Raw genomic sequence first — 50,527 nt, forward strand, 5'->3', positions numbered from 1 at the left:
GCAAAGATATTTACTTATTTTGTATGTTTGTAAAACTTAAAATGTTAAAGTCCGATTATTAGGGGGTTAGACCATTGCAAACCAATATCTAAAAAAATAATTCCGAAAACGATTCCAATAATACTTGATCCTGAAAAATAAAAAATGAGAAAACTAAAAGCAATTAACATACAGCCGTAACCAACTGCAATTCTAGAATTTCCTTTATCTCCCAGTTTACCAACCAAAGGCGCTGCCAAAGCACCTGAAGCTCCTACAATTCCAAAAAGCCCAATTGTAGCGCTGTTAAAATGGAATGGTTCTGCCGAAAGTAGTAAAACCATTGTGGTCCAAAAAGCACCAAATTGAGCAAAACTGAATACATTTATTAAAGTGGCTTCACGCAATAAAGGTTGTTCTTTTATTAAGGTAAAAAGCGAACCTATTAGTTGGCCATAAGTACCTTTAAACACTGGTTTATTATAGGGAAATTGTTTTTTTATGATAAAAAATAATACCAGACATAATCCTGAAGCAATCCAAAACATGGCTCTCCATCCAAGTACCTCACCTATAAAACCACTTAAGGTTCTCGACAACAAAATTCCTACTAAAAGCCCGCTCATAATTGTCCCTACAACTTTACCTCTTTGTTCTGGGGCACATAAAGAGGCCGCCAGTGGCAAAATAAGTTGGGGTACAATAGAAGTGATTCCTATTAAGAGTGACGCTATTGCTAAGATTAAATAACTTTGAGCTGTGGCCGCAATAACCAGAGCGATAACTGAAGCAAAAGTGGTGATAAGAATTTGACTTTTACGTTCTAATTTATCTCCTAGCGGAACCATAAAAAACAAACCGATAGCATAACCGGCTTGTGTCAGATAGGTTATTGTTCCTGCATCCGCGTGGGGAATTTTAAATTCATCTGCAATTAAAATTATTAACGGTTGGCAGTAATATAAATTAGCCACTATAAGTCCGGTAGCAACTGCCATAAAGAGGACATTCTTCTTTGATAAATTCATCGCACAAAAATACGTTTCCTTTCTTGATTATCGTTTTAAAAAAAAATAAATTGCACAGGTACTAAGCAAGTATAAAACAATTAAAATACCTCCAAAAATTTATTCTCTTGGAGGCATAAAATATTCTAATTTAATTATTTCTTTATTGATTCAAGGGTCGATAAAATATCTTTAATTTCTGCCCTGTTTCTATATTCAGCGTCTAAAAACGTATAGATAATAAACCCCTTTTGATTAATTATATAAGTAGCCGCTAGTGGCAATTCATCTGATTCGTCACCATTATAAGCATGTAAATCAAATGCTTTTTGATAGTGATCAGCGACAGCATCCGTCAATTTAAAAACGATTCCGTATTCTCTCGCAACTTTATTCCCAACATCGCTTAAAACTTCAAATTGTAATTGGTGTTTTTCAGTAGTAGACAGTGATTTGTCTGGTAGTTCAGGTGTCAAGGCCAATAAACTAGCTCCTTTTAACTGAATATCTGGTAACTGCTCTTGCAAATAATGCAAAGTCATATTGCAATAAGGGCACCAACCGCCACGGTACCAAGTCAAAACTACTGGTCCTTTTTTAAGATAATCACTTAATTGTACTTCCTTTCCAACAGCATTTTTTAGCGAAAAATTAGGCGCCATATCATCATTCTTTTTTGCGTTAGCAACAATCTTTTGACATGTTACATCAGTTATCCCTTCTGCATATATTTCTTTAATTTGTGCTGTTGCTTTTGCTTCCCATGCCTTTCTTGCGTTATCTAAAGTGGCTTGCAAACCATTGGTAGTGTTGTCTGTACTCATAATTTATTGTTTTAATAATGGGACGAATTGACCTCTATCCCCTATTGTTATTAATTGTCGATTTTATTATTGTAGTTGGCAGTTTTTACCGCGATATTTAGAGCCAAGTTATTTTGATTACTTCTCTAAAAAATCTGTTAGTGGTTGTATAAATTTTTCAAAATTTTCAATGTGTGGCATATGCCCAATGTTAGGGATCTCAACCAGTTTTGCATTTGGTATTTTCTTTTGCGTCTCTTTACATAAAACGGCATATAGACCCATCGTTTTCCTCACTTCTTCACTAACTAATGGTTTCCCTAAAGCCGTTCTGTCTCTGGTTCCAATAATTAAAACCGTTGGAACCTTGATGTTTTGAAACTCATAACAAACGGGTTGTGTGAAAATCATATCATAGGTCAAAGCCGAGTTCCAAGCTATTCTTTTAAAATCGGAATTTAAAGTCCATCCTGCTAAAAGATTTACCCATTGGTCATACTCTGGCTTCCATTTTCCGTCATAATAACTATCTAATTGGTAATTTTTAATCTTTTCGTAGCTCTGCTTTAATTCATTTTTATACCACCAATCCAAATTTTGATACGGCACCTTAATTTTCCAGTCTTCTAAGCCTATTGGATTTTCAAGAATTAATTTTTCTGTAATTTCAGGATACATTAATGCAAACCGAGTCGCTATCATTCCGCCCATAGAATGTCCCAAAACAGCTGTTTTATCAATACCTAATGTATCTAAAATTTGTTTTGTGTTCTGTGCAAGTTGTTGAAATGAATATTGGAAATGATCTGGTTTTGATGATTTACCAAAACCTATTTGGTCTGGTACGATAACTCGGAATCCTTGTTTTGTTAAAGCTGCAATGCTTGTTTTCCAATAGGCTCCATTGAAGTTTTTTCCGTGAAGCAAAACGATATTCTTTCCGTTATAATTGTCTGGCTTCACATCCATATATTCCATTTGGAGTTCTTGCTGCTGTATTTTTAACGTGATGAATTGTACAAGATACGGATATTCATAATTGCTTAAGTTGATGTCCAGCCATCTTAGCTTCTCTTGTTGTGCAAGACAAGCTAGTGTTATAAAAAACAGTAGTAATAAATATTTGAATTTCATACTTAGCATTTTTTAAGATTTTATTTACGAAATGTAAATTTAGGAATAAAGGTTTCTACTAAAAAAACTATTAGGAAAACTTTACAGTTTACAACAAAATACAATTAACCCTAAAATTTAGCCCAGATGGAAACGGCATCCTATTGTTCCAGTCCCGAAACATCGGGACGGTACAATAGATATAGTGCACAGCTGGAAATTGCTTCAAAAAAAAATGGCATCCATTACGAATGCCATTTGATACTATATAAGATACTTTTATTTATTTAAAAGTCCTGCATTTCTTAAATACGGTTCGATTTCCATATCGTGACCTATAAATTCATTGAAGGCTTTGTTTAAATCAACGCTATTTCCGACTGATAAAATATATTTTCTAAAACGCTCACAATTTTCTCTAGTCAAACCACCATTTGCTTTCATCCAATCAAAAGCATTGTAATCTAAGGTTTTTGACCATGTGTAAGCGTAATATCCAGCAGAATAGCCTCCACTCCAGATGTGCGCAAAATAAGGAGAGTGGTACCTTGGAGGCACTTCGTTTACTAAAAGTCCGTATTTTTGAAGTGCTTCATTTTCAAAAACTAAGGTTGGCTTGAAATCAGCTTCATTCTCCACACTATGCCAGGCCATATCTACTGTTGACGCTGCCAAAAGTTCGGTTACATCATATCCTTTATTGAAGGTTTCCGCTTTTTTTATTTTATCAATTAATTCCTGAGGAATCGACTCTTTAGTCTTGTAATGAATGGCATAATTTTTTAAAACTTCAGGATCTAACGCAGCATGCTCATTGATTTGAGATGGGAATTCTACGAAATCACGAGGCACTGATGTGCCAGAAAGGCTGCTATAATCTTGATTTGCAAACAAACCGTGTAATGTATGTCCGAACTCATGAAACATAGTTGTTACATCATCAAAACTAATTAAAGAAGGGTTGCCGTTTACTGGTTTTGCAAAATTATAAACGTTTACAATTACAGGTTTTTGTTTTAAATAATGTGATTGGTCCACAAAATTGCTCATCCAAGCACCACCATTTTTATTATCTCTGGTATAGAAATCTAAATAATAGATTGCCATTGATTTTCCGTCATTGTCAAAAACCTCATACGCCACAACGTCTGGGTGATAGACTGGTAAATCTTTACGCACTTTAAAGCTAATGCCATACATCTTTTTGGCGGCAAAAAACACTCCTTTTTCTAAAACTGTTGTTAGTTCAAAATATGGTTTAATCTGACTTTCGTCCAAATCGTATTTGGCCTTACGAACTTATTCTGAATAAAAATTCCAGTCCCAAGGCTCTAATTTAAACCCGCCATTTTGAGCGTCAATTAACTCTTGAATTTCTTTTGCTTCTACTTTTGCTTTTGCAACGGCAGGAGTAGCAATTTTTGCTAATAAATTCATAGCTCTCTCTGGCGTTTGAGCCATTTGATCTTGTATTTTCCATTCTGCAAAATTCTTTTTCCCCATTAAATTGGCTTTTTGCAAACGTAATTTCGCCATTTTCTCCAATACTTCACGGGTATCTCCGTCGTCATTCTTTTCAGAACGAGTCCAAGACGATTTGAATATTTTTTCTCTGGAAACTCTATTGGTAAGACTTTGTAAAACTGGCTGCTGGGTTGTATTCAATAGCCCTATTAGATACTGCCCGTCATGCCCTGCCTCTGTTGCTTTGGCTTCGGCTGCAGCAATCTCATTAACAGTTAGACCGTCTAAATCAGTAACATTATCAAATAGGACAGCTCCGTTTTTGCGCGCAATCAATAATTTGTTGCCAAAAAGAGTTCCTAAACTCGCCAAATCTTCATTTATTTTTTTTACTTTTTCTTTATCGCCATCAGATAAATTGGCACCAGCCAATTCAAATTCTTGTAAATAAAACTCAGTTAATTTCTCGTCTTCGCCATTCAGTATATTAAGGTCTACTGCTTTGAAGCGCTTGTATAACTTACTATTTAAATATTTTTTATCGTTGTGCGCTGAAAATATTGGAGCATATTCCGTTTCAATATTTTGTAAATCTGGGTTTGTATTAGAACCTGTTAAGTTGTAAAAAACACTCATTGCCCTTTTTAAATCTACGCCTGAAGTTTCTAACGCTAAAACTGTGTTTTTGAAACTGGGTTTAGCTGGATTGTTGGCGATTTTTTCAATTTCTTGATCATGAGTTTTCAAACCATATTCAAAAGCAGGCTTGAAATGCTCGTCTTTAATTAAATTAAAAGTTGGAGCTTGATACTGCAACGTACTTTTTTGTAAAAGTGGATTTGTCATTTTAACAGCATTATTTTGAGCATGCAGCGTTTGTAAGGATGCAACCATAACAAACATGCTGCTTGATAAAATTATTTTTGAAAAGATTTTCATAAGATGATTATTGATTTTTTTTTTATAAAAGTAGTCAAAATAAAAGCTAACGAAACCGACGCAACGAACATTGTTATATTAAAAACATATAATCGCACTGAAAAAAATATCCTTATATTTGGTTTTCGATAAAATGAAAAACAGGACTCATTTTCTGACAAAGTCAATAATGAGATAATTATTTCGAGGGCAAGCCTATTAAAAACGCAGACTCAGTTACAAAAGGAAGGATTATCTTGAATCAGCTCTACAAAATATTATAGTTATATTGCCGCTGTTGGTTTTGGCGCACAAAAACCAAAAATTAATTTCTTGATGTGATTTTCAGTTACAATAATGAAAGAGAAAGTTGTAACAGTGAATTAAAAAAATTAACTCAATCGCTACAGAATTTATTTTTGTAGATAAATTTGAAAAAAAAGCAACAAAAAGGAACCGACAAAAAAATAGAATGTGTTTTCTGCAATTTAAAAAGTAATAAATAGTGTACTGGGAGGAAAAATAACTTTCGAAGACATGTAGACAACAATGTAATATCCTTTAAACAATCATGTGAAGCAATTTGGTACTTCAATACATAACATAAAACGCCTTACCGCATAAAAACAACCTACTATGAGATTTCTTTTTTATTTTACATTTTTACTTACTTTTGGAGCTAGTGCTCAACAGCTAAAAAAACAACCTACTTTAGATTATTATTTACCTCAAAACCTTACCTACAACAAAAACATACCTACTCCTAAAAGTATCTTTCATTTTGAATTAGGTGAAATGCATACGGACCACACTCAGTTAGCTTACTATATGGAGGAGGTTGCAAAAGCATCTGACAGAATTGCAATTGAAACCACCGGATATACGTTTGAAAACAGACCATTGCAACTGCTAACCATTTCGAGTCCAAAAAACTTAGCTCGTATCAAGGAGATTAACGTACAACATTTAGAAAATCTAACCGCAAACAAAAATAAGGAAGCTGTATCTGACATGCCTATTGTAGTCTATTTAGGATATTCTATTCACGGTAACGAATCTAGTGGATCAGGAGCCGCAATCGCTTTGGCTTATTATCTTGCCGCTTGTGAGAGTCCAGAGCTTGAAAAAACATTAGAAAACACTATCATTTTATTAGATCCTTGCTTCAATCCTGATGGAATACAACGTTTTTCAACCTGGGTAAACAGTAATAAAAGTACCAACTTAGTCACTGACCCAAATGACCGTGAATTTAATGAAGGATGGCCGAGAGGAAGATTCAACCACTATTTATTTGATATGAATAGAGACTGGTTGCCAGTTCAGCTTCCAGAGAGCCAAGCACGTATTAAAACATTTACAAAATGGATGCCTAATGTCCTCTGTGATTTCCATGAAATGGGAACTAATTCAACTTACTTTTTTCAACCCGGAGAGCCAAGTCGCACCAACCCACTTACACCCGAATTAAACCAAAAACTAACACTAAAAATTGCAGGTTATCACGCAAAAGCATTAGACAAAATTGGTAGTTCTTATTTTATAGAAGAAAACTACGATGACTTTTATTACGGTAAAGGTTCTTCATACCCTGATATAAATGGAGCAATAGGAATTTTATTTGAGCAAGCAAGTTCAAGAGGTCATGCTCAGGAAAGCGCAAACGGCATCATTACTTTTCCATTCACAATCAGGAACCAGTTCACTACAAGCCTGTCAACCTTGCAAGCTACTTCAGAAATGAGAACTGAGCTTCTTAAATACCAAAGTGATTTTTATAGAAATTCGAGATCCGAGAGTAAAAAAAGTAAAGTAAAAGGATATGTTTTTGGCGACGAAAAAGATGCGACTCGAGTAAATGAATTGGCAAAAATTTTAAGCCAACATAAAATTGAGATGGTAGAACTAAAAGAAGACATTATCGTCAACAACAAAAAGTTTACTAAAAACTTGAGTTATATCATTCCAGTCGAACAGCAAAACACAAGGCTTATTAATGCTATTTTTGACAAACAAACAAAATTCAAAGACAGCCTGTTTTATGATATATCAGCTTGGAGTTTTGATTTGGCCTTCAATGTTAATTTTGAAAGTGTTACTTCGCTTTCTCAAGCAGGAGTAAAATATGAGCCCAACTTGAAGAAGGGAATTGTCACTACGAAAAGTGACATTGGGTACCTTATCGAATGGACCGATCATAAATCCCCAAAACTATTATACCAGTTACTTTCAAAAGGATTACGTGTAAAAACTTCTAAACATCCCTTTCTTCATAGCGGCAAAACATTTTCTTACGGGAGCTTATTTCTAGCCGTCCAAAATCAAGAAATGAATTCAGAAGAAATCTACGACTATCTAAATGAGATTATAACAGAATATCCTTTCGATATTACAGCCGTCGAAACAGGGTTCACTCAGGGAATAAATCTAGGTAACCCAAACTTCGAGACACTTTCGCTGCCAAAAGTCGCAATGCTTGTTGGCAGCGGCGTTGATCCTGCCGATGCTGGAGAAATATGGCATATGTTTGACCAAAAAGCGGCTATGCCATTAACTAAAATAGATATTGACCAGCTACAGCGCATAAATCTAAATAAATACACCACTTTAATTTTAGTAAACGGTAATTATTCTATTCTTTCTCCAGCAACAATAATCAAAATAGAACAATGGGTACAAAATGGAGGAACGCTTATCGGTTATCAGGATGCAATAAAATGGCTCACTGAATCGAAATTGATAGAATTAAATTTCAAGAAAAACAAAGGAGATGCAGAAAATATAAGCTTCGAACAAATTGCTAATTCAAGAGGAGCCCAACTGATTTCAGGAGCCATATTTGAAACCAAACTAGATTTATCCCATCCTATTAATTTTGGAATGCCTAGAAACAAACTGCCTATTTTTAGAAACACCTCTATTATGATCGAACCCAATAAAAATAGTTACAATAATCCAATTCAATATACGAATAACCCATTGCTAAGTGGATACATTTCGAAAACAAATTCCGAATTGTTAAAAGAAACGGTTCCATTTCAGTCGATTAAGAAGGGAGACGGTAAAATTTTAATTTTTACTGACAACACTAATTTCAGAGCTTTTTGGTTAGGAACAGAAAAATTATTTTGGAACGCTATATTCTTTAGCAAACTGATGTAGTACCGCAAAAAACTGAAACTTAAAATATAAGAACCTTAGTAAGGTAATGTAGTAAAAACTCCTATTTCGAATAACACATTTACTACATTGCCTTTGTTATTATAATCACAGATTGAAAATTGAATTATAGCTCATAATTCCAAATCAAAAACATACAACATCTACTATTTTCTTCGAAAACAAGACTTAGTCCTATTTTTAAAATAGAAAGACAAAAGTATTTCTTCTTGCAAAATAGTCCATGAACACTTGTTTACATTCTATAATTCAGCTTCGTTACGAACTCTATCGCAGAATCTGGGATAAAAAAACTATTTTTACAGCAGAAAAACATAATTATGCGCATTGATATCGTTACCGTTTTACCTGAATTATTGCGAAGCCCGTTTGAGGCTTCAATTATGAAGCGTGCCATTGACAAAGGCTTGGTGGAAATTCATTTTCATAATTTAAGAGATTATACCACTAACAAACAAAAAAGTGTCGACGATTACCAATACGGTGGCGGAGCCGGAATGGTAATGACCGTGCAGCCTATTGACGCCTGTATAACTCAATTGAAAAGTGAGAGAGAATACGACGAAATCATTTATATGTCCCCGGACGGAGAAACTTTGAACCAGAAAATGGCCAACACCATGTCGATGTATAAGAACATTGTCATCTTATGCGGACATTATAAAGGAGTGGACCAGCGCGTTCGTGATCATTTCATTACGAAAGAAATCTCTATTGGCGATTACGTATTGAGTGGAGGTGAACTTGGAGCTTTAGTATTATCAGATGCTTTAATCCGTTTGATTCCAGGAGTTTTGAGTGATGAAACTTCGGCATTAACAGATAGTTTTCAAGACGGATTATTGTCAGGTCCTATTTACACAAGACCTGCAGATTACAAGGGATGGAAAGTTCCAGAGGTTTTGACTAGCGGAAATTTCGCGAAAATTGACAAATGGAGGGAAGACATGTCTTATGAACACACAAAAACCAGACGTCCTGATTTATTGAAAGAGGAATAAATATTGAATATTAAACTCTAAATAGCTAGAAGTAAGGATTTAAATTATTTTAAATTTATAATTTATAATTCAAAATAATTCTTTACTTTTGCCGCCACTTTAGACCAACCTCTGGCGAGATCCGTGAATGTTGATTTAATAAAAAACCATAATTAAAATTATCATGGCAGATTTAATGAAATTCGTTCAAGACGAATTAGTACCTAGAAATGACTTTCCTGTATTCGGAGCTGGAGATACCATCACTGTATACTACGAAATTAAAGAGGGTGAAAAAACTAGAACACAGTTTTTTAAAGGAGTTGTTATCCAAAGAAGAGGTTCTGGTAATACAGAAACTTTTACAATTCGTAAAATGTCAGGTTCTGTAGGTGTAGAGCGTATCTTCCCTGTAAACTTACCAGCTTTACAAAAAATTGAAATAAACAAAAAAGGTGCAGTTCGTAGAGCTAGAATTTTCTACTTCAGAGAACTTACTGGTAAAAAAGCAAAAATCAAAGACAAAAGAAGATAGTCAAATATTTCTTTATCATAAAAGTTCCGACAGTGTCGGGACTTTTTTTATGATTTTTTTTTAACTATAACTTTCTAATTAAAAGACCAAAACATTAAAAAGAAATAACAATTTTAGTTTAACTAGTTACGTAAACCCATCATTGCTATATTTCTATGCTAAACCCGCACTAACTTCGGTCTGATTTTCATATATTTGCTCCGCTTGATTTTAAGCATACTACACCTTTCACATCCTATTCTTGAAGGATACGATTATAAAAATATAAAAATGACACAAAAATCAAAGATTGTTTACACCTTAACTGATGAGGCGCCATTGTTAGCGACTTATTCTTTTTTACCAATTGTTAAAGATTTTACTGCGACAGCAGGTATTGAAATAGAGACCAAAGACATCTCTCTTGCAGCAAGAATTTTGGCTAATTTCCCTGAATTCCTAACCGACGAACAAAAAGTTAACGACGCTTTATCCGAATTTGCAGAGTTAGTGACAACCTCTGAAGCAAATATCATCAAGTTGCCTAATATTTCCGCTTCCGTTCCTCAATTAAAGGAAGCTATTGCGGAATTACAAGCACACGGTTACAAAATACCTAATTTCCCCGAAGACATTAAAAATGACAGCGACAAGGAAATTAAATCAAAATATTCTAAAGTTCTTGGTTCTGCAGTAAACCCTGTTTTACGCGAAGGAAATTCAGACCGTAGAGCCCCAAAAGCAATTAAAAACTTTGCAAAAGTTCATCCACACTCCATGGGTTCATGGTCCTCTGACTCAAAAACAAAAGTGGCAACAATGGAAAACGGTGATTTTTACGGAACTGAAAAATCAATAACTGTTTCAGAGGCTACTGCCGTTAAAATTGAATTTATAGGATCAGATGGTACAACAACTATTTTAAAAGATAGTACTCCATTAAAAGTAGGCGAAATAATTGACACATCAGTAATGAACCTAAATGCTTTGAAAAGTTTTGTTTCTAAAGCAGTTCAAGAAGCTAAAAAAGAGAACGTACTTTTTTCGGTACACTTGAAAGCGACAATGATGAAAATATCGGATCCAATTATTTTTGGCGCCGTTGTTGAAGTTTTCTTCAAAGATGTTTTCGAAAAATACGCCACTGTATTTAAAGAATTAAATGTTGATACTAGAAATGGACTAGGTGATGTTTATGCAAAAATTGCTGGACACCCTAAACAAGCAGAAATAGAATCCGCTATTAGTCAAGCAATGGAAAACGGACCTGACCTAGCGATGGTAAATTCAGACAAAGGCATTACCAATCTTCACGTGCCATCTGATGTGATTGTTGACGCTTCGATGCCAGCGATGATACGTACTTCAGGACAGATGTATAACAAAGAGGGAAAACAACAAGATACAATTGCACTAATTCCGGACCGTTGTTATTCTGGAGTTTACGAAGCTACTATCGAATTCTGCAAGGAAAATGGTGCTTTTGATCCAACAACGATGGGAAGTGTGCCAAATGTAGGTTTGATGGCGCAAAAAGCGGAAGAATATGGTTCTCATGATAAAACATTCCAAATGACTGCAAACGGAGTTGTTCGTGTGGTAGATAACAAAGGAACAGTTTTGATGGAACAAGCTGTTGAAGCGAAAGACATATTTAGGATGTGCCAAGTAAAAGACGCTCCTATTCAAGACTGGGTAAAACTAGCAGTAAATAGAGCGCGAGCTACTAATGTACCTACCATATTTTGGTTAGATGAAAACAGAGCACATGATAGACAAGTAATCGAAAAAGTGAATTTATACTTGAAAGATTACGATACAACTGCTTTAGATATCCGAATTCTAAATCCAATCGAAGCAACGATTTTTACTTTAAAAAGAACTAAAGAAGGATTAGATACAATATCTGTAACTGGAAACGTGTTACGTGATTACCTAACTGATTTATTTCCAATCCTTGAATTAGGAACCTCAGCAAAAATGTTGTCTATCGTTCCTCTGATGAATGGTGGTGGCATGTTTGAAACTGGTGCTGGTGGATCTGCTCCAAAACACATAGAGCAATTTATTAAAGAAGGATATTTACGTTGGGATTCGCTCGGGGAATTTTTGGCATTAGCCGTCTCACTAGAGCATTTAAGTAGTACTTTTAATAATCCAAAAGCATTGGTTTTGTCAGAAACTTTAGGTTTAGCTACAGAGAAATTCTTAGAAAATGACAAATCACCTGCCCGAAGAATAGGTAAAATTGACAACCGCGGTTCGCATTTCTACCTGGCTATGTATTGGGCCGAAGCATTAGCCGCTCAAACTAAAGACGTTGATCTACAAGCTATTTTCACTCCAGTAGCAAAAGAGTTGGAAGAAAATGAAACGAAAATTAACGAGGAATTAATAGGAACACAGGGTAAGCCACAAGATATTGGTGGTTATTACCAACCAAATGCAGAATTAACTAGCAAAGCAATGCGTCCAAGCGAAACATTGAATGCTATATTAGCTAAAATCGCTTAATTTGATTATTGCTATAACATGTAAAAAAGACAACTGGAAACCGTTGTCTTTTTTTATTATTACTATTTTAACCATTGTTTAGTAGCAATTTACTCATCTTTTTGCGAAATTCGCAATTCAAAATACAAGAAATGATTTCTAAAAAATACAGCTTACTCTTTATCTTTCTTTTAATCACTATTTCTTCTTTTTCGCAAGATAAATTTACTCTAAGCGGAATAATTACCGATAGTAAAAACAACGAAACACTGATTGGAGTAAATGTATATATTCCTGAAATAAAATCGGCTACTCGTACTAATGAGTATGGTTTTTATTCCATTACACTTCCTAAAGGAAATTACAATATAGAAATTAGCTACATCGGATTTCAAACCATTACTAAAAATGTTGTACTATCAGAGAATACGAAGACTAACTTTAGCTTATTTGACAGCAGCGAAGTATTAAAAGAAGTTGTTATTTCTGGTCAAAACTCTAGCAGTAATATTCGTTCTCCAGAGATGAGCCTAAATAAACTATCGATTAGCTCCATAAAAAAAATGCCTGTCGTTTTAGGCGAAGTCGATATAATAAAATCACTTCTATTACTTCCGGGAGTTACTAATGCTGGTGAAGGAGCTTCTGGATTCAATGTTCGTGGTGGTGGTGCTGATCAAAACTTGATTTTATTGGACGAGGCAACCATATTTAATTCCTCGCACGTATTCGGTTTTTTCTCGGTTTTTAATCCCGATGCAATAAAAGATTTAACACTATACAAAGGAGGAATTCCAGCCCGTTATGGAGGAAGAGCGTCATCTGTTTTGGATATCTATCAAAAAGACGGTAGCAGTAAAGGTTTTCATGTAAATGGCGGAATTGGGTTGATCTCAAGTAGAATTTTGGCAGAAGGACCAATAGTGAAAGACAAAGGTTCTTTCCTTTTCGGTGGAAGAAGCTCCTATGCTCATTTATTTTTAAAGTTATCCGAAGATCAAAAAGACAACTCTGCTTATTTTTATGATTTGAATGCTAAGCTGAGTTATAAATTGGATCCAAATAATAACTTATACTTATCGGGATATTTTGGTAGAGATGTTTTTAGTCTTAATAAAAGATTCATGAATATCTATGGAAACTCAACTTTAAACTTACGCTGGAACCATCTATTTTCAGATAAGTTGTTTTCTAATTTATCGCTTATTTACAGTGACTATTATTATGGACTAGACCTCGATTTTGTTGGATTCAAATGGGATTCAGGGATTCGGAACTATAACATAAAATACGACTTCAAGAATTACATTTCTGATAACTTCAAATTAAATTTTGGAATAAACGCAATTTATTACGACTTTAATCCCGGAACTATTCGACCTTCTGATGCGAATTCCGGATTTAATTTTGACCAATTAGACAAGAAATACGCATTCGAACCGGCTATATACCTGAGCGCTGAACAGGAAATTTCGAAAAAAATCTCTTTAGCTTATGGTTTTCGTTACAGCCTGTTTTATCGCTTAGGACAATCTACAGTAAATAATTATATAGATAATAACCCGATCACCTTCAATACTGATTTACAACTATATGAAAAGGCCACTCCGATAAGCACACAATTCTACGGCAAAAACAAAACGATAAAAAGCTACAACAACTTAGAGCCTCGTTTTTCTGTTGCCTATAAAATCAATGATGACCAATCTGTAAAAGCGAGTTACAATAGAATGGCACAGTATTTACAGTTAATCTCAAATACTTCATCTCCTACTCCGCTTGATGTTTGGACACCAAGTGACAACTACATCAAGCCACAAATTGCTGACCAGGTTGCTCTGGGATATTTTAAAAACTTTAGTGATAAAATGTATTCTCTTGAAGTAGAAACATATTATAAAAAAGTACAAAACAGGTTGGATTACATCGATGGCGCTGATTTGATTGCCAATAAAGCAATCGAACAAATAATTCTTAACGGCCAATTGAGATCCTACGGGTTAGAAGTAATGTTTCGAAAAAACGAAGGTAAATTGAACGGATGGATATCTTATACACTATCTAAATCTGAGCAGCAAACGCCGGGAAGAACACCACTAGAAACGGGAATTAATAATGGGCAATGGTACAATTCAGTTTATGATAAATTGCATAACATTGCCATTACCAGTTCTTATAATTTAAACGAAAAATGGTCTTTTGGAGCCAATTTTTCATTACAAAGCGGACAACCAGTCACCTATCCAACTGGGCAGTATGATTACCTAGGTGTTACGGTTCCGAGTTACGGGTTGAGAAATGAGAATCGCCTGCCAACCTATCATCATCTAGACATTGCCGCAACATTAACGCCGCGTAAAAACAATGATAGAGACTGGAAAGCCGAATGGGTTTTTAGTATTTATAATTTATATAACCGAAGAAACGCAGCATCTATAAGTTTCAGGGAAAATGCAGATACCGGAAATAACGAAGCGGTAAGAACATCAATTTTTGGTATCGTTCCGGCGGTAAGCTATAACTTCAAATTCTAATCAGATGAAAAAAATAAATATTTTTTTAGCACTACTCCTAGCTTTTTTCTTGAACGGCTGTGAAGATGTGGTTAGCATCGATTTAAAAACTGATGCTCCAAAATTAGTCATAGAGGCTTCTATAAATTGGTATAAAGGTACATCTGGAAGGGAACAAAGAATTAAATTAACCACCACCACAGATTATTACAGCAATCAAATTCCAAAAGTTTCGGGAGCGACAGTCACGATTAAAAACAGTTCAAATATTACATTTGATTTTACAGAACTTTCAGATACGGGCGTATATATTTGCTCCAATTTTATACCTATCATTAACGAAACTTATACTTTGACAATTATAAATAATGGCAATACCTATACCGCAAACGAAACTTTAAAATCAGTAGCTCCGATTGCTGAGATTATTCAAAACAACGAGGGTGGCTTTACAGGAACAGACGTAGAAATTAAAACCTACTACACAGACCCTGCAAATGAAACCAACTACTATTTATATCGGTACAATTACTCTAACGACGCAAGACAAAATTTTTATGCTGATGAAGACACTTTTTTTCAAGGAAATAAATTTTTCAGCGTTTCACAAAGTGATGATTTAAAAATTGGAGATCAAGTTACGGTCACTCACTACGGCGTGTCTAAACCCTATTACAATTATATGAATGTGTTAATAAGTATCGCTGGAAGCACTGGCGGTAGTCCGTTTCAATCACCACCAGCAACAGTAAGAGGAAATATTATTAATACTACAAGTCCAAATAACTTCCCTTTGGGCTATTTCTCAATAAGTGAAGCTGACACTAAAATATATACAATTGAGTAATCTAGTATTGTTTTTAGATCGTTCCTAATCATCGGTTTTACACAAGGCACAAAACCGAAATTTGTATTAAAAACTATTTTCTATCTTTGCAAAAAATATAATCGAATTAACGATTCTATACTCTAAACCTACTTCTCAAAATGTCCTCACACCATATTGTTCGCGATGACCAGGAACCCGCATTAATAATAGCTAACGGAGCTTCATGCAATCCCGAGTTATTAGGTCAATTATTAGAATGGTCTCCGCTAGTGATTGTGCTAGACGCCGCTATGGAAAGGGTTATGAAATTGGATATAAAAGTTGATGTCCTGTTAGGTGATTTTGATCGAAATTTTGATGCTAATTATTATAAAGAAAAACAATACCCCATTGAAATAGTTCATACACCGGATCAAAATAAAACCGATTTGGAGAAGGCATTTGATTATCTACATAAAAGGAATATCCCTGCCGTAAATGTAGTTTGGGCAACTGGTAGACGGACTGATCATACTATTACTAACCTAACAAATATTGTCAGATACCGAGAAAAATTAAAGATTGTCATACTAGATGATTATTCGAAAGTTTTTTTGTTGCCAAAAAAATTTGAAAAATGGTATACTGCAAACACCCCCATTTCATTAATCCCAATTGGCCATGTGACGGGAATCCAGTCCGAGAATCTGTTTTATCCTTTACAAAATGACAGCCTTACCATTGGATATCGAACGGGAAGCAGCAATCATGTAATCAAAGACGGAATCGTACTAGTACAACATGAACAAGGAGACTTATTAATGATGGAATGTACAGATTAGTTAAAATTCCGAAATAAAAGAAATAAACCTACAAGCGTTTAATTTTACATAACTTGCTAGGGATGCTCCCATAATGAATTCACAATTATTGCACTGAAGTACACAAAATGGCACCTAAAACTATTAAAGAAAAAACCAATTTACATCCAAGAAATCAACATAGATTGCGCTATGATTTTAAGATTTTAATTGAAAACTGTCCTGAACTGCAACCTTTTGTTTCCATTAACGAATATGATATTGAAACAATCGATTTTAGCAAACCTGAAGCAGTAAAGACTTTAAATAATGCGTTACTGATAACCTATTATGGAATTGAAAGCTGGGACATTCCTGAAAACTATCTGTGCCCTCCCATTCCAGGAAGAGCAGACTACATTCATTATATTGCGGATTTACTGGCAACAAGTAATAATGGAATAATTCCCAAAGGTGACTCAGTGCAAGGATTAGATATTGGTGTAGGCGCAAACTGCATTTACCCAATAATAGGAAATACCAGCTATGGATGGAGTTTTGTAGGAACGGATATCGATGAAAAAGCGATTGAAAACTGCGAAAAAATAATTGAAGCTAACCCAAAACTGATTGACAGTATCAGTTTACAGCAACAAACAGAATCCCGTTTCATTTTTAAAAATATAATTACACCTGAAGATAAATTTGCTTTCAGCATTTGCAACCCCCCTTTTCACAGCTCTCAAGAAGAAGCTACAAAAAGCAGCACACGAAAAGTAAATAATTTAGAGAAGACCAAAACCACCAAACCAGTATTGAATTTCGGAGGTCAAAATGCCGAATTATGGTGCGACGGTGGAGAACTCGGTTTCATTACACAAATGATTTACGAAAGTGCCAAATATCCCTTACAATGTTTATGGTTCACCACTCTAGTATCGAAACAATCTCATCTTTCGAGTATTTACAAAACATTAAACAAAGTAAATGTCGTTGAAGTAAAAACCATTGACATGGCACAAGGCCAAAAAAACAGCCGGATAATTGCTTGGACATTCTTGAGCGAATTACAACAGAAAGAATGGAAATTTGAACAGCTAGATTAAAGTTTTCCTCCCAAATTTTCCTCTAAACATTAAATTAAGTCTAATATGAAAGATTACTGGTGTAACAAATATGGTTGCTAAAGATCTTTCACATTAGACTTTTTTATTTACAAAAACCATTTGTTCTAAATACGCTAGCTATTTTAAGAAAAAAATTACTCTTTAGAAACAAAATACCCTGCAAAAGTAAAATTTAAAAAAAGCGTTAAATTATTATATTGATAAAAATAATAATTTTAAAAACAACAATTGCATCAATATCTCATCAAAGAAGAACAGCAGATTGCTAATTTATTATTATTTAACATATAAATAACATTTCAACTATAATATTGTACTTTAGCCGAAACTAAATAACCAAAACATAATGAAAAAACTCATTTTTATTCTAACCTTAATTTTCTCTGTAGGCCTAACCGCACAAGAAATTAAAGTTTCTGGTGTCGTAAGAGATGACGCCAAAGGAACTCTTCCAGCGGCTTCTGTTCTAGTAAAAGACACTAGCAATGGCACGACCACTGATGCTGATGGTAAATACTCCATCATGGCAAAGATTGGAGATATACTGCAATTTTCGTATGTTGGCCTAGAAACTAAAAGCATTAAAGTTACAGGAAGCACAGTTAATATTGTTTTAGCAGAAAGCGGCGTCGCTCTTCAAGATGTTGTGATTCTTGGTTCTCGTAGTTCTGCCAGAACAGTTACCGAATCAGCTGTGCCAATTGATGTGATTAGCATGAAAGATATTGCTTCACAAGGACCACAAGTCAATTTAAATCAAATATTAAACATGGTAGCGCCATCGTTTACTTCTAACACTACTACAGTAGCGGATGGAACAGATCATATTGATCCAGCCCAATTAAGAGGTTTGGGACCAGATCAAGTTTTAGTATTGGTTAACGGAAAAAGAAGACACACTTCTTCATTAGTAAATATTAATGGGTCTCCGGGAAGGGGATCTGTAGGGACAGATTTAAATTCAATTCCAGCTTTCGCTATTGACAGAATTGAAGTCCTTAGAGATGGTGCTTCTGCACAATATGGTTCAGATGCAATTGCAGGTGTTATTAACATCAATGTAAAAAAAGACACCAATAAATTTGACATCGCTCTTTTTGGAGGAAGTAACTTTTCAAAAAACGCAAATGACCACAGAGGAGGAAATGATGGAAACAATGCACAAATAGACATGAACTACGGTACAAGTCTAGGTAAAGAAAAGAGTTTCATTAATGCTACCGCAAGTTTCCAATTAAGAGGACAAACAAGTAGAGCAAAAGATGTTACTGGAGGATTATTCAGTGCATTCAATGCAATAGAACAAAGAGGATTTGAAGATGGAACAAACATCAATGAATTATGGGGAAACATTGGTAACACACCAAATTCTGCTCAAATAGTAACAGCGATTCATACTTACGCGCCACAAGTAGGGTATTTTAGTCCTGAACAACAAACTTCTATTCTAAATGCAAACACAATTGGCGCTATGCAAACCGCATTAAATTTTGACGCTACTGAAGGTGAATTAGCCTACAGAAAATTAGAGAGAAGAAATTTCAATATGAAAGTGGGACAATCTTCTCTAGAAAGTGCACAGTTTTTCTTAAATGGAGCTTATCCAATCAATGAAAATCTTGAAGTGTATGCTTTTGGAGGGACTAGTCATAGAACAGGTCAAGCTGCTGGTTTTTACAGAAAACCAAATCAATCGAGAGCTTATACCGCTTTGTATCCTAATGGTTTCTTACCAGAAATTCATTCTACAATTAATGACATATCAGCTGCCGCAGGACTTAGAGGTATGCTATTCAAGACATGGAATTTTGACTTGAGTAACACTTACGGTAAAAATAGTTTTGATTACAATATCGAAAACACATTAAACGCAACTTTAAGAGAAGACTCTCCTACTGAATTTGATGCTGGTGGATTGGCATTTTCTCAAAACACTACTAACTTTGATATATCAAGAAAATTTGATAAATTAAACGTTGCTTTCGGTTCAGAATATAGACATGAAAATTTCCAAATTATTGCTGGAGTGCCAGATTCTTATAATCAATATGATATAAATGGAAATGTTGCTTCTGGAATCCCTTCAGAAAGTAATCTTTTGCCAACTGATTTCTACGGTGCAACTAGACCAGGTGGAGCTCAAGTATTCCCTGGATTCAGACCTGCAAATGCAATTGACAATGGACGTAACAGTGTTGCTCTGTATACTGATTTAGAGTATGACGTTACTGAAAAATGGTTGTTAAACGGAGCACTTCGTTTTGAAAACTATTCTGATTTTGGTAACACGACAAACTACAAGTTAGCATCTCGTTACAAATTGACGGATAACATTAACTTACGTGGTGCAGTATCTACAGGATTTAGAGCGCCTTCATTACACCAAATTTACTTTAATTCGACTTCTACTTTGTTCACAAACGGAGTTCCTTCTGAAGTAGGTACATTTAGTAATGATTCACAGGTAGCGAAATTATTGGGTATCCCACAACTGAAACAAGAAGAGTCTCAAAGTGCAAGTATAGGTTTCACTGCTAAAATTCCAGAAGCAAGACTTACTTTGACTGCAGATGCTTATATCGTCAGAATTAACGACAGAGTTGTCCTTACTGATCAATTTGTTGCAAACACACCAGAGTTAGTGACTCTTTTTAACCAAGCTGGAGCAAACAAAGCAGGTTTCTTTGCTAATGCTATCGATACTGAATCAAAAGGAATTGACATCGTTATTAGCCATAAAGCAAACGTAGGGAATGGATTGACTTTGAAAACTGATTTATCAGGAACCATTTCCAGCACTAAAAGAGTAGGTTCTATACATGCATCGCAAATATTAGAAGATGCAGGTCAAATAAACAGTTACTATTCTGAATCAAGTAGAGTATATCTTCAAGAAGCAGTGCCAAGAGTTAAAGCAAACTTAACAAACTCGATTACAGTTAATAAATTTGATTTCTTTTTAAGAAATGTATATTTTGGTCAAGTTACTGATCCTAATACTGGAGATGCTAATGGAGATGGAACTGTAGACACTGCAGTAATTAATGGACAAACAGTTAATGTTGAACATCCTATATGGGGAGCTAAAGTAATAACTGACCTATCAGTAGGATATAAATTCACAGAAAGTGCTAAAATCGTAATAGGTGCAAACAACCTTTTTGATGTTTATCCAGACGAAAATCTAGAGTCATTAAAAAGTGGTAACCAATTTACTTATTCTAGAAACGTTTCTCAATTTGGACAAAACGGAAGATTCCTTTTTGCTCGTTTGAGCTTTAGTTTCTAAACAAATTATTTTATTGTTGGAAAAACCATCATGATTAGCATGATGGTTTTTTTTTTAGAATTAACTTCCGTACAGAATAGTTTTAAACTTCGTAACTTTGTAGTTCCAAAAACTTTGTCCCAAAATAATAATGAATTTCCAAGTAGTATCCGATTACCAACCCAAAGGCGACCAGCCACAAGCCATTGAAAAACTTACTCAAGGTATAATTGACGGTGAACAATTCCAAACTTTATTAGGAGTGACAGGTTCAGGTAAAACATTTACAGTGGCCAATGTTATTCAAGAAGTACAACGACCTACATTAGTTTTAGCGCATAATAAAACACTAGCGGCTCAATTATATTCTGAATTCAAACAGTTTTTTCCAAATAATGCGGTAGAATATTTCGTTTCCTATTACGATTATTACCAACCAGAAGCATTTATGCCGGTTACAGGAGTCTTTATTGAAAAGGATTTATCCATCAATGAAGAACTGGAGAAAATGCGAATGTCAACAACTGCTTCTTTACTTTCCGGTAGAAGAGATATTTTAGTAGTAGCATCGGTTTCTTGTTTGTACGGTATCGGAAACCCTGTCGAATTTCAAAAAAACTTAATTCCAATAGAGAAGGGACAAATCATTTCCAGAACAAAATTATTGCATCAATTGGTGCAAAGTTTATACTCTAGAACCGAAGCCGATTTTAATCCTGGAAGCTTCAGAATAAAAGGAGACACAGTAGACGTTTACCCTAGTTATGCGGATGAAGCCTATCGAATCCATTTCTTTGGAGATGAAATTGAAGAGATAGAATCTTTTGATGTGAAAACTTCTGAGGTCACCGACAAGTTCGAAAAACTGACAATCTATCCAGCCAATATGTTTGTGACATCTCCAGATGTTTTGCAAGGAGCAATCTGGGAAATTCAACAAGATTTAGTAAAGCAAGTCGATTATTTTAAAGAAATAGGAAAACACCTCGAAGCAAAACGACTAGAAGAAAGAACTAATTTTGATTTAGAAATGATTCGGGAATTAGGCTATTGCTCTGGAATCGAGAATTACTCTCGTTATCTCGATGGTCGTTTACCTGGAACAAGACCATTTTGTCTACTAGATTATTTTCCGAAAGATTATTTGATGGTGGTTGACGAAAGTCACGTGACCCTTTCTCAAGTAAAGGCCATGTATGGCGGCGACCGCAGCCGAAAAGAAAATCTAGTGGAATATGGCTTCCGACTTCCTGCTGCGATGGATAACCGTCCGTTGCAATTTGAGGAGTTTGAAACGATGCAAAACCAAGTGATATATGTGTCTGCAACTCCTGCAGATTATGAGTTACAAAAAACCGAAGGTGTCGTGGTGGAACAAGTAATTCGTCCTACCGGATTATTAGACCCTGTAATTGAAATCCGTCCAAGTCTAAACCAAATTGATGATCTAATTGAAGAAATTCAAGTACGTTGTGAACTGGATGAACGTGTTTTGGTCACTACCTTAACTAAAAGAATGGCTGAGGAATTGGCAAAATACTTAACAAAAGTTAACATTCGCTGTCGTTATATCCATTCTGATGTTGATACATTAGAACGGATTGAGATTATGCAAGACTTACGTAAAGGAATATTTGATGTCTTGATTGGAGTAAACTTACTTCGTGAAGGACTTGACTTACCAGAGGTGTCGCTAGTCGCCATCTTGGACGCCGATAAAGAAGGCTTCTTGCGCAGCCACCGTTCCTTAACACAAACGATTGGACGAGCAGCCAGAAACCTAAATGGAAAAGCCATAATGTATGCTGACAAAATCACAGCAAGTATGCAAAAGACCATCGACGAAACTGACTATCGCAGAACCAAGCAAATTAATTTTAATGTAGCGAACGATCAAGTTCCTCAAGCCCTAAACAAAAAAATTGAAAGCGCTTTTACCAAAAATCCTTTAGTAGATTACGAACTTGGATTGACATTAAACTCTGCTGCAGAAGAAGAAACGGAATATTTGTCAAAAGCCGAAATTGAAAAGCGAATCCGAGAAAAACGAAAATCAATGGAAAAAGCAGCAAAAGATTTAGATTTTATGCAAGCTGCAAAATTACGTGATGATATAAAAAAGCTCCAAACGCAACTAAGTTAATTGCGCTCTTCTTTAAAAATCTTCTTCAAAACATCCGCTGAAATAATTGTTTTTGGTGATTTCTCCATCTTCTTCAAAATTCGTTTGATCGCCTCTGAATTTAGGCCCATTCTGACCCCTATTTCTTTAATAGCAATAGATTCTTTTATCTGGAGAGTCCCGTCACTATGCATCAAAAGGGCTAATTTATAAAAATGCTGGATACGTTGCAACTCATTATTTATAGGCAACTTGGGTAGCTCCTGCTGAAACAAATCGTTAAAACCTCCTTTTTCAATATTGAGTTCGTTAGCTATCAAAAATAAAAATTCGTATTCTTTTTTATGTAAATGACCTTCTACTGTAGAAAAGGCAATCATTTCTAAAAGTAAGCTCTTTTTTTCTTCGTATGTATTCATCAAATTATTAATTTTAGCTAAAATATCATTTTTATACTGAAAACCCTAAATCTTGATAATGATTAAACAATTTACTCTAGTCATCGTATCTTTTTTTATGACTGGAAAAAATAGAGCACAATTAAGTACTGCTTCACCTCAAGTTTCGACTTTTACAATCGAAGCACCTCAGTTACAAGACTCAAAAAAAATATGGGTATATCTGCCAAAGAATTATTCCTCTTCAAATAAAAAATATTCGGTTATATACATGCATGATGCACAAAATCTATTTGACGCAAATACGTCCTACGCGGGAGAATGGAATGTTGATGAAAAACTGGAAGGATGGAGTTTTATTTGTAGCTATTCCGTTAAACAATTCTCTTACTATGTGTATATCAGAGAAGATCTTAAATTGGATAACGCACCCGATTTACAGACTGGGTTTGGTGTGAAAATGTCTTTGAAGATAAAGACAACACCTAAAATATAGATTCCTAAATGGAAATCATTTTAAAATTGTCCTAAAAAAGCAGTTAATTGCGCTCTTCTTTAAAAATCTTCTTCAAAACATCCGCTGAAATAATTGTTTTTGGTGATTTCTCCATCTTCGTCAAAATTCGTTTGATCGCCTCTGAATTTAGGCCCATTCTGACCCCTATTTCTTTAATAGCAATAGATTCTTTTATCTGGAGAGTCCCGTCACTATGCATCAAAAGGGCTAATTTATAAAAATGCTGGATACGTTGCAACTCATTATTTATAGGCAACTTGGGGAGCTCCTGCTGAAACAAATCGTTAAAACCTCCTTTTTCAATATTGAGTTCGTTAGCTATCAAAAATAAAAATTCGTATTCTTTTTTATTTAAATGACCTTCTACTGTAGAAAAGGCAATCATTTCTGAAAGTAAGCTCTTTTTTTCTTCGTATGTATTCATCAAATTATTAATTTTAGCTAAAATATCATTTTTATACTGAAAACCCTAAATCTTGATAATGATTAAACAATTTACTCTAGTCATCGTATTTTTTTTTATGACTGGAAAAAATAGAGCACAATTAAGTACTGCTTCAAATCAAGTTTCCACTTTTACAATCGAAGCACCTCAGTTGCAAGACTCAAAAAAAATATGGATATATCTGCCAAAGAATTATTCCTCTTCAAATAAAAAATATTCGGTAATATACATGCATGATGCACAAAATCTATTTGACGCAAATACTTCCTACGCGGGAGAATGGAATGTTGATGAAAAACTGGACAGCATTAATGCCCAAGTAATAGTTATAGGTATCGAACATGGTAACGAACAACGAATGGAGGAACTCACTCCTTTTGCGAATGAGAAATATGGTGGCGGTAATGCCGATGCCTATCTTAAATTTATTGTCAAGACCTTAAAACCACAAATTGATAGAACGTACAGAACAAAAACTAAAACAAGAAATACGATAATAATGGGAAGCTCCCTAGGAGGACTGGTTTCGTATTATGCCATCCTTAAATATCCAGAAATATTCGGGAAGGCTGCAATATTTTCACCATCCTTTTGGTTTTCGGATAAGATATTTGAGCTGGCTAATGAAAACAAAAAAATGAAAACAAAAATCTATTTCCTGTGTGGTGACAATGAGAGTGAAGATATGGTTTCCAATCTAAACAAAATGGACAAAATTGTGAACCAAAAAAGATGCAGCTGCCTCAATCTAACAAAAAAAGTAATTGTAAAAAATGGCCAACACAATGAAAAACTGTGGAGGGATGGTTTTTCAAATGCCGTAAAATGGCTTGGCTACTAATCTAATCATTGCATTTATTCAACAAGAAAAAAGAAATATTCAATTCTAACTTTATAAATACAACCAATTATGGAACTGATATTAAGAGCGTACGAGCTTAAGTTAAAACATACATTTACCATTTCAAGAGAATCAATTGATGTACAGCCATCGTTGATTGTGGAATTAAGAAGTGATGGATTTTCGGGTTATGGAGAAGCAACATCTAATCCCTATTACAAAACCACCGTTCCAGTGATGATGGATGATTTGAATAAAATTCGTTCCATTATTGAATCTACTACAAATGAAACTCCTGAAATATTCTGGGCAAAAATACATCCTTATTTAAAAGAAGATATGTTTGCTTTATGTGCTTTGGACATGGCCTATACCGATTTGTATGCGCGTAGAAAGGGAAAGAAGCTGTTCGAATTGTGGGAATACACTATCAATAAAAACCCATTAACGGATTATACTATCGGCATCGCTTCCATAGAGAAAATGCTTTCTAAAATGAAGGAATTACCATGGCCCATTTACAAAATAAAATTAGGAACCCCTGAAGATATTGAAATTGTAACGGAACTTCGAAAACATACTGATGCCATTTTTAGAATTGACGCGAACTGTGGCTGGGGAGTCGAAGAAACTATTAAGAATGCTGTTGCATTAAAAAAACTAGGAGTAGAGTTTTTGGAGCAACCAATGAAAGCAGATAATTGGGAAGGCCACAAAGAAGTATTCAAATATTCCGTTTTACCTGTTATCGCAGATGAAAGTTGCATTATAGAAGAAGATGTAGCGAAATGCCACAATCATTTTCATGGTGTTAATGTCAAACTCGTGAAATGTGGTGGGCTAACCCCAGGAAGAAGAATGATTCAGCAAGCAAAAGCTCTTGGTCTGAAAACAATGGTAGGTTGTATGACTGAATCATCGGTTGGGATATCTGCGATAGCGCACTTACTTCCTCAATTGGATTATGTAGATATGGATGGTGCTTTATTACTATCAGAAGACATTGCAACTGGGGTAACAATTAAAAATGGATTTGTATCCTATTCCGAATTGAACGGCACTGGAGTTACATTAAACACGCTATAAATGAAGGTCGATAAGTTTCCCAATAGAATCATAGAAAAAGATAAAGAGGATTATTTATATTTTGGCGGCACTGCTTACTTAGGATTACCGGCTAATGCTGAGTTTCAAAACATTCTTATCAAAAACATTTTAATCTGGGGGAGCTCTTACGGCAGCTCCAGAAACGCCAACATTAAATTAATGGCTTACGAGAACGGAGAAAGTTTCCTGGCTAAATCTATAAAATCAGAAGCCAGCCTCACAGTATCATCTGGAATGTTGGCCGGAAAAATAGTAATTGCGACCTTAGACTTTCAAACCGACTGCTTTTTTCATTTTCCCAATACACACACCGCGATTAAAACCCCAAATAGTCTCCCTTTCTTTATTGGAACAGAACTTAACCCTCGACTTTTGGATGACTTAAAAGAAAAAATCACCATTCTAACAGATGCAGTCCCTTCCTTTCAGGTAAAATCGATAGACCTTTCTTTTCTAAAGTTGATTCCAAATAATAAAGAAATTACATTAGTCGTTGATGAATCACACTCACTTGGAATAGTAGGAGAAAATGGTTGTGGTATTTACTCCTCTATTGATTATCTAAATATCAAAAGGAAAATTATGCTAGCGTCTTTGGGTAAAGCCTTTGGATTAACAGGAGGTGTGATTGCCAGTGATTTTGAATTCATCAAACAAATTGCAGCAAACGAGGTTTTTGTATCTAGCGCCGGAATGAATCCTGCCTTTGCACAAACAATACCCGATGCCAAACAAATCTATATTGGCCAACATCAAAAACTAAAAGATAATTTAAAATACCTGAAAGACCATTTAACAGAATCAAAAGCCTTCTCTTTCAATAAGAACTACCCCATTATTTATCCTGAAAATGAAAATAGCGCTGAAACATTCGCTGCCCATAAAATAATAATTACCAATTTTAAATACCCAACAGCAACTAAGGATTTAAACCGAATTGTAATTACAGCTAATCACAGGAAAGAAGATTTGGATAAAATAATTCACATTCTTAACCACAGCTAATTCAAAATTCAAAATTGGCGCACAAATACTTTAAAAACGTACCTTTGTAAAAAATTAGAATATGATGACAAATAACGATATCTTCAAAAAACTACGCGTAGCTTTAATGTTACGTGATGACCAAATAGTTGAAATATTGGAATTAGTAGATTTTAGAATCACTAAGTCCGAATTAGGGGCTTTTTTCCGTGACGAAAAACATGAGAACTATATGGAATGCGGTGACCAAGTTCTACGTAACTTTTTAAATGCATTGGTGATCCATCTGCGTGGAACAAAAGAGAACCCAAAAAACCCAAATGATGTTTTAGCAAAACATAAAGCTCAAATTCCTGCCAAAGAAGGAGCGAAAGAAAGACCTGAATTTAAAGCTAAACCAAGGGACGAAGAAAAGTCTAGAGGGGACCAAAGTCCTTCCAAATCGAGCTCAGCTGCTAAAAAACCTTCCAAAAAACAATACCCAAAAGGGAATGCAAAAGTACAGGTAGTAGAAAAAGTTAAATACAATTTTGGTAAGGCTAAAAAATAATGATTGAATGAAAACAGCTTTAATTATAGGAAGTACTGGTTTAATTGGCTCCCATTTATTAGAACTCTTATTAGACAGTAACAATTATGATAAAGTAATTACTTTCGTAAAAAGAGATACTGGAATAAAGCATCCAAAGTTGACGCAACACATAGTCAATTTTGATAAACCAGAAACCTATAAAAACTTTATCGCGGGAGATGATTTCTTTTGTACCATTGGAACAACAATCAAAAAAGCAGGAAGTAAAGAAGCATTTAGAAAAGTTGATTTTGAATACCCAAGCCAGTTTGCTTCTTTTGCCGCTCAAAATAAAGTCAAGCAATTTCTGATTGTTTCGTCACTAGGAGCAGATCTTAATTCTGGGAATTTTTACCTGAAAACAAAAGGAGAAATTGAAGCGTTCCTAAAAGATTCTGATTTCGAAAGCGTTTCTGTATTACAACCTTCCCTACTATTAGGAAACCGAACGGAGTTTCGATTAGGCGAAAAAATAGGCGCTTTTTTCATGAAGGCTTTCTCGTTTCTATTTATTGGAAAGTTAAAAAAATACAAGCCTATTGAAAGTACTACTGTTGCTAAAGCACTTTTAAAAATTGCACAGACAAATATTAAAGGTTTCAAAAAATATGAGTCCAATACAATACAGCAGATAGCAAGTTAATAAAAGTCGTTTTTCCTTTATTTATTATTGCAACAAAAAAAATCCTGTTCACCGAGGCGAACAGGATTTATAAATATATACCTATTTCTAATTAAGAAAGTGCTGCCGTTACTTGATCAGCTGCTTCTTGAAATTCAACAGCAGATAAAATTGGCATTCCTGAATTATCAATTAATTCTTTTGCAATAGCTGCATTAGTACCTTGTAAACGAACAATGATTGGCACATTTATAGCATCACCCATATTCTTGTAAGCATCAACTACTCCCTGCGCCACACGGTCACAACGAACAATACCTCCAAAAATATTAATCAAAATTGCTTTAACGTTTGGATCTTTTAAGATAATACGGAAAGCAGTCTCAACACGTTTTGCATCAGCAGTTCCACCTACGTCAAGGAAGTTTGCCGGCTCAAAACCAGCATACTTGATTAAATCCATCGTTGCCATCGCTAATCCAGCTCCGTTAACCATACATCCTACAGTACCATCAAGGTCGACGTAGTTTAATCCAACTTCTTTTGCTTCTACTTCAATTGGGTTCTCCTCGCGGATATCACGCATGTCAGCATAAGCTTTTTGTCTGTATAAAGCATTATCATCGATATTTACTTTAGCATCTACAGCCATAATTTTATTATCAGATGTTTTTAAAACCGGGTTGATTTCAAACATTGATGCATCAGATCCAATATATGCATTGTATAAAGCATCGATAAATTTTACCATTTCTTTGAAAGCGTTTCCAGAAAGACCTAAGTTAAAGGCTATTCTTCTTGCTTGAAAACCTTGTAATCCTACAGAAGGATCAATTTCCTCCGTAAAGATTAAATGAGGTGTGTTTTCAGCCACATCTTCAATATCCATTCCTCCTTCAGTAGAGTACATAATCATATTACGTCCTGTAGCTCTGTTTAATAATACGGATACATAAAACTCAGAAGTTTCACTTTCACCAGGATAATAAACATCTTCAGCAACTAAAACTTTGTGTACTTTTTTACCTTCAGCAGAAGTTTGAGGAGTAACTAATTGCATTCCGATAATCTGTTCTGCAATTTCTTCTACTTGTTGAATACTTTTGGCAAGCTTAACTCCACCACCTTTTCCACGTCCACCTGCATGAACTTGCGCTTTAATTACGTACCAACTTGTTCCTGTTTCGGCAGTTAATTGTTTTGCAGCAGCAACTGCTTCTACTGCATTGTTAGCTACAATTCCGCGTTGAATGCGAACTCCATAACTAGCTAGAATCTGTTTTCCTTGATATTCGTGTATGTTCATAATATAGAATTTGTCTGGATTCTGAATTTATTTCAGAATATAAGTGGCACAAAAATAGCAAAATTCATCTAAAAAGAGAAATCTTTTCCGCTTTTAAAAAGGGATTAATCATTTCGCTTCAATTTATAGTAAAGTTAGCTTGTGCTTACCGCTCCAATTTAGCTAATAATTAAAAAGAGAAAATAACTATATCGTTTGAAAATGCGAGCTTGAAGCGGTATAACTATCTTGTTCGTGTTAATTTTTAAATCTAGCAATGCATCTAATTATTAAATTGACAATCCAACCGTGATTTACAGTTATTATTATTATTTATTCAACGCTTTTATACCATTACTGCAAAAATAATTTATAATTACCCCTTCCGATTCATTATATTTAATGAATCGCTTATTTTTGTAAAAAACTATTAAGCATGAAAGTTAAAGAACAAGGCCTTTATTCTCCCGAATTTGAACACGACAATTGTGGTGCGGGATTTATTTGTAATTTAAACGGAATTAAGTCTAATGACATTATTCATAAAGCACTCGATATCCTGATTAAATTAGAACATCGCGGTGCGGTAAGTGCAGACGGTAGAACTGGAGACGGAGCTGGAATTCTTTTTGATATCCCACACGATTTTTTCAAAAAAGTATGTGACTTTAAAATTCCAGAAACAAGACAATACGCGGTTGGAATGGTTTTTTTACCAAAAAAGAAAAACCAGGTTAAATTTAGCATGGATACTTTTGAGAGTGCAGTGCGCGATCAAAATTTGAACATTCTTGGCTGGAGAGACGTACCAGTTGATATTGCTTTTCTAGGACAAATTGCAGCCGAAAAAGAACCTACGGTAAAACAAATTTTTATTGGTAAAAACGGATTGGATTTAACTGAACAACAATTCAATGCCAAACTTTTTGCGGCTAGAAAAATAGCAGAACATGCTATTCGGAACTCAAAAATTTCGGAAAGTCATATGTTCTATTTTTCAAGTTTATCTACAACTACAATTATATACAAAGGATTGCTAATGCCAGAAGACATTAGCGGTTACTATAAAGACTTAAGTGATGACGATTTAGTTACTCGCCTCGCGCTAGTACACCAACGTTTTTCAACAAATACATTTCCTTCTTGGGAATTAGCACAACCATTTCGTTATATGTGCCACAATGGAGAGATTAATACACTTCGAGGTAATGTAAGCCGAATGCGCGCTCGTGAAGAGCTGATGCAAAGTGATGTTTTTGGCGATGACATCAAAAAAATGTTCCCTATAATATTAGAAGGAAAATCTGATTCCGCTTCAATGGATATGGTTATCGAATTATTACTAATGACTGGTCGCTCTTTGCCAGAAGCTATGATGATGGTCGTTCCAGAAGCTTGGGAAAAACACCAAACCATGTCTGATGATAAAAAAGCGTTTTACGAATACAACTCTTGTATCATGGAACCTTGGGATGGGCCAGCTTCTATTCCATTTACTGATGGTGATGTAATCGGTGCTTTATTAGATAGAAACGGATTACGTCCTTCTCGCTACACACTTACTAAGGGTGGTTTTGTAATTATGGCCTCTGAAATAGGTGTTCTTGACATCAAACCAGAAGATGTAGTACAACATGGTAGATTAGAGCCCGGTAAAATGTTCCTAGTCGACATGAACGAAGGTCGCATCATCGAAGATGACGAAATAAAAAATGCAATCGTAACCAAACGTCCTTACAGAAAATGGCTTAACGAAAACCTACTGCCACTGGCTAAGGTACCGTATACAAATAACAACACACCTACAGAAAATTTAGATTTTGAAACAAGGTTGCGTTTGTTTGGATATACTATTGAGGATTTAAAGACTATCATAAACCCGATGGGTTCTAAGGGAGCCGAAGTAATTAGCTCTATGGGTAACGACACTCCTTTAGCAGTACTATCAGATCAACCACAACTCTTATATAACTACTTTAAACAATTATTTGCTCAGGTAACAAATCCTCCTTTGGATGGTATTCGTGAAGAAATAATTACAGATATCAGTTTAGCAATTGGCGGCGATTACAATATTTTTGATATTGAATCAAAACATTGTAAAAAACTTAAAATCCAAAATCCTGTTATTTCAAAAGAGGATTTAGATAAAATAAAAAACATTAACCATGCCGATTTCAAATCTGCAACAATATCTACTTTATATAAAATAGAAAAAGGAGCAAATGGTTTAGAGCGCGCATTGGAGAAATGTGTTCAGGCTACTTACAAAGCAGTCGAAGAAGGGCATAACATTATCATCCTTTCGGACAGGGGTGTCAGTGCAGAGATGGCTCCGATACCTATGCTGATGGCATGTTCATACATTCATCATTCCTTAAACCTGTTGCAAGTTCGTTCAAAATTTGGAATTATTATTGAATCAGCCGAACCACGTGAACCGCATCATTTTGCTTCGCTGTTTGGTTATGGAGCAAGTGCCATAAATCCTTATTTGGTAAACGAAATAATACGCGACCAAGTCGAAAAAGGTATTATTACTGACTTAAAAGCGGATTATGCGATTACAAACTATAACAAAGCAATTGCAAAAGGGATTCTGAAAATCATGAACAAAATCGGGATCTCTACTTTACAGTCGTACAGAGCTGCTCAGATTTTTGAAATATTGGGTCTAAACAAAAGTTTTTCATCTAAATATTTCCCATATACACCGTCAAGAATTGAAGGTATTGGACTAATCGAAGTAGAAAAAGAAATTAAAAAAAGATATCAAAAGGCATTTCCTAACTCTAATATTGCTAGTCTTTTACCTTTAGAAATCGGTGGAATATACCGATGGAGGAGAACAGGAGAAAAGCATATGTTTAACCCAACTACGATTTCAAAATTGCAACAGGCAGTTAGGTTAAACAGCCCAGAGAGTTATAAGGAATACTCCACGATGGTCAATGACCAGAGTAAAAACCTAATGACAATCAGAGGTTTATTTGAATTCAATAACCTAGACCCTATTTCTATTGATGAAGTAGAACCTTGGACTGAAATCGTTAAAAAATTCAAAACTGGCGCCATGTCGCTTGGCTCGATTAGTAAAGAAGCCCACGAAAATTTGGCTATTGCCATGAACAGAATTGGAGGAAAAAGTAACTCTGGCGAAGGAGGAGAAGATCCATCTCGATTCATAAAGAACTTAAATGGTGATTCTAAAAATAGTGCCATCAAACAAGTCGCTTCTGGAAGATTCGGGGTCTCTATCGACTATCTGACAAGTGCTAAAGAGATTCAAATAAAAATGGCCCAAGGTGCTAAACCTGGTGAAGGTGGGCAATTACCTGGTCCAAAAGTAGATCCACAGATAGCCAAAGTGCGAAACTCAACACCTTATGTAGGTTTAATTTCCCCACCTCCGCATCACGATATTTATTCTATTGAAGATCTATCTCAATTGATTTTTGATTTAAAAAATGCCAATCGCGAAGCGCGTGTGAATGTAAAATTAGTTGCTGAAGTAGGTGTTGGAACTATTGCTGCAGGTGTTGCCAAAGCAAAAGCGGATGTAATTTTAATTTCAGGATATGATGGAGGAACTGGTGCTGCGCCATTAACTTCTTTACAACATACTGGTATTCCTTGGGAACTTGGTTTAGCTGAGGCACAACAAACATTGATATTAAACGACCTAAGAAGTCGTGTAGTCTTAGAATGCGATGGACAGTTAAAAACAGGTCGTGATGTAGCTATTGCTGCTTTGCTTGGTGCAGAAGAATTTGGTTTTGCCACTGCCCCACTAGTTGCTTCTGGCTGTATCATGATGAGAGCTTGCCACCTAAACACCTGTCCTGTTGGCATCGCAACCCAAGATCCTGAATTAAGAAAAAACTTCAAAGGAACACCAGAGCACATAATTAATTTTATGTATTTCATTGCTGAAGAGTTAAGAGAAATCATGGCGCAATTAGGGTTTAGAACGTTAAAAGAAATGGTTGGACAGTCACAAAAACTGAATGTCAACAAGGCTATTAAACATTATAAAGCAAGTGGTTTAGATTTATCGACCATTCTTTATAAACCAGAAAAAGCCAAAACAGTACCAAATCACAATACAACAACCCAAGATCACGATCTAGAAAACGTACTTGATTTTGAAATTATAACGGCAGCAATTCCTTCTATATATAGAAAAGAAAAAACGAGAATCAATTTTAAAATAAAAAACACCGACCGCTCCGTCGGAGCCATTTTGAGTAATGAAATCTCAAAAATATATGGTGCCCAAGGATTACCTGATGATACTATTTTAGTTGACTTTGAGGGTTCAGCAGGGCAAAGCTTTGGTGCATTTGCAACAAACGGATTGTCATTTAAAATTCATGGAAACTGTAATGACTATTTAGGAAAAGGACTTTCAGGAGGAAAATTAATTATTAAAGTTCCACCTACTGCTACCTTCAAACCAGAAGAGAACATAATCATAGGAAATGTAGCCCTTTATGGTGCTATAACTGGTGAAGCCTACATAAACGGAATGGCTGGTGAACGTTTTGGAGTAAGAAATTCTGGAGCACTGGCAGTCGTAGAAGGAATTGGAGACCATGGATGTGAGTACATGACCGGAGGAATAGTAGTAGTACTTGGAAAAACAGGTAGAAATTTTGCTGCTGGAATGAGCGGCGGTATTGCCTATGTTTTTGATGAGAAAAAACAATTCGAGAACGGTTTATGCAACATGGAAATGGTAGCATTGGAAACTTTAGAAGACGAAGATTTAATAAAACTGAGACGTTTAATTAAAAATCATTCTATGTACACCAACAGCCCATTAGCCAAAAGAATATTGGAAGACTGGGAAAACCAACAAAAACATTTTGTCAAAGTAATGCCGACAGATTACAAAATAGCATTACAAAGATTAGCAGACGAACAGAAAATTGAAGAACTAATAGCATAGTCATGGGAAAGATAGGTGGATTTAAAGAATACAATAGAACGGACGAAAGCAACACAATAGTTAAGGAACGTGTATCAAACTATAATGAGTTTACGATTCCGCTACCAAAAGATAAAATAAAAGAGCAAGGATCGAGATGTATGGATTGCGGAATCCCATTTTGTCACAGTGCCTGTCCATTGGGAAATTTAATTCCTGATTTTAATGACATGGTACATCAAGAAGAATGGCAAGGCGCTTTGGAGATATTACAATCGACAAATAACTTTCCTGAATTTACAGGTCGTTTATGCCCTGCCCCTTGCGAAAAATCATGTGTTCTTGGTATAATAGAAGAACCAGTGGCAATAGAAAATATTGAAAAAAATATAATCGAAAGAGGTTTTGCTGAAGGATGGATCAAACCACAAATACCCGCTGTAAGAACAGGTAAAACAGTAGCCGTGATTGGATCTGGACCTGCTGGACTTGCCGCTGCACAACAATTAAACAGAGCCGGACACACCGTTACCGTTTTCGAAAGAGACAATGCTATTGGCGGTTTATTGCGTTACGGAATTCCAAACTTCAAATTAGAAAAAGGAATTATCGACAGACGTGTGTTAGTATTAGAAGCCGAAGGGATAGTTTTCAAAACTAATGTGAATGTTGGTGTAAATTATAGTGTAGAACAACTTAATGAATTTGATTCAATTGTTTTATGTGGTGGCTCAACAGAAAGCAGAAGCTTACCTACAAAAGGAATAGAAACAAAAGGAGTTGTTCAAGCAATGACTTTCTTAACCCAACAAACGAAATCATTATACGGCGAAGTAATTCCTGACCAAATAAAAGCTACTGGAAAAGACGTAATTGTTATCGGTGGTGGAGATACAGGATCTGATTGTGTGGGAACTTCAAACAGACAGGGAGCAAAATCAGTGACGAATTTTGAAATCATGCCTAAACCACCAGTTGGAAGAAGTGAAACTACGCCTTGGCCATTTTGGCCTTTGCAGTTAAAAACTTCTTCATCTCACGAGGAAGGTTGCGAAAGGAACTGGTTGATCAATACTAAGGAATTCATTTCAAACGAAAAAGGAGAATTAGTCGGTCTAAAAACTGTTGAAGTGACTTGGAAAATGACTCCAGGACAGAGACCAGAATTAGTAGAGAAAGAAGGATCAGAGAAAACTTGGCCCTGTGATTTAGCCCTATTGGCCCTTGGTTTTACAGGACCAGAAAAAACCTTGAGCAGTCAATTGGGATTAGAATTAGACATGCGAACTAATTACAAAGCAACTAATTATAAAACTAATGTACCTCACATATTCACCGCTGGAGACATGCGCAGAGGACAATCTCTAATTGTTTGGGCAATCTCTGAAGGTCGTGAGGCCGCAAGGGAAGTTGACTTATATTTGATGGGATCTACTAACTTACCTACAAAAGGAAATGGCGATTTACCAAGTCTCTAATAAAGATTTAAAATAATGTTATAAAGCTGTCAAAAAGTAATTTCTGGCAGCTTTTTTTTGGGGCTGCCTCAGCATCAACTGGCGTTGCTGCTGAGTCGGGCTATCCGCTACAAGTCCGCGTCGCTTTCGCTGTCGCTTCAGCGACTGTGGGCTTTCCGCTACTATCCCTCATCCAAAGCTTTGCTAATAACCCACTTATTGTTTAATTTACAACATTTTGTTACAAATTGTTAGAATTAAAAAATTCCTTGCCGATTCCATAAAAGAGTAATAAATTCGCTAAAAACTAACAGCAATGCAACCTAAAGACTTACTTCAGTTAACAGAACAATTTGGCAGTCCAATATATGTTTATGATGGCGAAAAAATAAAATCCCAATACAATAGATTGACGAAAGCTTTTTCTAAGGTTGACAATTTACGTATCAATTACGCAATGAAAGCATTGTCAAATGTAGCTATACTACAATTACTAAGAGAAATGGGATCCGGTTTAGATACGGTTTCAATTCAAGAAGTACTCTTAGGACTTCATGCAGGATACGCACCAGAAAAAATATTCTACACCCCAAACGGAGTATCTCTAGAAGAAATTGAAGAGGTCAACGCAATGGGAGTTCAGATAAACATCGATAACCTATCCATTTTAGAGCAATTTGGCGCAAAACATCCAGATGTTCCTGTATGCATACGTATCAACCCACACGTAATGGCAGGTGGAAACACTAATATTTCTGTGGGACATATCGATAGTAAATTTGGTATATCAATTCATCAATTACCGCATTTAGTGCGTATTGTTGAAAATACTAAAATGAACATTGTAGGTATTCATATGCACACAGGTTCTGACATACTTGATATCGAAGTGTTTTTATATGCTGCCGAAATATTATTTGATGCTGCCAAAAACTTTAAAGATCTTGAATTCTTAGATTTTGGAAGTGGATTTAAAGTCCCTTACAAAAAAGACGATATTGAAACTGATATTGAAGAATTAGGTAAAAAACTATCTAAACGATTCAACGCGTTCTGTAAAGAATACGGAAAAGAGTTGACGCTAATATTTGAACCAGGAAAATTTCTTGTAAGTGAAGCAGGATCCTTTTTAGTAAAAGTAAATGTAATAAAACAAACAACATCAACTGTATTCGCCGGTGTAGACAGTGGTTTTAATCACCTGATTCGCCCGATGCTATACGGCTCACAACACCAAATAGACAACATATCAAATCCAAAAGGAAAAGAGCGATTCTATTCAGTAGTCGGATATATTTGCGAAACAGACACTTTTGCCAATAATAGAAGAATCCCTGAAATCAAAGAAGGAGACATCTTAAGTTTTAGAAATGCAGGTGCTTATTGCTATTCAATGGCTTCTAACTATAACTCGAGATACAGACCAGCTGAAGTTTTGTGGCTGAATGGACAAGGCCATTTAATCAGAGCTCATGAAACTTTTGAAGATTTATTAAGAAACCAAATTCCGTTGCCAATAGAAGCTACTGTATAGAAAAATAAATGACCAAAAAAAGCTGTGTTTTCAAAAAAAACACAGCTTTTTTTTTACGACCATAAACTAAATTATTCTCTTAAAACTTCCTCCAGAACATTAGCCTCTGTTCCGTTAGGAAATGAAATTTTTATCTTCTGAGCAATTGTTGGTGCTAGTTGAGTAATCACTTTTTTATTAAATGATTCCCCTTTTTTAATATGCCATCCGTAAAAAATAGCAGGAACGTGGGTGTCGTAGGAATAAATCGTTCCATGAGAAGTACCCGTACCCTGATATTCAATGTAACCAGGTTTATCTAAGATTACTAAATCTCCATTTTGAGTTACATCATAGCCATTAGCGATAAAATCTAAAAAATAATCGCTACCCGTAGAGTTCAAAATTTCTTCTTCAGTATATACTCTTTTTACGTAATCCTGCGTCATTAAATACCCTTTAAAGGCCTCTTTTACCACATTCAAATCAAGATTGTTTGCTTTAATCACATCCTTATTAAAATACAAATTAAAACTAGAGTAGTTTAATACTAAGTCCGATCCAAAAGTTTTTACGGAGAATTCCTTCAAATTATTTCTTATCGCTGTAGGACTTATACTTTTTACATTATACTTATGATCCTTTAAATAATTTACATTTTCTGCACCTGCATGATCTGCAGTCAAAAACAATAAGTAATTATCTTTTCCAACAGTTTTATCTAAATAATTCAAAAACTCAGCAATTGTTTGATCTAATCTCAAGTAGGTATCTTGCAGCTCCATTGATCTTGGCCCTAGAATATGACCTACATAATCAGTAGAAGAAAAACTAACCGTAAGGAAATCTGTTATATCATCTTTACCTAATTCTTCTTTTTCGATAGCTTTCATAGCAAACTCTGCTAGTAAATTGTTTCCAAACGGAGTGGCGCGCAATACACCCGCATCATTCTTTGCATACATATCCTTTAAATCATAAGGAAAAACGGGCGCAGTACTATTGTATAACTTCCCTTCATACGGATTGTTATCTTCTAGGCTTTCATTATAAGTACTTTCAGGTTTGAATAAATCCCATCCTTTATTGATATACGGCATATAATGCTTTTCGTCATTAAATTTCTGAACCCAGTCTGGCAATTTCTCGCCATAAAAAGTACTGGAAATAAAAGAACCCGTCTTACTGTACCAAAAGGCCCAATTGGCAAAATGACCTGCAGGCAAAATGGCACCGCGATCTTTAAGACTTAAACCAATAACTTTCCCTTTAAAATTCGTACCCATTCTCAACTCATCCGTAATCGTAGTGGTTAATAGATTTCTCGGAGACATTTTACCTTCCTCCTCAGTTCCATCTCCTACAGTGCTTACACTAGCATCATCAGTACAATACATCTCAGCACCTAACTTTCTGCTAAACCACTCATTGCTCACAATTCCATGATTAGCGGGAGTCGTTCCTGTATAAATAGAAGCATGACCTGGAGCCGTATACGTAGGCATATAATTAAAATGCATATTCTGAAAAGTGTAGCCATTACCCATTAATCTTTTGAAACCATTAGCCGAAAAATCATCCGAAAAACGATATAGGTACTCCATTTTCATTTGATCCACCACAATACCAACGACCAATTTAGGTCGTTCTTGTGCTTGTAAGTTTGATAAAATGATAAGCGACAAAAACAAAAATATTTTTTTCATAATAAAAATTTTATTGCAACAAAAATACATCTTTGAATTCGAAAAAACTGTCCTATCGATAGGCTTTGAATAAAATTAACTTTAAGCTAACACTGCTTCCCTTTAGCAAAACGAGAATAAGCCTTTAATAAATAGCAACTAATGAAAAATTTGTTACTTTTAAAACGAATTTCTAGTTTAAATAAACGGTATAAATAGTATAGCAATGGGAATGTACAACAACGAAGCTATTTTTGAAAGATCTTGGGATAAAAATTATTTGTCCGAAGAATTAATTCAAGCACAATGGGCCGAATTTGTCGAGCTTAAAAAGTGTATTGCAGACTTGTATCAAAAAAACAAAGCCCCTTTAAAGATCCTAGATATCGGTATTGGAAATGCGAGAATAGCTAAACATCTTAGTGGCATCAACGAAATCTGGGATATGGTTGGTTCTTATGATGGCACTGATAATGCCGAAGCTTGTGTAGAACTGTCAAGGCAAACAGCACAAGAATTAGAAATTGATGATAAAGTAAAGGTATATTTAGTAGACGCCATCCATTTAGATACATGGAAGCAAAAATATGATTTAATACTCATTACCTGGTTTACGGCAGGGAATTTTTATCCTATTAATTTCTCTTTTGACAGCTATCATTCATCCGGAAATCGCCTTGATTTATACAGAAATGAACAGTTTGAAACTATATTTTCAAATCTATATGCCCTATTAAATCCAGGAGGAGAAATCGTAATTGGAGCCTGTTATCTTGACAATGATGCAACAAGGTTAAAACAAGAACATTCCTATAAAAAAATGGGTATGACCGTCATAACTACTAATGAAGATAGCTTTACGGCTACAAAAGAAGGTTTCTGGTCGCAGCGATTTAACAAAGAAAAAATACAAGCTTATTTACATTTTGTAACACCCGAAAAAATAAGCTTTACAGCACTTGATACTTATAATTATGCGATGCAAGTTAGAATCCAGAAATAGGATGTACGTATTACCGCCTCTGGTTATAAGCACTCCGATGCTCGATTGCATCAAGTACCCACTTCAATTAAAAGACATAGTGTATCGTTTGCTGAGCAGAATGTTACAGGTGGTGCGAGCAGCAATAAGTTCAAAGGCTAGAGGGCTTACTAGCGGGGGCATACAAAAAGGAATGTCCCGAATAGGAAGATTTTTAAGCATAAGAAATTAGCTTAATGTAAGCCAATTGCATTTATGAAAAGACCTGTTTATAAGATTATTGGTGACTTCCCTATATCGTCGGTGTTTGTACTCTTTCGATTGTCTTCATAAGACTTACCGCCTGATGTGGTTTTTGTATTCAAGCACTATCGCAGTAGTATTGTAAATTAACAAGCTACCTTTATTTTTTCCTCTGCACCAAATTCCAATCTGCCCAACTGTCCATTTGTTGAACTGAATTGGGACGAAAAAGTATTTCTCTTTTGTCGTTTAGTAGATACATGGTTGGGGTGCCGAACACATAATAATCTTTTACGATAGGACTTTCCCATTTCTGATAATCACAAATAGAGATAAAAGGAAGTATGGATGCAAAACTCTCAAACAAATCTTTGTTTTCATCGAGCGATACAAATACTACTTCAACGCCTTGTGCTTTCCATTTTGAATAGTATTTGATAATTTTGGTTAGCTCTTCGGTACATTTCGGGCACCAGCTCGCACCAAATACCAGCAGGCTGTATTTACTCTTCAGCTCCGAAAGCTTTTTGGGAAGATCGCCCCCCGCATACCCCAGAGCCAGCATCTCCTTATCGAACAAAGTGTCAGGGGCAATATTCCCTTTCTTCATCACTCGGTAACTTTCCCGTTACCAAGTGGTTCGAGACAATTGGAGACAGCACAATCGCAGATGCCATTCTTGACAGACTGGTCCATACCGCACACAGAATAGAGTTGAAAGGTGAAACAATGAGAAAAAAACAATAACTTTTAACGCCACTAAAACGGTAACTGAAACCCCTTATTGGAAGGGTGGTCAGGATGACCGGATTGGTGGTCAAGATCATCGGATTCTACAAATAAAAATTCATTTTCTATTTTTTGTAACTCTGTAAGCCACGTTTAAAACGCTTTACTCCGTTTATAAAAGTAAGTAGGTACTCGTTGCAGACGAGCCAGAGTGGACTGACTTGAGTTCAGTCAAGCATACTTCCCCTTCACAACAGCTTAAGGCAGTTTTCCCGATGGTATCAACGCTAATTAGCGCATTGGCAACAGGGCGAGCATTCTCAGAATGGATAATGCATAGGTTCAAATTTGTCGTTCCTTGATTTTCTTGCACATCCAAAGAATGATAATTCTCAATAATGGTATCTGAATTTACTAACTGCTCTTCTAAAATAATCATATTATAATTCTTGATGGAATTGATACAAATCTAAAAACGTATTGCGAGTAAAAACGCAAACAAGACTACAAACATGTACCACAATAATATAGTGGTACATATTAAATTGAAATTTTCAACTCAAATTACTCTAAAGAATAAGCCAAGAGCATTTTACTGTTTTTCTTATCTCTCTCTAGAAAGCAATACTACTTTCAGCATATTTTAGTACGATTTAATTTGCACTATTTAATCACTTTTGTTTACTATTATTCCCTTACAATCCTTACCCCCAAACCATGTTTTTTATCATAATTATTACCAATGCTTAAACTTTGCCCCTGACTAGAATTATAATTTGTTTTGACATAGTATAGGGTTGAACCTGTCAACGTACTTGTCCACCAAAATGCTTGGCTACCTAGATAAGTAGCATCAACTCTTATCCCGCTTGTATTTAAAGCAGAAAAATTATAATCATCTGTACTCTCGTTTTCGTACCAATTATTTCCTATAATCTTCAATTTATTAGCATAGGTTGAAGTAGAAGTATTAGTCAAACTTCCTCCGTTTAACTCCCTTATTAATGTTTCAAAATCTCCTTTTGTTGCTATGCGCCAGCCCTCAGGTGCAAGGCCACCGTGAGATGTATTTGAAACGGCATAAAAATCATAGAATTTGCCAAGACCAGCATCGTCAGTTTGTGTAAAGCCACTATAAGCCCAAGCGCCATAATTAGAGTTGCGTGAAGCCCAATCCGAACTATTTGTTATTTGAGTAATAAGAGTCCCATCTTTATATGTACTTACATCCAAATTTTTAGATTCCCAAACAGCGGTTAAACCAGAAGTAATTTGTTTGGGCACATAAACTGGACCCCTAACTACGGTAGGGGCAGGATTCATCATCCCAAAAGGCATTACCTGAGCATTTGCATAACCCGTAAAAAACAGAAGTAGCAGTAGTAACTTTTTCATATTAAAAATTTTGAGATATGGCCGCATAAAAAGTACGACCATCATAAATTAGGGTAACAATGTCTGTTTTACGAGCTGTTGCAGTTACTGTAGGTACGGTACCTCCAGACCATTTCCAAGCTGTTGGAAAAGAGACAGTATAATTGCCTGAACTACTTTGAACAAATTTGATCAGGTAGGTACCAACTACCGCATTAATTATATTCAGGATCTCTATGTTATTTTCAAGAGCCACTGCTAACAGATTGCCAGAACTTAAATCTAGGGTTGTATTAGAAACAGCAAAATGGGAATCAGGTTCAGGAAGTTCAAAGCGGGTTGCTTTTACAGTACCAGTAAAGGTTGGTGATGATGCCAAAGCTGCTTTCCCATCTAAAGCTGTTTGTAGTCCACTAGTTTTGGAAATAGTCAATCCGCCATCGTTAATTGTATTTTGTTTTGCATTTAAGGAAGTTGTTAATCCAGCAATTTTAGATTGATCAATGGCAGCGCCATCTGCAATATCTTCATCTATAATGGTGCCATTAAGAATATGTATGGAAGAAATTTCACTAGTTCCAATATCTTCATCTGTTATGGTACCATCCAGAATAAGAGTAGAAGTAATGTCACCAGCAGCGATACTTGAAGAAGGGGCAGCCCAACTTGCCACACCAGCGGCATTAGTAGTTAATACTTCTCCTGCAATTGAATTATGTATGTTAGGATAAGTTACTGTTCCTGCAGTTAGCGTACCGCTGGTTTTTACATTCGCAATAGCCGTTCCAGTCGTACCATCGGAGCCTAATTGAATGGTATGACTAGCAGAAACTTTAGCGTTTGCTCCTATTGCTGTGGCATTCTCTAAACCATCTGTAGAGATATCTGCATTGTAACCAATCACAGTATTATAAGAACCAGTTGTGTTTATCTGAAATGCACTTTCCCCAATCGCAGTATTTTTAGAACCACTCGTGTTCAATCCACCTACGTTACCCCCAATCGCGATATTACCATCACCAGCACCGTTAGATATAAGTGCAAACGAACCAATGGCAGTATTAGATCCGCCAGTGGTGTTATTTGCAAGTGCCCATGCACCAATGGCAATATTATCAGAATTAGTATTGCTTTTTAGGGCTTGGGCTCCAATCGCTAAATTATAAGAACCCGAAACATTAGCAAGAAGTGTATTAGCCCCAATCGCTACATTGGAAGAACCCCCAACATTAGTAGAAAGTGCAAGATATCCAATCGCGTCATTATCGCTCCCAGTCTTGTTTAGCCTTAGTGCTCTATATCCAATAGCATCATTATTTTTACCCGTAGTGTTACTTACTAGAGCATTATTCCCCAATACTGTATTATTAAGTAAATTACCATTCCCCCTTCCTATTTTTAATCCATTGACCGCTAAATCTGAACTAAAAGTTTTAGCTCCAGCAAAGGTTTGATTCCCTGTAGTTACAACACCACCATTGGTAGCATCAGCTGGGGTTAAATTTAATACTCCCGAAGTATCAATTGTTGCTCCATTGGCATTAGAACTTCCCCCGATTGAACCAACCGTTATTGTACTGCCCGCCGATGCTTGGGATACCCAATCAGTGCCATCTGATGTCAATACATTTCCGGCAGTTCCTGGAATGATATAAGCTGCTTTCCCATCTAAAGCTGTTTGTAAACCAGTGGTCTTTGCAATAGTCAATCCGCCATCGGTAATTGTATTTTGTTTTCCATCTAAAGCTGCTTGAAGCCCACTGGTTTTTGCAATAGTCAATCCGCCATCGGTAATTGTATTTTGCTTTCCTGCTAATGAAGATGCTAACCCACTGATCTTGGACTGTGCAATGGCAGCTGAAGGTGAAATATCTGCATCAACAAGTGTTGCATCGGCGATGTGTGCTGATGTTATAGATCCGTCTGTAATAGTAGACGAAGCGGTTACACCTGTTAACCCTGATCCATCACCCACGAATTTAGTAGCCGTTAAAGTGCCTTTTAAAGTTGCATTGCCATTTTTAAGTATTTGAAAAGCATTGCTAGTTAATGATGAAGTACCATTACCGATGGTAAATAGAGGATCAGTACTATCCCAACTTCCTCTTCTTGAAGCTGGTGCATTGTAACGCCCTAAAACTACTTCGCCAAAAGTATTTGCCGTAATATAGCTTCCAATAGCAACACTCTCCCCTTGTTCAGCTCGCGCATATGAACCTCCTGCTACAGAATTAGCACCAAGAGCTGCAGTCTCTAAGCCAAAGGCAAAAGAAGAGCTCGCATTAGCAAGTGTATTCACGCCCAATGCTACAGATCCCATTGCTGAAGCGGTGGTTGCAATTCCCATAGCCACACTGCCCCTACCTTTGGAATTAGGTCCAGTAGTGGCTCCAACTTCATCTTCTTCAGCACCCATCGCCACAGCACCTATACCACTTGCAATCGCGTAAGCACCCATCGCCACAGCACCTTTACCAGTTGGTTCCGAATTGTAACCCATTCCTACGGAGTAGTCACCTACATTCTCAGAATTCCATTCTGAAGAACTAACAGCACCAGCTCTAAATGCACCTTTTGATTTATCAAAGAAAAAACGAGAATTATCTGCTGTTACACCACTGATGTCATCCAATTTTGTACTGCCAAAAACAAAGTCATCGCTTGCAATAATCCCACTTCCATTACTTGTTACACCGGCATTAGTAGTAAAACTCAAACCCGTTAACCCAGCCGCATCACCTATAAACGAATCAGCAGTTACAGCACCTAGAAATGTTGGGTTATTTTTTGGTGCTTTAGCATTTAAACTATCTTGAAGCCCAGTGGTATTTGCCATGCTTAAATTTTCTAACATAGATCCATCACCAAAATATGAACCAGTCCTTAAGTCTAAATGTCCTTCTTTTACTGTTATTCCTCCTCTTTGTACCCAAATTCGTCCATCTACATAAACACCTGTTTGTGACAAATCTTCCGATTCAAAAGATACATAGTCAGCTCTAATGGCTAATTCATTGTCGATGACTTCACTAATTGCCACCCCAAAATTGCCTGGACTATAATCTCCAAATACAATTTTCCCGCCTGAGTAGTAGTCAGCACTATTATTGCCAAATATTTGTAAAGCTATATTATTGGAAGGTTCTGCTTGAACAAGTAGGGTTGCACCAGTAACATTGGATGGATCATCCGCTAAAATTGAATTTAAGGTTGCAGCGGCTCCATTTAAATCCATACTCCCGCTAGCGGTTATATTACCAGAGAAATCCACCACAAAAGCATCGCTTTTTGCACTTGAACCTGCACCATTACCAATAACAAGGGCAGGGGCGGTAGCAGAAAAAGTAGTGGCACTTGTTGCAACACTTCCTTTATTATTATACTGACCTAAAACTACAGAACCATAATCGCTAGCGATTGTAGAATAACCCATCGCTACAGAAACAGGTGCTGATGCAGTTGTACTTTCTCCCATTGCAATGGAATTTTCTCCAGTAGCTCCCATAGTGGTACTGGCGGAAGGACTATTACTCAAATCCACGGCACTCAACCCAATATTTCCATAATTATCGGCAATGGCATCGGCTCTTCTGTAGCCCGTATTAGCACCTTCGGTAACGCTTACTAGTCCTCCTGCTGCGTTAACACCTGCAATTGCAGTAGTGACAAACTTGGTAGTGGCGATTTGCTCGGTGCTTATTCCTGCGGTAGCTGTAGGAGCTAGCGGGATTCCTGTAAATGATGGAGATTCTATTAATGCTTTTGATGCGAGATCTGTTGTTAAACCACTGATCTTGGACTGTGCTATGGCAGCTGAAGCCGAGATGTCGGCATTTAGAACAGTTCCATCTAAGATTTTTGATGAGGTAATGGCATCGTTAGTTATGACTACACCATTAGTACCGACTGTAGCATCTCCTTGCAGAAGTACCGCTTCAGTTCCTGTCCCATTCAAACTTCCTACAAAAATATGACCAGGCCGCAGACTTGATATTCCTGATGAAAGACCAGTAAAATTACCATCTATCTTTTGGATCGCTTCTAAGATATTATCTGTGGCTGTGATGGTTTCTAGTGAATGTCCTGCCCATGCAGTATACCCGGTAAGTACTTGGCCAATTACTGCTGCGTTGGATAATGTGGTTGCATTTCCTACTGAAGTAACGTCTCCTGTTAGGTTGGCATTGGTGGTGACGGTGGCTGCATTTCCAGTAACACTTGCTATGATTGGACTGGTTACAGTTAAGCTCCCTAAGGTACCCACACTGGTTAGGCTAGATCCAGTGACAGTACTGGCTAATGTGGTGCCTGTTAAGGCTGATGCATCTGCTGCTGAAGGAATGGTGATGTTGGCAGTCCCGTCAAATGCGATCCCGTTGATGTTTCTTGGAGTAGCCAATTTAGTGGCTGTTAAGGCATTTCCACCGATGTTGAGTGCAGTGGCTGTTCCTGTTAAACCAGACCCACTTCCTACGAAGATATCGGCGATAACAGGACCATTAACATTTAAATCCGCTGCTATCGTAGTATTTCCATTAAATAGAACTTTAAAAGCGTCAGATCGGCCAAAAGAATTTCCATTTCCAATTACAAAAGCTGTGTTATCGCGATCAAAGGCTGTGGCACTTCCGTTTGCAGATTCTGTATTTCCACCTTCATTATATGCTCCTATTACCAAAGAACCATAATCACTTGCGCTTGTAACCATCCCCATTGCTGTTGAAGCAGTTCCAGATGCTTTTGTGCCATATCCCATTGCTGTAGTATACTGCCCTGATGCTTCTGTAGAATTCCCCATTGCTACAGCGGTATTTCCGGTAGCTTTAGACCCACTGCCCATCGCTGTAGAATAGATATTACTTGCTAGTGTGCCATTCCCCATTGCAGTAGATCCAGGACCACTTGCAGTTGTACTTATTCCCATGGCTACGGCAGAAGAACCGGTTGCTCCCATTGTAGTACTTGTAGCTGATGAGCTACTTATATCTACCGCTTTACTGCCAATATCTCCATAATTAGCGGCATTGGCATCGGCTCTTCGGTAGCCCGTCTTTGAGTTTTCAGTTACGCTAACTAGGCCACCAGAGGCTGAAAGATCTGCCCAACTTGGAGCAGCAGTGGTTCCATTACTTTGAAGCACTTGTCCCACATTCCCATTGCTTAGTAAAGCAGTTGTTCCGGCAGCTGATTGATAGGGAATTTGACCTCCTAAACCACCAGCTAAATTCGTAGCAGAAGCTGCTGTACCTGTTGTGGTTAAGTATTCATTTATATCAACAGTTCCATCGGCTTTTAAAAATTGTGTACCAATGCCACCTGATTTTATAAAAGATGTTCCAGTGATAGCTCCAGAGGTATTTACATTGGTAACAGATGTATTCCCTAATTGAATGGTATTACTTGTTCCTACACTTGCTTGATAACCTATCGCGGTGCTGTTGGATAAATCTTGAGTTCCAAGAATTGCATTTACACCAATGATAGTATTATTATCTCCGTTAAAAGTTTCAGCGGCAAAAGAACCAATAACAACATTAGATCCGCCAGTAGTGATTCCCGAACCCGAACCTGTACCTATTATGGTATTACCACTTCCAGATGTAACATTTTTACCTGTCTGAAAACCTACTGCCACATTCCTAGATCCATCAATATTATTTAATAATGCATTATTACCTACCGCAGTGTTATTAAAACCAGCGTTATTATTTATCAATGCTGCGTCCCCAAATGCTGTATTTGTAGCAATACCATTGTTTCCTAAACCAATTGTAAGCCCTTGTACTCTTAAATCATGAGCGCCCAAATCTACAGAATATACTGCACCTCCATAAGGAATAAAATCATTCAGTCTATTAGAAATAGTTGTTAAAGAACTCCCAAATAAAGTATAGTCAGTACTCGATAAAAATCCCGAAGTTGTCGGAGAAGCAACTGGCGGTGCAGTCCATTCTACTGTTCCGTCAGCTACCATTAATACATCACCTATAGACTTACCCGAAGTATCAGGTAAGCCTGAGCCAGTTGCTGAAGGATCTGCCCATATTGGGATGGGGTTAGCATCAGTATTCATCGTTAGCACTTGACCAGTTGTTCCTGAAGCTGTCGGTTTTATAGCAGCTATTGCAGTTGCATTAGTAGCAATATTTACTGTATTTGCAGTAATGGCATTAGACTGCGTTGTTGTGATTCCAACTTTTGCCGTATTTAATGCTATGGCGGTGTTTTGCGTAGTTTGTTCCCCTTGCAATGTTGAAATAGCATCTTTGTTGGTTTCAATATTAGTTGCTTGTACTGTTGTGATTGCCCCGTTTAAAGCAATAGCAGAATTTTGCGTTATTTGCTCGCCTTGCAATGTTGAAATAGCGCTGTTATTGGTTGCAATTCCTGAAATATCCTGATCACCAGGGTATGATACTTTTGCCGTATTTAATGCTATGGCAGTATTTTGCGTAGTTTGTTCCCTTTGCAATGTTGAAATATCACCTACGTTGGTTGTAATAGCAGTTGCTTGCGCTGGCGTGATGCCAACTTTGGCTTTATTGGCTACAACATCTGAATTGGCAGATACCAAGGCATGCGTAAAACCGACCTTGGAAGTATTGACTGAAATCTCACTGGCCTGTTCAGCAGTGATTCCTGTTTTTGCTGTATTAGCAGTAATGGCATCAGACTGTGCTATTGTGATTCCTGTTTTTACTGTATTGGCAGTAATGTCTGAAGCTTGTTGAGATGTAATTCCCTTCTTAGCTGTATTTAAAGCAATAGCAGAATTTTGCGTGGTTTGTTCCCCTTGCAATGTTGAAATAGCGCTGTTATTGGTTGCAATACCTGATATATTCTGATCACCAGGGTATGATACTTTTGCCGTATTTAATGCGATGGCGGTATTTTGCGCGGTTTGTTCCCCTTCTAAAGTTGTAATAGCACCTGCGTTGGTTGCAATAGCAGTTGCTTGTGCTGGTGTGATTCCAACTTTGGCTTTATTGGCTACAACATCTGAATTCAAAGATACCAATGCATCCGTAAAACCGACCTTGGAAGTATTGGCTGTAATGGCATTAGACTGTGCTGTTGCGATACCAACTTTAGCTTTATTGGCTAAAACATCTGCATTCGCAGATACCGAGGCATCTGTAAAACCAATCTTAGCAGTATTGGCCGAAATCTCATTGACCTGTGCGGTTGTGATTCCTGTTTTTAATGTATTGGCTGTAATGGCATCAGACTGCGCTGTTGTGATGCCAACCTTGGCTTTATTGGCTAAAACATCTGCATTCGCAGATACCAAGGCATCCGTGAAACCGACCTTGGAAGTATTGACTGAAATCTCACTGGCCTGTTCAGCAGTGATTCCTGTTTTTGCTGTATTAGCAGTAATGGCATCAGACTGTGCTATTGTGATTCCAACCTTGGCATTGTTTGCGATAATGTCGCTTGCCTGTTGCGTAGTGATTCCAACTTTTGCATTATTTGTGTTAATGTCAGTTGCCTGTTGCGAAGTTATTCCTGGAGAACCAATTGGACCTTGTGCTCCAGTTGCTCCGGTTTCTCCTTTTAATCCCTGAACACCTTGTGGACCTGTTACACCAATTTCACCTTGTATGCCTTGAGGTCCAGCTACTGTTGAAGCAGCTCCAGGGAAACCTTGGATTCCTTGCTCTCCTTTATCACCTTGTGCTCCAGTGGCTCCTGCTAAACCTTGTATTCCTTGATCTCCTTTATCTCCTTGCGCTCCAGTTGCTCCGGTATCTC

At 36.3% G+C, this 50,527-nt stretch carries 30 protein-coding genes and 3 pseudogenes; 21 read left to right on the forward strand and 12 right to left on the reverse strand.

Annotation, left to right across the window (positions count from 1 at the left end; translation table 11 throughout):
• Positions 1 to 44 precede the first annotated feature (44 nt).
• The 4 genes and pseudogenes from ACEN2H_RS12600 to ACEN2H_RS12615 all read right to left on the reverse strand — a co-directional run bounded on the left by ACEN2H_RS12600 (position 45) and on the right by ACEN2H_RS12615 (position 5,260).
• Positions 45 to 1,007: an MFS transporter gene (locus tag ACEN2H_RS12600; protein ID WP_441732894.1), complete on the reverse strand. Its 963-nt coding sequence runs from the start codon at positions 1,005 to 1,007 to the stop codon at positions 45 to 47.
• 134 nt (positions 1,008 to 1,141) lie between these two features.
• Complete coding sequence (locus tag ACEN2H_RS12605; RefSeq protein WP_441732896.1) at positions 1,142 to 1,810, reverse strand: peroxiredoxin-like family protein; 669 nt, start codon at positions 1,808 to 1,810, stop codon at positions 1,142 to 1,144.
• 117 nt (positions 1,811 to 1,927) lie between these two features.
• Entirely contained in the window at positions 1,928 to 2,923 is a 996-nt protein-coding gene (locus tag ACEN2H_RS12610; RefSeq protein ID WP_441732898.1) for an alpha/beta fold hydrolase, read from the reverse strand.
• 258 nt (positions 2,924 to 3,181) lie between these two features.
• Positions 3,182 to 5,260, reverse strand: a pseudogene (locus tag ACEN2H_RS12615) (M3 family metallopeptidase).
• Between the two features lie 660 nt (positions 5,261 to 5,920).
• Between ACEN2H_RS12615 and ACEN2H_RS12620 the strand changes: the two are divergent.
• The 10 genes from ACEN2H_RS12620 (at position 5,921) to uvrB (ending at position 23,110) form a co-directional block, all read left to right on the forward strand.
• On the forward strand, positions 5,921 to 8,446 hold the full coding sequence (locus tag ACEN2H_RS12620) for a M14 family zinc carboxypeptidase (RefSeq protein WP_441732900.1): 2,526 nt from the start codon (positions 5,921 to 5,923) through the stop codon (positions 8,444 to 8,446).
• 338 nt (positions 8,447 to 8,784) lie between these two features.
• The gene (gene trmD / locus ACEN2H_RS12625) at positions 8,785 to 9,465 is read left to right on the forward strand and encodes a tRNA (guanosine(37)-N1)-methyltransferase TrmD (RefSeq protein WP_441732902.1); all 681 of its coding nucleotides are present in this window, start codon (positions 8,785 to 8,787) and stop codon (positions 9,463 to 9,465) included.
• A gap of 163 nt (positions 9,466 to 9,628) precedes the next feature.
• Positions 9,629 to 9,979: a 50S ribosomal protein L19 gene (gene rplS, locus ACEN2H_RS12630; protein WP_441732904.1), complete on the forward strand. Its 351-nt coding sequence runs from the start codon at positions 9,629 to 9,631 to the stop codon at positions 9,977 to 9,979.
• A 270-nt stretch (positions 9,980 to 10,249) separates the two neighbouring features.
• Positions 10,250 to 12,472: an NADP-dependent isocitrate dehydrogenase gene (locus tag ACEN2H_RS12635; RefSeq protein ID WP_441732906.1), complete on the forward strand. Its 2,223-nt coding sequence runs from the start codon at positions 10,250 to 10,252 to the stop codon at positions 12,470 to 12,472.
• 131 nt (positions 12,473 to 12,603) lie between these two features.
• Positions 12,604 to 14,985, forward strand: a complete 2,382-nt coding sequence (locus ACEN2H_RS12640) for a TonB-dependent receptor (protein ID WP_441732908.1) — start codon at positions 12,604 to 12,606, stop codon at positions 14,983 to 14,985.
• Between the two features lie 4 nt (positions 14,986 to 14,989).
• The gene (locus ACEN2H_RS12645) at positions 14,990 to 15,811 is read left to right on the forward strand and encodes a DUF4249 domain-containing protein (RefSeq protein WP_441732910.1); all 822 of its coding nucleotides are present in this window, start codon (positions 14,990 to 14,992) and stop codon (positions 15,809 to 15,811) included.
• A 140-nt stretch (positions 15,812 to 15,951) separates the two neighbouring features.
• Positions 15,952 to 16,614 carry a thiamine diphosphokinase gene (locus tag ACEN2H_RS12650; protein WP_441732912.1) on the forward strand — a complete coding sequence of 221 codons (663 nt, stop codon included), beginning with the start codon at positions 15,952 to 15,954 and terminating at the stop codon, positions 16,612 to 16,614.
• 107 nt (positions 16,615 to 16,721) lie between these two features.
• Positions 16,722 to 17,678 carry a 23S rRNA (adenine(1618)-N(6))-methyltransferase RlmF gene (gene rlmF / locus ACEN2H_RS12655; protein WP_441732914.1) on the forward strand — a complete coding sequence of 319 codons (957 nt, stop codon included), beginning with the start codon at positions 16,722 to 16,724 and terminating at the stop codon, positions 17,676 to 17,678.
• 367 nt (positions 17,679 to 18,045) lie between these two features.
• Positions 18,046 to 20,988: a TonB-dependent receptor gene (locus ACEN2H_RS12660; RefSeq protein WP_441732916.1), complete on the forward strand. Its 2,943-nt coding sequence runs from the start codon at positions 18,046 to 18,048 to the stop codon at positions 20,986 to 20,988.
• 130 nt (positions 20,989 to 21,118) lie between these two features.
• Complete coding sequence (gene uvrB, locus ACEN2H_RS12665; RefSeq protein WP_441732918.1) at positions 21,119 to 23,110, forward strand: excinuclease ABC subunit UvrB; 1,992 nt, start codon at positions 21,119 to 21,121, stop codon at positions 23,108 to 23,110.
• Here the strand turns inward: uvrB and ACEN2H_RS12670 are convergent.
• Positions 23,107 to 23,508, reverse strand: a complete 402-nt coding sequence (locus ACEN2H_RS12670; RefSeq protein WP_441732920.1) for an excinuclease ABC subunit B — start codon at positions 23,506 to 23,508, stop codon at positions 23,107 to 23,109. The two genes, uvrB and ACEN2H_RS12670, sit on opposite strands and share 4 nt — an antisense overlap.
• A gap of 58 nt (positions 23,509 to 23,566) precedes the next feature.
• Between ACEN2H_RS12670 and ACEN2H_RS12675 the strand changes: the two genes are divergently transcribed.
• The gene (locus tag ACEN2H_RS12675; RefSeq protein WP_441732922.1) at positions 23,567 to 23,983 is read left to right on the forward strand and encodes an alpha/beta hydrolase-fold protein; all 417 of its coding nucleotides are present in this window, start codon (positions 23,567 to 23,569) and stop codon (positions 23,981 to 23,983) included.
• Positions 23,984 to 24,026: 43 nt separating this feature from the next.
• On the opposite strand, the gene ACEN2H_RS12680 is transcribed toward ACEN2H_RS12675, so the two are convergent.
• Positions 24,027 to 24,428, reverse strand: coding sequence for an excinuclease ABC subunit B (locus tag ACEN2H_RS12680; RefSeq protein WP_441732924.1), 402 nt, complete (start codon positions 24,426 to 24,428; stop codon positions 24,027 to 24,029).
• 58 nt (positions 24,429 to 24,486) lie between these two features.
• On the opposite strand from ACEN2H_RS12680, the gene ACEN2H_RS12685 reads away from it, so the two are divergent.
• From ACEN2H_RS12685 to ACEN2H_RS12705, 5 genes are all read left to right on the forward strand, one after another.
• Positions 24,487 to 25,290 (forward strand): alpha/beta hydrolase, encoded by an 804-nt coding sequence (locus ACEN2H_RS12685; RefSeq protein ID WP_441732926.1) that lies wholly within the window; start codon positions 24,487 to 24,489, stop codon positions 25,288 to 25,290.
• 69 nt (positions 25,291 to 25,359) lie between these two features.
• On the forward strand, positions 25,360 to 26,376 hold the full coding sequence (locus ACEN2H_RS12690) for a dipeptide epimerase (protein WP_441732928.1): 1,017 nt from the start codon (positions 25,360 to 25,362) through the stop codon (positions 26,374 to 26,376).
• Positions 26,377 to 27,402: an aminotransferase class I/II-fold pyridoxal phosphate-dependent enzyme gene (locus ACEN2H_RS12695; protein WP_441732930.1), complete on the forward strand. Its 1,026-nt coding sequence runs from the start codon at positions 26,377 to 26,379 to the stop codon at positions 27,400 to 27,402.
• A gap of 64 nt (positions 27,403 to 27,466) precedes the next feature.
• The gene (locus ACEN2H_RS12700; protein ID WP_441732950.1) at positions 27,467 to 27,931 is read left to right on the forward strand and encodes a DUF1456 family protein; all 465 of its coding nucleotides are present in this window, start codon (positions 27,467 to 27,469) and stop codon (positions 27,929 to 27,931) included.
• A gap of 7 nt (positions 27,932 to 27,938) precedes the next feature.
• On the forward strand, positions 27,939 to 28,595 hold the full coding sequence (locus ACEN2H_RS12705; RefSeq protein WP_441732932.1) for an NAD(P)H-binding protein: 657 nt from the start codon (positions 27,939 to 27,941) through the stop codon (positions 28,593 to 28,595).
• 91 nt (positions 28,596 to 28,686) lie between these two features.
• Here ACEN2H_RS12705 and sucC read toward each other — a convergent pair whose 3' ends face one another.
• On the reverse strand, positions 28,687 to 29,880 hold the full coding sequence (sucC, locus tag ACEN2H_RS12710) for an ADP-forming succinate--CoA ligase subunit beta (RefSeq protein WP_441732934.1): 1,194 nt from the start codon (positions 29,878 to 29,880) through the stop codon (positions 28,687 to 28,689).
• A gap of 415 nt (positions 29,881 to 30,295) precedes the next feature.
• Between sucC and gltB the strand changes: the two genes are divergently transcribed.
• The 3 genes from gltB (at position 30,296) to lysA (ending at position 37,780) form a co-directional block, all read left to right on the forward strand.
• Positions 30,296 to 34,810: a glutamate synthase large subunit gene (gene gltB / locus ACEN2H_RS12715; RefSeq protein ID WP_441732936.1), complete on the forward strand. Its 4,515-nt coding sequence runs from the start codon at positions 30,296 to 30,298 to the stop codon at positions 34,808 to 34,810.
• A 2-nt stretch (positions 34,811 to 34,812) separates the two neighbouring features.
• Entirely contained in the window at positions 34,813 to 36,267 is a 1,455-nt protein-coding gene (locus tag ACEN2H_RS12720; protein WP_441732938.1) for a glutamate synthase subunit beta, read from the forward strand.
• 295 nt (positions 36,268 to 36,562) lie between these two features.
• Positions 36,563 to 37,780 carry a diaminopimelate decarboxylase gene (lysA, locus tag ACEN2H_RS12725; RefSeq protein WP_441732940.1) on the forward strand — a complete coding sequence of 406 codons (1,218 nt, stop codon included), beginning with the start codon at positions 36,563 to 36,565 and terminating at the stop codon, positions 37,778 to 37,780.
• A gap of 71 nt (positions 37,781 to 37,851) precedes the next feature.
• On the opposite strand, the gene pafA is transcribed toward lysA, so the two are convergent.
• Positions 37,852 to 39,465, reverse strand: a complete 1,614-nt coding sequence (gene pafA, locus ACEN2H_RS12730) for an alkaline phosphatase PafA (protein ID WP_441732942.1) — start codon at positions 39,463 to 39,465, stop codon at positions 37,852 to 37,854.
• A gap of 205 nt (positions 39,466 to 39,670) precedes the next feature.
• Between pafA and ACEN2H_RS12735 the strand changes: the two genes are divergently transcribed.
• On the forward strand, positions 39,671 to 40,447 hold the full coding sequence (locus tag ACEN2H_RS12735) for a methyltransferase domain-containing protein (RefSeq protein ID WP_441732944.1): 777 nt from the start codon (positions 39,671 to 39,673) through the stop codon (positions 40,445 to 40,447).
• Between the two features lie 382 nt (positions 40,448 to 40,829).
• Here ACEN2H_RS12735 and ACEN2H_RS12740 read toward each other — a convergent pair whose 3' ends face one another.
• Entirely contained in the window at positions 40,830 to 41,279 is a 450-nt protein-coding gene (locus tag ACEN2H_RS12740) for a peroxiredoxin family protein (protein ID WP_441732945.1), read from the reverse strand.
• Positions 41,280 to 41,293: 14 nt separating this feature from the next.
• Between ACEN2H_RS12740 and ACEN2H_RS12745 the strand changes: the two are divergent.
• Positions 41,294 to 41,416, forward strand: a pseudogene (locus ACEN2H_RS12745) (ATP-binding protein); the annotation flags it as partial.
• A gap of 154 nt (positions 41,417 to 41,570) precedes the next feature.
• Here the strand turns inward: ACEN2H_RS12745 and ACEN2H_RS12750 are convergent.
• The 3 genes and pseudogenes from ACEN2H_RS12750 to ACEN2H_RS12760 form a co-directional block, all read right to left on the reverse strand.
• Positions 41,571 to 41,837, reverse strand: coding sequence for a hypothetical protein (locus ACEN2H_RS12750; protein ID WP_441732947.1), 267 nt, complete (start codon positions 41,835 to 41,837; stop codon positions 41,571 to 41,573).
• A gap of 248 nt (positions 41,838 to 42,085) precedes the next feature.
• Complete coding sequence (locus tag ACEN2H_RS12755; RefSeq protein WP_441732949.1) at positions 42,086 to 42,793, reverse strand: FISUMP domain-containing protein; 708 nt, start codon at positions 42,791 to 42,793, stop codon at positions 42,086 to 42,088.
• 1 nt (position 42,794) lies between these two features.
• Positions 42,795 to 50,527, reverse strand: a pseudogene (locus tag ACEN2H_RS12760) (hypothetical protein); the annotation flags it as partial.

The sequence above is a fragment of the Flavobacterium sp. W22_SRS_FP1 genome (assembly GCF_052113685.1).
In the GTDB taxonomy this organism is placed as follows: Bacteria; Bacteroidota; Bacteroidia; order Flavobacteriales; family Flavobacteriaceae; genus Flavobacterium.

Excerpts from the sequence above, each read along its gene's own strand:
- ACEN2H_RS12600 (WP_441732894.1), bottom strand. The coding sequence starts at position 1,007 with ATGAATTTATCAAAGAAGAATGTCCTCTTTATGGCAGTTGCTACCGGA.
- ACEN2H_RS12605 (WP_441732896.1), bottom strand. The coding sequence starts at position 1,810 with ATGAGTACAGACAACACTACCAATGGTTTGCAAGCCACTTTAGATAAC.
- ACEN2H_RS12610 (WP_441732898.1), bottom strand. The coding sequence starts at position 2,923 with ATGAAATTCAAATATTTATTACTACTGTTTTTTATAACACTAGCTTGT.
- ACEN2H_RS12620 (WP_441732900.1), top strand. The coding sequence starts at position 5,921 with ATGAGATTTCTTTTTTATTTTACATTTTTACTTACTTTTGGAGCTAGT.
- trmD (WP_441732902.1), top strand. The coding sequence starts at position 8,785 with ATGCGCATTGATATCGTTACCGTTTTACCTGAATTATTGCGAAGCCCG.
- rplS (WP_441732904.1), top strand. The coding sequence starts at position 9,629 with ATGGCAGATTTAATGAAATTCGTTCAAGACGAATTAGTACCTAGAAAT.
- ACEN2H_RS12635 (WP_441732906.1), top strand. The coding sequence starts at position 10,250 with ATGACACAAAAATCAAAGATTGTTTACACCTTAACTGATGAGGCGCCA.
- ACEN2H_RS12640 (WP_441732908.1), top strand. The coding sequence starts at position 12,604 with ATGATTTCTAAAAAATACAGCTTACTCTTTATCTTTCTTTTAATCACT.
- ACEN2H_RS12645 (WP_441732910.1), top strand. The coding sequence starts at position 14,990 with ATGAAAAAAATAAATATTTTTTTAGCACTACTCCTAGCTTTTTTCTTG.
- ACEN2H_RS12650 (WP_441732912.1), top strand. The coding sequence starts at position 15,952 with ATGTCCTCACACCATATTGTTCGCGATGACCAGGAACCCGCATTAATA.
- rlmF (WP_441732914.1), top strand. The coding sequence starts at position 16,722 with ATGGCACCTAAAACTATTAAAGAAAAAACCAATTTACATCCAAGAAAT.
- ACEN2H_RS12660 (WP_441732916.1), top strand. The coding sequence starts at position 18,046 with ATGAAAAAACTCATTTTTATTCTAACCTTAATTTTCTCTGTAGGCCTA.
- uvrB (WP_441732918.1), top strand. The coding sequence starts at position 21,119 with ATGAATTTCCAAGTAGTATCCGATTACCAACCCAAAGGCGACCAGCCA.
- ACEN2H_RS12670 (WP_441732920.1), bottom strand. The coding sequence starts at position 23,508 with ATGAATACATACGAAGAAAAAAAGAGCTTACTTTTAGAAATGATTGCC.
- ACEN2H_RS12675 (WP_441732922.1), top strand. The coding sequence starts at position 23,567 with ATGATTAAACAATTTACTCTAGTCATCGTATCTTTTTTTATGACTGGA.
- ACEN2H_RS12680 (WP_441732924.1), bottom strand. The coding sequence starts at position 24,428 with ATGAATACATACGAAGAAAAAAAGAGCTTACTTTCAGAAATGATTGCC.
- ACEN2H_RS12685 (WP_441732926.1), top strand. The coding sequence starts at position 24,487 with ATGATTAAACAATTTACTCTAGTCATCGTATTTTTTTTTATGACTGGA.
- ACEN2H_RS12690 (WP_441732928.1), top strand. The coding sequence starts at position 25,360 with ATGGAACTGATATTAAGAGCGTACGAGCTTAAGTTAAAACATACATTT.
- ACEN2H_RS12695 (WP_441732930.1), top strand. The coding sequence starts at position 26,377 with ATGAAGGTCGATAAGTTTCCCAATAGAATCATAGAAAAAGATAAAGAG.
- ACEN2H_RS12700 (WP_441732950.1), top strand. The coding sequence starts at position 27,467 with ATGACAAATAACGATATCTTCAAAAAACTACGCGTAGCTTTAATGTTA.
- ACEN2H_RS12705 (WP_441732932.1), top strand. The coding sequence starts at position 27,939 with ATGAAAACAGCTTTAATTATAGGAAGTACTGGTTTAATTGGCTCCCAT.
- sucC (WP_441732934.1), bottom strand. The coding sequence starts at position 29,880 with ATGAACATACACGAATATCAAGGAAAACAGATTCTAGCTAGTTATGGA.
- gltB (WP_441732936.1), top strand. The coding sequence starts at position 30,296 with ATGAAAGTTAAAGAACAAGGCCTTTATTCTCCCGAATTTGAACACGAC.
- ACEN2H_RS12720 (WP_441732938.1), top strand. The coding sequence starts at position 34,813 with ATGGGAAAGATAGGTGGATTTAAAGAATACAATAGAACGGACGAAAGC.
- lysA (WP_441732940.1), top strand. The coding sequence starts at position 36,563 with ATGCAACCTAAAGACTTACTTCAGTTAACAGAACAATTTGGCAGTCCA.
- pafA (WP_441732942.1), bottom strand. The coding sequence starts at position 39,465 with ATGAAAAAAATATTTTTGTTTTTGTCGCTTATCATTTTATCAAACTTA.
- ACEN2H_RS12735 (WP_441732944.1), top strand. The coding sequence starts at position 39,671 with ATGGGAATGTACAACAACGAAGCTATTTTTGAAAGATCTTGGGATAAA.
- ACEN2H_RS12740 (WP_441732945.1), bottom strand. The coding sequence starts at position 41,279 with ATGAAGAAAGGGAATATTGCCCCTGACACTTTGTTCGATAAGGAGATG.
- ACEN2H_RS12750 (WP_441732947.1), bottom strand. The coding sequence starts at position 41,837 with ATGATTATTTTAGAAGAGCAGTTAGTAAATTCAGATACCATTATTGAG.
- ACEN2H_RS12755 (WP_441732949.1), bottom strand. The coding sequence starts at position 42,793 with ATGAAAAAGTTACTACTGCTACTTCTGTTTTTTACGGGTTATGCAAAT.